This is a genomic window from Pseudomonas mohnii (genome assembly GCF_900105115.1).
GTDB lineage: Bacteria > Pseudomonadota > Gammaproteobacteria > Pseudomonadales > Pseudomonadaceae > Aquipseudomonas > Aquipseudomonas mohnii.
This window is the reverse complement of sequence record NZ_FNRV01000001.1, coordinates 6,261,030-6,318,700: the sequence shown is the minus strand read 5'-3', so window position 1 is coordinate 6,318,700 and position 57,671 is coordinate 6,261,030. Positions and strand designations below refer to the sequence as shown.

At 60.3% G+C, this 57,671-nt stretch carries 44 protein-coding genes and 1 pseudogene (2 of these 45 cut by a window edge); 21 read left to right on the top strand and 24 right to left on the bottom strand.

Annotated elements, in window-relative coordinates; all coding sequences use genetic code 11:
* From glgA to BLV61_RS29350, 10 genes are all read left to right on the top strand, one after another.
* Positions 1-280: the end of a glycogen synthase GlgA gene (glgA, locus tag BLV61_RS29395; protein ID WP_090469408.1), read on the top strand. 1,307 nt of this gene lie to the left of the window's left edge; only the last 280 of its 1,587 coding nucleotides appear in the window; its start codon lies beyond the left edge, outside the window; it ends in the stop codon at positions 278-280.
* 12 nt (positions 281-292) lie between these two features.
* Entirely contained in the window at positions 293-2,092 is a 1,800-nt protein-coding gene (gene treZ, locus BLV61_RS29390) for a malto-oligosyltrehalose trehalohydrolase (protein WP_139213665.1), read from the top strand.
* Positions 2,085-4,163, top strand: a complete 2,079-nt coding sequence (gene malQ / locus BLV61_RS29385; protein WP_047528486.1) for a 4-alpha-glucanotransferase — start codon at positions 2,085-2,087, stop codon at positions 4,161-4,163. The genes treZ and malQ overlap by 8 nt, the downstream gene beginning before the upstream one ends.
* A complete protein-coding gene (locus tag BLV61_RS29380) occupies positions 4,160-6,934 on the top strand; it encodes a malto-oligosyltrehalose synthase (RefSeq protein ID WP_090469405.1) in 2,775 nt (924 codons plus the stop codon). Before malQ ends, BLV61_RS29380 begins: the two co-directional genes overlap by 4 nt.
* Positions 6,935-6,955: 21 nt before the next feature.
* Positions 6,956-7,276 (top strand): DUF2934 domain-containing protein, encoded by a 321-nt coding sequence (locus BLV61_RS29375; protein WP_047528482.1) that lies wholly within the window; start codon positions 6,956-6,958, stop codon positions 7,274-7,276.
* 205 nt (positions 7,277-7,481) lie between these two features.
* Positions 7,482-9,641: a glycogen debranching protein GlgX gene (gene glgX / locus BLV61_RS29370; protein ID WP_090469401.1), complete on the top strand. Its 2,160-nt coding sequence runs from the start codon at positions 7,482-7,484 to the stop codon at positions 9,639-9,641.
* Positions 9,642-9,835: 194 nt separating this feature from the next.
* Complete coding sequence (locus tag BLV61_RS29365) at positions 9,836-10,594, top strand: PIG-L deacetylase family protein (protein ID WP_047528480.1); 759 nt, start codon at positions 9,836-9,838, stop codon at positions 10,592-10,594.
* Between the two features lie 111 nt (positions 10,595-10,705).
* Positions 10,706-11,506: an endonuclease/exonuclease/phosphatase family protein gene (locus tag BLV61_RS29360; protein WP_090470044.1), complete on the top strand. Its 801-nt coding sequence runs from the start codon at positions 10,706-10,708 to the stop codon at positions 11,504-11,506.
* A gap of 282 nt (positions 11,507-11,788) precedes the next feature.
* On the top strand, positions 11,789-14,338 hold the full coding sequence (locus BLV61_RS29355; RefSeq protein WP_090469398.1) for an autotransporter family protein: 2,550 nt from the start codon (positions 11,789-11,791) through the stop codon (positions 14,336-14,338).
* Positions 14,339-14,652: 314 nt separating this feature from the next.
* Positions 14,653-15,720: an autotransporter outer membrane beta-barrel domain-containing protein gene (locus BLV61_RS29350; protein ID WP_090469394.1), complete on the top strand. Its 1,068-nt coding sequence runs from the start codon at positions 14,653-14,655 to the stop codon at positions 15,718-15,720.
* A 122-nt stretch (positions 15,721-15,842) separates the two neighbouring features.
* On the opposite strand, the gene glgB is transcribed toward BLV61_RS29350, so the two are convergent.
* The 3 genes from glgB to BLV61_RS29335 all read right to left on the bottom strand — a co-directional run bounded on the left by glgB (position 15,843) and on the right by BLV61_RS29335 (position 23,491).
* Entirely contained in the window at positions 15,843-18,074 is a 2,232-nt protein-coding gene (glgB, locus tag BLV61_RS29345; RefSeq protein WP_090469391.1) for a 1,4-alpha-glucan branching protein GlgB, read from the bottom strand.
* Positions 18,075-18,076: 2 nt separating this feature from the next.
* Complete coding sequence (gene treS / locus BLV61_RS29340; protein WP_090469388.1) at positions 18,077-21,418, bottom strand: maltose alpha-D-glucosyltransferase; 3,342 nt, start codon at positions 21,416-21,418, stop codon at positions 18,077-18,079.
* Positions 21,419-21,493: 75 nt separating this feature from the next.
* Positions 21,494-23,491, bottom strand: coding sequence for an alpha-1,4-glucan--maltose-1-phosphate maltosyltransferase (locus BLV61_RS29335; protein ID WP_090469385.1), 1,998 nt, complete (start codon positions 23,489-23,491; stop codon positions 21,494-21,496).
* A gap of 185 nt (positions 23,492-23,676) precedes the next feature.
* Between BLV61_RS29335 and BLV61_RS31375 the strand changes: the two genes are divergently transcribed.
* Positions 23,677-23,841 (top strand): hypothetical protein, encoded by a 165-nt coding sequence (locus tag BLV61_RS31375; RefSeq protein ID WP_167361820.1) that lies wholly within the window; start codon positions 23,677-23,679, stop codon positions 23,839-23,841.
* Between the two features lie 127 nt (positions 23,842-23,968).
* On the opposite strand, the gene BLV61_RS29330 is transcribed toward BLV61_RS31375, so the two are convergent.
* A complete protein-coding gene (locus BLV61_RS29330; protein ID WP_090469382.1) occupies positions 23,969-24,472 on the bottom strand; it encodes an MgtC/SapB family protein in 504 nt (167 codons plus the stop codon).
* A 121-nt stretch (positions 24,473-24,593) separates the two neighbouring features.
* On the opposite strand from BLV61_RS29330, the gene BLV61_RS29325 reads away from it, so the two are divergent.
* From BLV61_RS29325 to mapR, 3 genes are all read left to right on the top strand, one after another.
* Complete coding sequence (locus BLV61_RS29325) at positions 24,594-24,827, top strand: DUF3203 family protein (protein ID WP_090469380.1); 234 nt, start codon at positions 24,594-24,596, stop codon at positions 24,825-24,827.
* A gap of 195 nt (positions 24,828-25,022) precedes the next feature.
* Positions 25,023-26,453 carry a cytochrome c oxidase accessory protein CcoG gene (ccoG, locus tag BLV61_RS29320; protein WP_090469377.1) on the top strand — a complete coding sequence of 477 codons (1,431 nt, stop codon included), beginning with the start codon at positions 25,023-25,025 and terminating at the stop codon, positions 26,451-26,453.
* An 82-nt stretch (positions 26,454-26,535) separates the two neighbouring features.
* Positions 26,536-27,945 carry a GntR family transcriptional regulator MpaR gene (mapR, locus tag BLV61_RS29315; RefSeq protein ID WP_090469375.1) on the top strand — a complete coding sequence of 470 codons (1,410 nt, stop codon included), beginning with the start codon at positions 26,536-26,538 and terminating at the stop codon, positions 27,943-27,945.
* 90 nt (positions 27,946-28,035) lie between these two features.
* Here mapR and BLV61_RS29310 read toward each other — a convergent pair whose 3' ends face one another.
* From BLV61_RS29310 to tpx, 7 genes are all read right to left on the bottom strand, one after another.
* A complete protein-coding gene (locus BLV61_RS29310) occupies positions 28,036-28,782 on the bottom strand; it encodes an SDR family oxidoreductase (protein ID WP_047528466.1) in 747 nt (248 codons plus the stop codon).
* Positions 28,783-28,901: 119 nt separating this feature from the next.
* Complete coding sequence (locus BLV61_RS29305; RefSeq protein WP_090469372.1) at positions 28,902-30,983, bottom strand: putative bifunctional diguanylate cyclase/phosphodiesterase; 2,082 nt, start codon at positions 30,981-30,983, stop codon at positions 28,902-28,904.
* Between the two features lie 289 nt (positions 30,984-31,272).
* Positions 31,273-32,754: an efflux transporter outer membrane subunit gene (locus BLV61_RS29300; RefSeq protein WP_090469369.1), complete on the bottom strand. Its 1,482-nt coding sequence runs from the start codon at positions 32,752-32,754 to the stop codon at positions 31,273-31,275.
* Positions 32,751-35,858 carry an efflux RND transporter permease subunit gene (locus tag BLV61_RS29295; protein WP_090469366.1) on the bottom strand — a complete coding sequence of 1,036 codons (3,108 nt, stop codon included), beginning with the start codon at positions 35,856-35,858 and terminating at the stop codon, positions 32,751-32,753. The genes BLV61_RS29300 and BLV61_RS29295 overlap by 4 nt, the downstream gene beginning before the upstream one ends.
* The gene (locus BLV61_RS29290; RefSeq protein WP_090469363.1) at positions 35,855-38,959 is read right to left on the bottom strand and encodes an MdtB/MuxB family multidrug efflux RND transporter permease subunit; all 3,105 of its coding nucleotides are present in this window, start codon (positions 38,957-38,959) and stop codon (positions 35,855-35,857) included. The genes BLV61_RS29295 and BLV61_RS29290 overlap by 4 nt, the downstream gene beginning before the upstream one ends.
* Complete coding sequence (locus tag BLV61_RS29285) at positions 38,956-40,272, bottom strand: MdtA/MuxA family multidrug efflux RND transporter periplasmic adaptor subunit (protein ID WP_047528458.1); 1,317 nt, start codon at positions 40,270-40,272, stop codon at positions 38,956-38,958. Before BLV61_RS29285 ends, BLV61_RS29290 begins: the two co-directional genes overlap by 4 nt.
* A 178-nt stretch (positions 40,273-40,450) precedes the next feature.
* Positions 40,451-40,951, bottom strand: a complete 501-nt coding sequence (gene tpx / locus BLV61_RS29280; protein ID WP_090469360.1) for a thiol peroxidase — start codon at positions 40,949-40,951, stop codon at positions 40,451-40,453.
* Positions 40,952-41,274: 323 nt separating this feature from the next.
* Between tpx and BLV61_RS29275 the strand changes: the two genes are divergently transcribed.
* Positions 41,275-41,697 carry a YciI family protein gene (locus BLV61_RS29275; protein WP_090469358.1) on the top strand — a complete coding sequence of 141 codons (423 nt, stop codon included), beginning with the start codon at positions 41,275-41,277 and terminating at the stop codon, positions 41,695-41,697.
* 95 nt (positions 41,698-41,792) lie between these two features.
* On the opposite strand, the gene BLV61_RS29270 is transcribed toward BLV61_RS29275, so the two are convergent.
* The 7 genes from BLV61_RS29270 to BLV61_RS29245 form a co-directional block, all read right to left on the bottom strand.
* A complete protein-coding gene (locus tag BLV61_RS29270; RefSeq protein WP_167361819.1) occupies positions 41,793-42,410 on the bottom strand; it encodes an S-type pyocin domain-containing protein in 618 nt (205 codons plus the stop codon).
* 7 nt (positions 42,411-42,417) lie between these two features.
* Positions 42,418-42,696, bottom strand: a complete 279-nt coding sequence (locus tag BLV61_RS29265; protein WP_090469353.1) for a bacteriocin immunity protein — start codon at positions 42,694-42,696, stop codon at positions 42,418-42,420.
* Positions 42,683-42,943, bottom strand: a complete 261-nt coding sequence (locus BLV61_RS31965; RefSeq protein WP_341865094.1) for an HNH endonuclease signature motif containing protein — start codon at positions 42,941-42,943, stop codon at positions 42,683-42,685. Before BLV61_RS31965 ends, BLV61_RS29265 begins: the two co-directional genes overlap by 14 nt.
* Positions 42,944-42,957: 14 nt before the next feature.
* Complete coding sequence (locus tag BLV61_RS29255; RefSeq protein WP_090470042.1) at positions 42,958-43,233, bottom strand: bacteriocin immunity protein; 276 nt, start codon at positions 43,231-43,233, stop codon at positions 42,958-42,960.
* Positions 43,223-43,324, bottom strand: a complete 102-nt coding sequence (locus BLV61_RS31960) for a hypothetical protein (protein ID WP_341865097.1) — start codon at positions 43,322-43,324, stop codon at positions 43,223-43,225. The genes BLV61_RS29255 and BLV61_RS31960 overlap by 11 nt, the downstream gene beginning before the upstream one ends.
* Positions 43,325-43,390: 66 nt before the next feature.
* Positions 43,391-43,696, bottom strand: a complete 306-nt coding sequence (locus tag BLV61_RS29250) for a bacteriocin immunity protein (RefSeq protein ID WP_244159944.1) — start codon at positions 43,694-43,696, stop codon at positions 43,391-43,393.
* A gap of 351 nt (positions 43,697-44,047) precedes the next feature.
* Entirely contained in the window at positions 44,048-44,524 is a 477-nt protein-coding gene (locus BLV61_RS29245) for a DUF6392 family protein (protein WP_090469347.1), read from the bottom strand.
* A gap of 572 nt (positions 44,525-45,096) precedes the next feature.
* On the opposite strand from BLV61_RS29245, the pseudogene BLV61_RS32255 reads away from it, so the two are divergent.
* The 3 genes and pseudogenes from BLV61_RS32255 to BLV61_RS29230 form a co-directional block, all read left to right on the top strand.
* A pseudogene (locus BLV61_RS32255) lies at positions 45,097-45,219 on the top strand (DUF6124 family protein); the annotation flags it as partial.
* A 391-nt stretch (positions 45,220-45,610) separates the two neighbouring features.
* Positions 45,611-46,639 carry an HAD family hydrolase gene (locus BLV61_RS29235; protein WP_090469344.1) on the top strand — a complete coding sequence of 343 codons (1,029 nt, stop codon included), beginning with the start codon at positions 45,611-45,613 and terminating at the stop codon, positions 46,637-46,639.
* A gap of 236 nt (positions 46,640-46,875) precedes the next feature.
* Positions 46,876-49,242 (top strand): tetratricopeptide repeat protein, encoded by a 2,367-nt coding sequence (locus BLV61_RS29230; RefSeq protein WP_090469341.1) that lies wholly within the window; start codon positions 46,876-46,878, stop codon positions 49,240-49,242.
* 148 nt (positions 49,243-49,390) lie between these two features.
* Here the strand turns inward: BLV61_RS29230 and BLV61_RS29225 are convergent, their stop codons facing one another.
* Positions 49,391-49,870: a DUF934 domain-containing protein gene (locus BLV61_RS29225; protein WP_090469339.1), complete on the bottom strand. Its 480-nt coding sequence runs from the start codon at positions 49,868-49,870 to the stop codon at positions 49,391-49,393.
* Positions 49,867-51,540: a nitrite/sulfite reductase gene (locus BLV61_RS29220; protein ID WP_090469335.1), complete on the bottom strand. Its 1,674-nt coding sequence runs from the start codon at positions 51,538-51,540 to the stop codon at positions 49,867-49,869. The genes BLV61_RS29225 and BLV61_RS29220 overlap by 4 nt, the downstream gene beginning before the upstream one ends.
* Before the next feature lie 326 nt (positions 51,541-51,866).
* Between BLV61_RS29220 and ccoN the strand changes: the two genes are divergently transcribed.
* Both ccoN and BLV61_RS29205 read left to right on the top strand, forming a co-directional pair.
* Positions 51,867-53,294: a cytochrome-c oxidase, cbb3-type subunit I gene (gene ccoN, locus BLV61_RS29210; RefSeq protein ID WP_090469332.1), complete on the top strand. Its 1,428-nt coding sequence runs from the start codon at positions 51,867-51,869 to the stop codon at positions 53,292-53,294.
* Complete coding sequence (locus BLV61_RS29205) at positions 53,294-53,515, top strand: hypothetical protein (protein ID WP_047528444.1); 222 nt, start codon at positions 53,294-53,296, stop codon at positions 53,513-53,515. Before ccoN ends, BLV61_RS29205 begins: the two co-directional genes overlap by 1 nt.
* 70 nt (positions 53,516-53,585) lie before the next feature.
* Here the strand turns inward: BLV61_RS29205 and BLV61_RS29200 are convergent, their stop codons facing one another.
* From BLV61_RS29200 to BLV61_RS29185, 4 genes are all read right to left on the bottom strand, one after another.
* A complete protein-coding gene (locus tag BLV61_RS29200) occupies positions 53,586-54,080 on the bottom strand; it encodes a hypothetical protein (RefSeq protein ID WP_047528442.1) in 495 nt (164 codons plus the stop codon).
* Between the two features lie 113 nt (positions 54,081-54,193).
* A complete protein-coding gene (locus tag BLV61_RS29195; protein ID WP_090469328.1) occupies positions 54,194-54,715 on the bottom strand; it encodes a GNAT family N-acetyltransferase in 522 nt (173 codons plus the stop codon).
* 170 nt (positions 54,716-54,885) lie between these two features.
* Entirely contained in the window at positions 54,886-55,866 is a 981-nt protein-coding gene (locus BLV61_RS29190; RefSeq protein WP_090469324.1) for a LysR family transcriptional regulator, read from the bottom strand.
* A 146-nt stretch (positions 55,867-56,012) separates the two neighbouring features.
* Entirely contained in the window at positions 56,013-56,453 is a 441-nt protein-coding gene (locus tag BLV61_RS29185) for a carboxymuconolactone decarboxylase family protein (protein ID WP_090469322.1), read from the bottom strand.
* Positions 56,454-56,658: 205 nt separating this feature from the next.
* Between BLV61_RS29185 and pdxR the strand changes: the two genes are divergently transcribed.
* On the top strand, positions 56,659-57,671 hold the 5' portion of the coding sequence (gene pdxR / locus BLV61_RS29180) for a MocR-like pyridoxine biosynthesis transcription factor PdxR (protein ID WP_090469319.1). The gene runs 421 nt beyond the window's last position; 1,013 of the gene's 1,434 nt are visible here — the first part of the coding sequence; it begins with the start codon at positions 56,659-56,661; the stop codon falls past the right edge of the window.

Below are 57,671 nucleotides of genomic sequence, written 5' to 3'. Positions count from 1 at the left end.
CCAGCGTTTCGGTTCGTTGCCGGTGGCGCGCAACACCGGCGGCCTGGCCGACACCATTGAAAACGGTGTGACCGGTTTCCTGTTCGATGAATCGACGGCGGAGAGTTATCAGCAAGCCCTGAGCCGTGCCTTCAAGGTGTTCGCATTCCCCGATCTGCTGCATGCCATGCGTTGCCGGGCCATGGCGGCCCCGTTCAACTGGTGCAAGGCCGTCGAACCCTACGCCGAACTCTACGAACAACTGGTGGCCAAGGCTCTGGGGAAATCGCACAAACAATAAAGAGGCTTTGAAATGCCGTTACGGACCCTGAAGACCTGGCCCCACGGCGCAATCATGCTGGACGCGGAGCACACGCAATTTGCGTTGTGGGCGCCAGATGCGTTTTACGTCAGTGTCGAACTGGAAAATGGACAATCCTTGCCGATGTCGCCGCAGGACGACGGCTGGTTCGTAGTCAAAACCCGTTGCCCGGCGGGCACGCGTTATCGATACAGCATCGATGGCGAAATGGAGGTGCCCGACCCGGCCTCCCGCGCCCAGGCCGGCGATATCCACCATCCCAGCGTGGTGGTCGATCCCCTCGCCTATCACTGGCAGCACAATGCCTGGGCAGGTCGCCCCTGGAATGAGGCGGTGATCTACGAATTGCACGTCGGGGCGCTCGGCGGCTTCCAGGGCGTCGAGCAACAACTGGCGCGCCTGGTGGAATTGGGCATCACCGCCATCGAACTGATGCCCCTGGGGCAATTCCCCGGTGAGCGTAACTGGGGCTACGACGGGGTGCTGCCCTATGCACCCCAAGCCTCCTATGGTTCACCCGACCAACTCAAACACCTGATCGACACCGCCCACGGTCACGGTCTGGCGGTGATTCTCGATGTGGTCTACAACCACTTCGGCCCCGACGGCAATTACTTGCATCGCTATGCCAGCGGCTTCTTCCGCGAAGACGTGCACACCCCCTGGGGCGCGGCCATCGACTTCCGTCGGCGCGAAGTGCGGGATTTTTTCATCGAGAATGCCCTGATGTGGGTGCTGGAGTACCGTTTCGACGGCTTGCGCCTGGACGCGGTGCACGCCATCGATGATCCGGATTTTCTCCAGGAACTGGCCCGGCGGGTACGCCGGCAGAGCGATCCGTCACGCCATGTCTGGCTGATGGTGGAAAACGAGCACAACCAGGCCCGCCTGCTGGAACAGGGTTATGACGCGCAGTGGAACGACGACGGCCACAACGCCTTGCATGTATTGCTGACCGGTGAAACCGACGCCTATTACGCCGACTATGCGCAAAACACTACCGGGCAACTGGCGCGCTGCCTGAGTCAGGGCTTCGTGTTCCAGGGACACGTCGACCGTCGCGGCAAACCCCGTGGCGAGCCCAGCGGGCACCTTTCGCCCAGCGCGTTCGTGCTGTTTTTGCAGAACCATGACCAGATCGGCAACCGCGCCTTCGGCGAGCGCCTGCATCAATTGGCCCCTCCTCAGGCACTGCAGGCCGCCACCGTCCTGTTGCTGCTGTCGCCGATGATTCCATTGATGTTCATGGGCGATGAGTTCGCCGCCGAACAACCCTTTCTGTTTTTCACCAGCCACCACGGCGAACTGGCGAAATTGGTGCGTGAGGGACGGCGTAACGAGTTTGCAGCCTTCGCCGCGTTTACTGATCCGCATAAACGCGAGCGGATTCCCGACCCTAACGCGCCACAGACCTTCGAATCATCCCGCCCGGTGTTGACAGCCAATGGATCGTCGCCCACACACGAGCTGTATCGCCGCCTGCTGCATATCCGCCATCGGCAGATCATCCCGTACCTGCCCGGCACCCAGGCACTGGGAGCCAAGGTGTTGGCAGTCGGTGCGGTGAGTGCGTCATGGCGACTGGGCGATGGCCGTCTGTTGCGCATTGATCTGAACCTTAGTGCCACGCCGGTACTCCACACAGCGTCGGACGGCAGCTCTTTGTTGTTCGAACATCCGCCACATTCGGCCGAGCGCCTGGACAAAGGCACTCTGGCCCCGTATTGCGCGCTTGTCAGCCTCACGGCCGCAACCCCTTTGCAACCCCTGATGGAGAGCGCCAATGAGTGATGCGCAACTGGAAATCCTGGCCAGCCGGGCTGGCCTCGCGGTCGACTGGATTGATGCCAATGGTCGCCCGCAAAAAGTTGCACCCTCGGTCTTGCGCAGCGTTCTGACCGGACTCGGCCACCCGGCCGGCAGCGCTCAAGAAATCGACGCCAGCCTGCAACAATTGCAGCAGGTTCAAGAAACCCGGCAACTGCCGCCACTGATTACCGCCGACTTCGGTGTCGGTCTCGATCTGGCCCATCATTTCGAACCGCACGCGCCGTGCGAGATCCACCTCGAGGATGGTTCGCGGCTCACCCTCAAGCTGGACGCCGAGGCGATTCTGCCGGGGTTGATTCCCGTGGGTTACCAGCACGTCAGAATCGATGGCCAGACCTTTACCCTGGCCGTAGCCCCCGAACGTTGCTTTAGCGTGGGCGATGCCGTGGACAGCCCGATCCCGCGCACCTGGGGCCTGAGCGTGCAGTTGTATGCCCTGCGACGCAAAGGTGACGGTGGCTTCGGCGATACCCAGGCCCTGGAAGACCTGGCCAGGGTCGCGGGCGAACGCGGCGCCGAAGCGCTGGCGATCAGTCCGCTGCATGCCATGTTTGCCAACGACACCCGGCGCTACAGTCCTTACTCTCCGTCCAGCCGGTTGTTTCTCAACAGCCTGTATTGCGCGCCCGGGACGATCCTCGGTGAGCATGCGATGCGCGCCGCCATCGATGCCACCGGCCTGAGCGTAGAGCTCAAGGATCTGGAAGAGCGCGCCTTGATCGACTGGCCCGCCGCCGCCGAAGCCAAGCACCGGCTGTTGCAAGCGTTGTACGAAGGCTTCGTACAGGGCGAACACCCGTTGCATGCCGACTTCAGCAGTTTTCGTCACGCCGGCGGCGAAGCCCTGGAAAATCACTGCCGGTTCGAAGCCATTCAAGAGGTTCGCGAAGCACAGGGCGAAAGCCTCGACTGGCGTCAGTGGCCCGAGCAATGGCGCGACCCGCGCAGCGCTGCCCTGGCCGAGTTCGCCGAAGAAAACGCTGGCCGCATCGGTTTCTTCGCTTTTTGCCAGTGGCTGATCACCCGTTGCCTGGAGCGTGCGCAGGCAACCGCCCGCAGCAGCGGCATGCGCATTGGCCTGATCTCCGACCTGGCCGTGGGCGCTGATGGTGGTGGCAGCCAGGCCTGGAGTCGCCAGGACGAATTGCTCGCCTCCCTCACCGTCGGCGCACCGCCGGACATTCTCAACCGCACCGGCCAGGGCTGGGGGATTTCCGCGTTTTCTCCCGAAGGCCTCATACGCAACGGCTTTCGCGCCTTCATCGAAATGCTCAGGGCCAACTTTGCCCACGCCGGCGGTCTGCGTATCGACCACGTCATGGGCCTGCAACGTTTATGGGTCATCCCCAACGGCGCGCCGCCCGCCGACGGTGCGTACCTGTATTACCCGGTGGACGACTTGCTGCGGCTGCTGACCCTCGAATCCCATCGCCACCAGGCCATCGTCCTTGGCGAAGACCTCGGCACGGTGCCCGAAGGTCTGCGGGAAAAACTCATCGCCCGTTCGATGCTGGGCATGCGAGTGCTGCTGTTCGAACAGGACAACACCCACTTCAAGCCGATCCTCGACTGGCCGGACAACGCACTGGCGACCACCAGCACCCATGATTTGCCAACCCTCAACGGTTGGTGGCATGGCCGCGACATCGACTGGAACGCGCGGCTCAACCTCATCGATGCCAACGCTGAAATCGAGTGGCGCCATCACCGCGAACGCGAACGTGAAGGCCTGCGAAGGGCCTTGAGCCAGGACCCGCAGAACTTTCGCGAAGAGTCCCACGAGACCGATCAGGTGCTCGACGCCAGTGTGCGTTTCCTTGGTCATACCCGTGCGCCGCTGGTGCTGCTGCCACTGGAAGATGCACTGGGCATCGAACAGCAGGCCAACTTGCCCGGCACCGTCGATACCCATCCCAACTGGTCACGACGCCTGCCGGGCTACAGCGAGGCCCTGCTGGACGACCCGGACGCCTCGCGACGCCTGGAATTGCTTGCCTGCGCGCGGCTTCAGGCGGCTGAGCGTGACCAATGAGCACGCTGCCAACGCAGCCGCTGCGGGCCACCCTGCGACTGCAGTTTCATAAGGGTTTTACCCTGGACGATGCGGTGCCGCTGGTGCCGTACTTCGCCCGCCTCGGCATCAGCCATGTCTATGCCTCGCCGCTGCTGCGCGCCCGCGCCGGATCGATGCATGGCTACGACGTGGTGGACCCGACCACGGTCAACCCGGAGCTGGGCGGGGAAGCGGCGTTGCGCCGCCTGGTCAGCGCGTTGCGCGAACAAGGCATGGGGCTGATCCTCGATATCGTCTCCAATCACATGGCGGTCGGCGGGAGTGACAATCCCTGGTGGCTGGACTTGCTTGAGTGGGGTCGCCTGAGCCCTTATGGCGAGTTCTTTGATATCCAGTGGCACTCCGCCGACCCGTTGATGGAGGGGCAACTGCTGCTGCCGTTCCTGGGCAGCGACTATGGTGTTGCCCTGCAGGACGGCACCCTGCCCCTGCGCTTCGATGCGCAACACGGCGCGTTTTTTGTCGAGCATTACGAACACCACTTTCCGATTTGCCCGATGACCTACGGCGAGCTGCTCAAATCCGACATCGAGCCGCTGAAATCCCTGGCCGATCGATTCAGCACATTGAGCTACCAGACCGATGCCCACAGCCTGGCGATCCCCTTGCAGGACGAGTTGCGTGAACTGGCCACCGACCCGGCCATGTTCCAGGCCATCGAGCACAACCTGAAAGCCTACGATTCGCTCACCCGTGAAGGTTTCCAGTGCCTGCATAACCTGTTGGAACGCCAGAGCTATCGCCTCGCCAGTTGGCGCACGGCTGCGGATGACATCAACTGGCGGCGTTTTTTCGATGTCAACGAACTCGGCGGCCTGCGGGTCGAACGCCCGGCGGTGTTCGAGGCGACCCATGCAAAGATTTTCCAACTGGTGGCGCAAGGATTGGTCGATGGCCTGCGCATCGACCACATCGACGGCCTCGCCGACCCTAGGGGTTACTGCCGCAAGCTACGGCGGCGGGTCGACAGCCTGGTCCCCGGCCGGCACCTGCCGATCTACGTGGAGAAGATCCTCGGCGAAGGCGAAACCCTGCACCGCGACTGGTCAGTGGACGGCACCACCGGCTATGAATTCATGAACCAGGTGTCGCTGCTGCAACACGATCCCCAAGGCGAACAGACCCTGGGCAGACTCTGGCAGCGGTACAGCGAACGTCCCGCCGATTTCCGGCAGGAGGCGCAACTGGCCCGGCAACAGATCCTCAACGGCTCCCTGGCCGGGGATTTCGAAAGTGTCGCGCAGGCGCTGCTGCAAGTGGCCCGGGAAGACCTGATGACCCGCGACCTGACCCTGGGCGCGATCCGCCGGGCACTGCAGGAACTGATCGTGCATTTTCCGGTGTACCGCACCTACATCAGCCCCCTCGGGCGATCGGCCCAGGACGATTATTTTTTCCAGCAGGCCATGGACGGTGCCCGGCAAACCCTGGGCGAAGCGGACTGGCCGGTACTCGATTGCCTGGCCGGCTGGCTGGGCGGCGAGCCGTGGCGAAAATGCCCGGCCGGTCACGCGCGCAAACGCCTCAAACATGCCTGCGTGCGGTTTCAGCAGTTGACCTCACCGGCCGCGGCGAAGGCCGTGGAAGACACCGCGTTCTATCGTTCGGCGGTGCTGCTGTCGCGTAACGACGTTGGCTTCAGCACCGAACGGTTCAGCGCGCCGGTCGAGGGTTTTCACGCAGCATGCGAACAGCGTCTCGCCGAGTTCCCGGACAATCTGCTGGCCACCGCGACCCACGATCACAAGCGCGGCGAAGACGCTCGCGCGCGCCTGGCGGTGTTGAGCGAACGCAGTCAGTGGTACGTCGAACAGATCGGCCTCTGGCGCGCCCTCGCCCGCCCGTTGCGTGACGATGATCAGCAGCCATCGGCGGGGGATGAATTGATTCTGTATCAAGCGATGCTCGGCAGTTGGCCGCTGGACCTGAACGCTGACGATCAACCGGCGCTGCAGGCCTACGCCGAACGCCTCTGGCAGTGGCAACGCAAAGCCCTGCGTGAAGCCAAGCTGGAAAGCAGCTGGAGCGCGCCCAACGATGCCTACGAGCAAGCGGTTGAAACCTTCATCAAGCGCCTGCTGTTGAACCCGCAGGGCAACTTTCTGCGCACGGCGCTCGGCAAGGCCGTGCACGCGATTGTCGTGCCCGGGGCACTCAACGGATTGGCGCAAACCTTGCTGCGCATGACCGTGCCGGGGGTCCCGGATCTCTATCAGGGCGCCGAGTTCTGGGACTTCAGCCTGGTCGATCCGGACAACCGCCGGCCAGTGGACTACGCCAGCCGCCAACAGGCCTTGCAGCAAGCCGTGAATCTGCCTGATCTACTGGCGAACTGGCGCGACGGGCGCATCAAACAAACCTTGATTGCGCAGACCTTGAACGTACGCACCGAGCACGCCGAACTGTTTCGACGAGGGACTTACCAGGCCCTCGAAGTCGTCGGCAGCCAGGCCCATCGAGTGCTGGGATTTGTTCGTGAATGGGAGGGCAAACGCGCCATCGTCATTGTGCCGATCCGTTGTTCAGCGCTGCTGGAAAACAGTGCCGAGCCGCAGGTGGACGCGCCGCTGTGGGGCGATACGCGAATCCATGTGCCGTTCGCGACCGCTGACGAGAATCTAAAGGGACTTTTTTCAAGCATCACAGTCACAAAAAACAGGGAGCTGATGATCAGCGCCGCGCTGGGGGACTTCCCGGTCAATCTCTTTATCCAAACTACCGACACTTGAGTTCAGTTCAGGAGCATTGCGATGAGTACCGACGATAAACGCATCCGCGAATTTGCCTATCAGATCTGGGAGTCCGAAGGGAAACCCGAAGGCCAGGAAAGCCGTCACTGGGAGATGGCACGCAAACTTGCCGAAGCTGAAGCGCTGGCGCCGAAACAACCGGCAAAAGCGCCTGCGGGTAAACCGGCCGTCAGCAAAACCGCCAATGGCAAGACTGGCGAGGTCAAGGCGGCCGCGCCAAAAGCCAAGGCCAAGCCGGCGGCAGCCTCGACCGAGATGCCAACCGGAGAAAAAGCCGCCGGGAAAAAGCCTCGCGCCGCGCGAAAACCGCCGACGAGCTGATTGGCTCGGACTTTTTCCTGATCGAACTCGTGGCGAGTCCGCTCGCCACCGAGGGATGCTCACCCTCAACAAAGCCCTGCGGGAGCGAGCCTGCTAGCGAGGACGGTTTACCCTCGACACATGCGTTACCTGACACTCCGCAATCGCGAGCAGGCTCGCTCCCACAGATTGCGGCGTTTTTGTACCTCACTTTGCAGGAGCACCTATGCCCAATCCGAAGAAAGCCGCGCCAGCCCCTCAAGTCGAGGCCTCGCGAATTCGTGAAGGCCTGCCCTTTCCACTGGGTGCGACCTGGGATGGTCTGGGGGTCAATTTTGCCTTGTTCTCCGCCCACGCCACCAAGGTCGAACTGTGCATTTTCGATGATGCCGGCGAAGTCGAGCTCGAACGCATCGAACTGCCGGAATACACCGACGAGACCTTCCACGGCTACTTGCCTGACGCCCATCCAGGGCTAATCTATGGCTACCGCGTCTACGGCCCTTACGAACCCGCCAACGGTCACCGCTTCAACCACAACAAACTGTTGATCGACCCCTACGCCAAGCAACTGGTCGGCAAGTTGAAATGGTCCGAGGCATTGTTTGGCTACACCATCGGCCATCCCGACGCCGACCTCAGTTTCGATGAACGGGACAGCGCGCCCTTCGTCCCCAAATGCAAAGTCATCGACCCGGCGCACACCTGGGGCCACGATCACCGGGTCAGCGTACCGTGGGACAAAACCATCATTTATGAGACCCACGTGCGCGGCATCAGCATGCGTCACCCTTCCGTCCCCGAGAACGTGCGCGGCACCTTCGCCGGGTTGATGGTCGACGACGTCCTGGAACATATCCGCAAGCTCGGCGTGTCCACCGTGGAGCTGCTGCCGATTCATGCCTTCGTCAACGACCAGCATCTGCTGCACAAGGGCATGACCAATTACTGGGGCTACAACAGCATTGCGTTTTTCGCCCCCGACCCGCGTTACCTGGCCAGCGGCAAGATCGCCGAATTCAAGGAAATGGTCGCGCACCTGCACGAAGCCAACCTCGAAGTGATCCTGGACGTGGTCTATAACCACACCGCCGAGGGCAATGAACAAGGCCCAACCCTGTCGATGCGTGGCATCGACAACGCCTCCTATTACCGCTTGATGCCTGACGACAAGCGCTTCTACATCAACGATTCCGGCACCGGCAACACCCTGGACCTGAGCCATCCCTGTGTCCTGCAAATGGTCACCGACTCCCTGCGCTACTGGGCGAAGGAGATGCACGTGGATGGCTTCCGCTTTGACCTGGCGACCATTCTGGGGCGCTACCACGATGGCTTCGACGAGCGTCACAGCTTCCTCGTGGCCTGTCGCCAGGACCCGGTGCTGCGTCAGGTGAAGATGATCGCCGAGCCCTGGGATTGCGGCCCCGGCGGCTATCAGGTCGGCAACTTCCCGCCGGGCTGGGTGGAATGGAACGACAAGTTCCGCGACACCGTGCGTGCGTTCTGGAAAGGCGACGATGGGCAATTGGCAGATTTCGCCAGTCGCATGACCGCGTCCGGCGAGATGTTCAACCACCGCGGTCGACGGCCCTATGCCTCGGTGAATTTCGTTACCGCCCACGATGGCTTCACCCTCAACGACCTGGTGTCGTACAACGACAAGCACAACGAAGCCAACGACGAAAACAATCAGGACGGCAGCAACAACAACCTGTCCTGGAACCATGGGATCGAGGGCCCTACGGACGACCCGGAAATCAATGAGCTGCGCCAGCGGCAGATGCGCAATTTCTTTGCCACGCTGCTGCTGTCCCAAGGCACGCCCATGCTGGTGGCCGGTGACGAATTCGCCCGCACCCAGGACGGCAACAACAATGCCTATTGCCAGGACAGCGAAATCGGCTGGGTCAATTGGGACCTGAGTGAAGACGGCAAGGCCCTGCTCAAATTCGTCAAACGCCTGATCAAGTTGCGCCTGGCCTATCCCATCCTGCGCCGCGGGCGCTTCCTGGTCGGCAATTTCAATGAGGATATCGGCGTCAAGGACGTCACCTGGCTGGCCGCGGATGGCAGCGAGATGACCACCGAGCATTGGCATGATGCGCACAATCGTTGCCTGGGCATGCTGCTGGACGGACGTGCGCAGGAAACCGGCATTCGCCGCCAAGGGGCCGACGCCACCCTGTTGCTGGTGGTCAATGCCCATCATGACATCGTCAATTTCACCTTGCCGGAAGTGCCCGATGGCGGCTTCTGGACCTGCATGGTCGATACCAATCAACCGTCGATTCGCGGCCAGGAGCGCTTCGAGTTCGGCCACGAGTATTCGGTGACTGGCCGTTCACTGCTGCTGTTCGAACTGCAGCATGAAGAAGAGGATTGAAATGAGCCGGACTCCCGGCGGATAAAAATTTGTTTCAGATCGACGAATAGGCGTCCATGAGCAATACTCGATGCGCGGTGCTCCAGGGTTCGGAGCGCCGCGCATTGCTATCAACCCGCCCTCACGGGTCTGCCGGCTTGTCATGCACAAGCCTTGCGCACGACTGAAGGCAATAAGGAACAAGGACGTAGCCCATGAAACCTGTATCCCTCTGTGAAAGCAGCCAGTCGGGACAAATCTGGAACAGCGCCCCGCAACTGGAGAACATTCCGGTAATCGGTACTCAGTCCTTGGTCCCCCCTGGCGCTCGCGCCGTCGTGATCGCCCCGCATCCCGGCGATGAAGTGGTGACCTGCGGCGGCCTGCTGCAGTTGCTCAGCGCCAGCGCTCATCCGCTGCAATTGATCTCGGTCACTGACGGCAGCGCGAGCCATCAGGGATCCCGGCAGTGGTCGGAAAAACGCCTCAGTGTGTTTCGCTCCCAGGAAAGTGTCGAAGCCTTGCGTCGCCTCGGGTTGCCCATGCATAGCCTGAAATGGATTCGTGGCGGCTTTACCGACAATGCCTTGGCCGAACATGAACTGAAGCTGACGCAATTCATTGCGCGCTACCTGCGCCCCGGCGACGTGGTATTCAGCACCTGGAGCGAGGATGGCGTCAGCGACCACGACGCCGTGGGCCGCGCCAGCGCCAATGCCGCGAACATGGCCGGTGCAACGTTCCATGAAGTACCGGTCTGGGCCTGGCACTGGCCGGCGCGTGATTACGGCTCTATCCCCTGGCATCGCGCGCGCAAAGTACGCCTGGACAGCTGGACGGTCGCGCGCAAGAGCCACGCCACCCACGCCTATGCCAGCCAGCTCGATGGCGAGCCGGCGATCGGCCTTGCACCGATGCTGCCACGGGTGTTGCTGGAGCGGATGCGTTTGCCTTACGAAATCGTATTTGTCTGACACGACCAACAGCCAATGCGCGCGTGAGGACGGCCCTTACCTGACTCAAACTGAACTGCCCGCTTGTGTATCAGTCGCATACTTAAGCAACCCGGATTCAGAGGCGTGAAAGTGGTCCGCAATCCCAAACGCGACACGATTGAATCAGTGCCCTCGAACACACCCCCGGCCATCCATCGACTGCGCGTGCTGACGGTCAATACCCACAAGGGATTTACCGCCCTCAACCGGCGTTTCATCCTCCCGGAACTGCGTGAAGCGGTACGCAGTACGTCGGCGGATCTGGTGTTTCTGCAAGAAGTGGTGGGCGAACACGAGCGTCACTCCTCGCGCTACCACCAATGGCCGGCCACCTCGCAATACGAATTCCTCGCCGACAGCATGTGGAGCGATTTTGCCTACGGGCGCAACGCGGTCTACCCGGATGGCCATCACGGCAATGCCCTGTTGTCGAAATACCCGATTCGCGAACACCGCAACCTCGACGTTTCCATCACCGGCCCGGAACGGCGTGGACTGCTGCATTGCGTACTCGATGTGCCGGGCCACGCCGAGGTCCATGCGATCTGCGTTCATCTGAGCTTGCTGGAAAGCCATCGCCAACTGCAATTGCAGCTGCTCTGTCAGTTGCTTGAGTCCCTGCCTGTCGACGCGCCGGTGATCATTGCCGGCGACTTCAACGACTGGCAGCTGCAAGGCAACGCCGCCCTCGCCCGTCGTGACGACCTGCATGAAGCCTTCGAACGCCACCACGGACGCCCCGCAAAAACCTATCCGGCGCGGTTTCCCCTGCTGCGCCTGGACCGCATTTACCTGCGCAATGCCAGTAGCCATCACCCGACAATCCTCGGAAGCAAACCTTGGACGCACCTGTCGGATCACCTGCCGTTGGCGGTGGAAGTGCATTTGTGACGGTTAAAATCGCCCTGAAAAACCGTTGCATCAGCCGCAACGCTGGTCATTTCTGGTATTTCTGACAGTAGATACAACCAGACGCTGCTGCTACGTTGCCCCTATCCGCAGGAAAGACCCTACGGATAGGCAAACAACGTAGCGAGCGTTGCCGAAGAAATCTGGATGACGGGAGATTGCCTCCCGATGCTGTCTCGCAACTCGCGCTGCCGAGAGTGGCTGACGCACGGCCGACGCTGAGGCCGTGGCCAATCAGACGCCAGTCCCGATGCGGAGACGAGCATGAATCCATGGCCAGATCTTCCCAAGTACCGTTACACCGCCTGCGCCTTTTCCCTCTGGCTGTGTGCCGGTTGGTCACCTTCCACCCTCGCCGCTTGCACCCTCACCCCTACCGCTGGCAACGATAACTTCGTCTGTGACAGCGCCACCAGTGGACCGCTGACCGATCTGGCGGGCAACAACACCCTGACGTTCCCCGCCAATGGCTCCGGCACCATCAATGGCAATGTGACGTTTGGCAGCGGCAACGACACCGTCAAAATGGACTCCGGCACCCTCGCTGGCGTACTTGACCAGGGCGATGGCGCCAATGCTTTGCAAATCAACAACGGGGTGATCACCGGCGAAGTCCATCAGCACAACGGTATCGACACCTTCATCATGAACGGCGGACGCATCCAGTCTCTGGCGCAAGGTGAGGGCTTCGACAATTTCCTGATGACCGGCGGGACGATCGTCGGCGCCTTCGAAGACGGTGACTTCGCGAAGATGACCGGAGGCACCATCGGCCGGGTAGACATGAAGCTCGACGACAATACGTTCGATATGTCCGGCGGGCAGATCCTGGGAAATCTGGTCACCGGATTTGGCAACGACACCATCATCGTGGCGGGCGGACGAATTGGCGGCAACATCAGTGTCAGCGGTGGCAATGACAACATTACGGTGACAGGCGGCGAGATCGCCGGTGAAATCCGCGCCAGCGCCGGCAATGACACACTTCTGTGGGACGGTGGCGGCATCATCCGCTCGGCGATCCTGATGGGCGATGGCAATGACACCGCCATTGTGCGCAATCTGAATGAAACCACCCTTGCCCTGACCCCGAGCATCGACGGTGGCACGGGCACCGATCAATTAACCTTCGACCACACCACATCCGCCGGCGCCGCCCGTTACATCGATTGGGAAACCGTCAACCTGAACAACGGTTCGCAATTCGACCTCGCCGGCAATTTCGTGCTCGGTGACAGCAGCAGCGGCACGGGTGTATTCAACATCGATGGCAGTAGCGTACTGACGTCCAGCCAGGGCAGCATCGTGCCCGCCACTGCGGGCCAGCGCGCGACCCTGAACAACGCCGGGGTGATCGACCTGAGCAGCGGCAATACGCGCACCAACGATGCCCTGACCGTACAGGGCAATTATTCGGGTAACAACGGGCAACTGCTTTTGCAAAGTGCCGTGGGCGATGACAATTCGCCCAGTGACAAGCTGGTGGTCATCGACGGCACCTTGACCGGCACCACCTCGATCAGCGTCAGCAACCTCGGTGGCGTTGGCGCGTTGACCCGGCAGAATGGCATCCAGGTGGTTCAGGCCCAAGGGACGGCCATCAGCGACAACGGCGCCTTTACCCTGAAAACGCCAGTGTCGGCGGGTGCGTTCGATTACGTCTTGTACAAGGGCGGTATCACCGCCGGCAGCGAAAACAGTTGGTACCTGCGCTCCTCCGTCGTCGCCGTGCCGCTGGTGGCCGTCCCGAACCCCGACCCGGCCCTGCCGCCGATTCTGGTGCCAGTGGTGGCAACGCCGGTCGCCGCTGCCGGTAGCCCGCCACTGCCCAACGCCCAACCCGGCGCCGCTCCCATTCCCCTGTACCGCCAGGAAGTGCCGGTCTGGTCCGTCTTGCCGCCAGCGGCTGCGCAACTGACCCTGACCGCCCTGGGCACTTTCCACGATCGCCAGGGCGATCAACGCCTGCTGAGCGAAACCGGGACCTTCGGCGCGGGCTGGGGTCGTGTCTATGGCAAGAATGTCGACCAGACATGGGCCGGCACCGTCACGCCACGGCTCGATGGTTCGCTTGACGGCTTCCAGGTGGGCAACGATCTGTACGCCTCGCAGACGTCCGAGGGCCAAACCCAACGCAGCGGGTTCTTCGTCGGCCATAGCCGCTTGAAGGGTGATGTCGACGGCTTCAACCAGGGCTTCGAAGGCAAACGCGCGGGCAAGGTCGAGCTGCGAGGTGACAGCCTCGGTGCGTCCTGGACCCTGACGGACGCCAGGGGCTGGTACATCGACACAGTAGCGATGTACACCTGGCTCGACGGCGACAGCCATTCCGAGCGCGGCCTCAAGCTCGATAACAAGGGGCACGTGGTGACGCTCTCGGTGGAGGCCGGTTACCCCTTCCCCCTGGCAGGCGACTGGGTAATCGAACCCCAGGCGCAGGTGATCCATCAGAACGTTAGCCTCGACAGCCAGAACGATGGAATCTCGCGGGTATCGTTCGATTCCGATCCAGCCTGGACCGGCCGCCTCGGCGCCCGGCTCAAGGGCCGCTACGAGGTCAGTGGCTTGCCGTTGGAACCTTATCTGCGAGCCAACCTGTGGCACACGTTTTCCGGCACCGATACGGTCACCTTTGCCGGAAACACCGACATCGACACCGAGCAAAAATCTTCCTACGCCGATCTCGGTATCGGTGCCGTGCTGACGCTGGCGCCCTCCGTCAGCGTGTACGCCAGTGCCGACTTCTCCAGCAATATCGACAGTCAGCACCTGCGGGGAACGATGGGAAATGCCGGTATCAGGATCAGTTGGTAAAACTGAGCAAAGGCTCTAGCTCCTGACTTTTTTGGCGTTTCCGCCATTAAACAAGAACTTATTGAGCACCAAAAAATCAGTCACTTACACCCCCTAAAATACCCCTACCACTTATCGGCCATTTTCTTGACGCAGTGGCAGCGGTCTCCTTGAATTCACGTTACTACCCCCGGAACCACAATCAGGGGCAAGCCCCCCAAGTCACCCATATACACGGGCGGCCCCCGGCTTGCCCCCATCCATCGGTCGCCCCTCATTCGGGGTAGGAGAGACGGCAAAGCGAGAACGGCATGCGATTGCAAGGTAGACCCCCCATGAAAACTTCACTCACCCAACAAGAGATCAAAATCACTTTTTGCACAGTCTCGAGCTCACTCCTGCTGTGCTCTTCCATGGAAGTGCAGGCCTCGCCTGTCGAGGAAGATACTTCGCCCTGGTATCGCCAGGACGTCCCGGCGCTCTCCTTACCTGCACAAGTTTCCACGTATCCCGGCCGTTTCAGCGCCATGCCCGATCTTCGAAGTTCGCACCTGACGACCGAAGATGCCTCGCCTGCTGCCTGGGATCAGGTGTACGGACAGGCCTCGCGCCGGGCACAAAACGATGTTCTCGCCGAAGGCCTTTCCACTTCCGGTGCCGGTCAACTCAAAGGCCCGGCACTCATGACCCTGGAAAGCGGCAGTGGCCGTACCCAGCGGGTTGGCCTGATCGGTGGCACCAGCATGATCCAGGGCAACAGCACGGGCTTGTTTACCAATCGCGCCCAATCCGACTCCAACAGAGACAGCTTCAGCCTGCAAGGCCAAAGCCTCGGCGCCTACTGGAGCCTGATCGGGCCACAAGGCTGGCACGTGGACTTGACGGCCAGTGGCGGCCGGGTCAATGGCTATACCCGCAACGAGCAGGGTGTGCGGCAAGCCGCCGAGGGCAGCGCGATGACGCTGTCGATGGAAGGCGGATTCCCCATCAGCCTGGGCGAACACTGGGTGGTTGAACCCCAGGCGCAATTGATCAATCAACGGATCACCCTGGACACCCCTTACGCAGGCTCGGGCAATGCCTCCTCCATCGACTTGTCGTCGTGGAGCGGCCGGGTCGGCGCCAAATTGAAAGGGAGTTACGACATCAATGGCCTGCCCGTGGAACCCTACGTGCGGACCAACTTGTGGCACACGGTGAACACCGGCAATACCGTGACCCTCGATCAGGTCGACAAGATCAGCAGCAGCCGGAACTCGTCGACGGTAGAGCTGGGATTGGGCCTGGTGGCCAGAATGACCCCGACCGTGAGCCTGTACGTCAGCGCCGATTACAGCAGTGACGTCGACCAAAATGATTTGAACGGGTTGATCGCCAGCCTGGGTGTACGGATGCGGTGGTGAGGGTCAGACCTCGAAAAGACTGTTCACCGGGCTGACGCCATCGCGAGCAAGCTCGCTCCCACAAGGGTCACACGGAACCTGTCGGAGCGAGCTGACTCGCGCTGTGGCGAGGCGTTTTCGGATCAGCCCTCGGGGCGCAACATCAGCACCGCCAACGGCGGCAGATTCAGCACCAATGACAGCGCCTGACCATGACTCGGCGCTTCCTCGGTGAACGCCCCGCCGCTGTTGCCGTAATTGGAGCCGGCATAGGTCGCCGAATCACTGTTCATCAACTCGGCCCAGCGGCCGGCAAATGGCACACCGATGCGATAAGCCTCACGCGGCACCGGGGTGAAGTTCGCCACCACCAGCACCGGTTTTCCGTCCTTGCTCCAGCGCAACCAGGCATACACGCTGTTGATGGCGTCATCGCCGATCAGCCACTGGAACCCTTGCGGTACATCATCCTGTTCGTGCAGCGCCGGCTCTTCGCGATACAGCCGATTGAGGTCGCTCACCAGCTTCTGAACACCTTTGTGTTCGGGGTACTGCAGCAAGTACCAATCGAGTTGCTGGTCGTGATTCCACTCGCGCCACTGACCGAACTCACAGCCCATGAACAACAGTTTCTTGCCCGGATGCGCCCACATGAAGCTCAAATAAGCCCGCAGGTTGGCAAATTTCTGCCAGCGGTCGCCGGGCATTTTGTCGATGAGCGAATGCTTGCCGTGCACCACTTCGTCGTGGGAGATCGGCAGGATGAAGCGCTCGGACCAGGCGTAGACCAGGCCGAAACTCAGCTCGTTGTGGTGATGGGCGCGGTACACCGGGTCCTGCTGGATGTAATGCAGAGAATCGTGCATCCAGCCCATGTTCCATTTGTAGGCAAAGCCCAGGCCGCCCTGTTGCGTGCTCTGGCTGACGCCCGGCCAAGCGGTGGACTCTTCGGCGATCACCAGGGCACCGGGCGCTTCCAGTGCCACGACGTCGTTGAGGTGGCGCAGGAAGTCGATGGCTTCGAGGTTTTCCCGACCACCATGGCGATTCGGCACCCATTCACCGGCCTTGCGCGAGTAATCGCGATACAGCATCGACGCCACGGCATCGACCCGCAGGCCGTCGACATGGAAATGCTTGAGCCAGTGCAGCGCCGACGCCAGCATGTAGCCATGCACTTCGGTGCGGCCGAGGTTATAGATCAGCGTGTCCCAATCCTGATGAAAGCCTTCCTGTGGATTGCCGTACTCGTACAGCGCCGTGCCGTCGAATTGCGCCAGGCCATGGGTATCAGTCGGGAAATGCGCCGGCACCCAGTCGAGGATCACACCGATGTCGGCCTGGTGGCAGGCATTGACGAAGGCCGCGAACTCATCCCCGGTGCCGTAGCGGGCGCTGGTGGCGAATTGCGAGAGCAACTGGTAACCCCACGAGCCGCCAAACGGGTGCTCCATGATCGGCATCAGCTCGATGTGGGTGAAGCCCAGTTCCTTCACATACGGAATCAGCCGCTCGGCCAGTTCCGGCCAGGTGTACTGGCGAGCCACTTCGCCCAGATCATCCAGCTCGCATTGCCACGAGCCGGCGTGCAGTTCATAAATGGACAGCGGCGCCGTCAGGCGCTGACGCTCGCCACGGGACTGCATCCATTCCTGGTCCTGCCAGTCGATCGTCAGCGGTGGGGCCACTTTCGAGGCCGTGTCCGGCGGCAGGGACGTGGCGAGGGCCATGGGGTCGGCCTTCAGCGGCAGGATCCCGTCCTTGCCAAGAATCTCGTACTTGTAAGCCTCCCCCGCCTGCACGCGCGGAATGAACAGCTCCCAGACTCCCGTGGGATGACGCAGACGCATCGGATGGCGGCGACCATCCCAGACGTTGAAATCACCGACCACCGACACCCGCCTGGCATTCGGCGCCCACACGGCGAAACGTACGCCGTCGACACCGTCGACCGTCATCAGTTGCGCACCCAGGCAGCTGCTCAGGTCGCGGTGATTGCCTTCGGCGAACAGGTATAGATCCATATCGCCGAGCAGCGGACCAAAGCTGTACGGGTCTTCGGCGATCTGCTCGCCACCGGCCCAGCGGGTGCGCAGCAGATAGGGCTGCGCCCGGTCGAAGTGCCCGACGAATAACCCCGGCGTCTGCGTCGGTTCCAGATTGCCGAGTTCTTCTCCAGAGTCCCTGGCCACCACCTGTACGCTCAAGGCGTCCGGCAGATAAGCCCGAATGAACTGTCCACCGGCGCCATCGCCGTGGGGACCGAGAATTGCAAAGGGGTCGTGATGTTCGGCGCGCACCAGCGCATCGATGTCCCGCGCCCTGGGTAGCAGGGCTTCTTTGTACTGACCCTGTTCCTTGTTCGAGAAACTCATGACTACTCTCCACCAAGATCGGAAAAGGGTTTAAGCCCGTTCAATAACCCGTACAAACCGTGCAATGGCACGGACAGCCATGTGGGGCGGTTCTCTGCCTCGTAGGCCACTTCGTACGCTGCCTTCTCCAGGCCGAATAACGCCAGCGCGGCGTCCTCGCCTTCAGGATCTTGCCATGCATGACCAAGACTAGCTGCCGCCAGCCGATAAGCGTCGACAAATGCTTGCCGCGCTTCGCTCAAGTAGCGATCGGAAACCCGTTGGCGAGCCGCCCGGGCTTCAGCAGTGTTATCAACGTTATGCACGTTGATGGCCATGGCCGCAGCGTAGTCGAAAGATCGCAAAACGCCGCTTACATCTTTATAGGGACTGTGTTTGCCTCGTCGTTCATGCAACGGCCGCGCCGGTTCGCCCTCGAAGTCGATCAGGTAAGCATCGCCCTTGATCACCAGTACCTGCCCCAGATGCAAGTCGCCATGCACGCGGATTTTCAGACCTCCCGCGGACTTTCTGCCCAGTACCTGCACATGACTGAGGATGGCTTTTTTGTTATCCAGTAAACGGCTGACCAGGGTTTTGTCCGCCGGATTCAGTTCGGTTTGATGCTGTTTGAGCAACTTCAGCGCATGCTCGATCTGTGCCACGACATCCCTGGTCGACGCCAGTGCCTCTTTTTGCGTAGTGAGGTGCGGAGCGAAATCCGGGTTGTCGCTCGGCGCGGCCAGCACCTGATGCATTTCCCCCAGGCGCTGCCCCAGCATGGCCGCGAAATCTTTCAATTCACCGAGGGCGTTGTAGTGTTGTTCCTGTTCGGACATGGCGTCCGCCAGTTCGTCGCGCAGCGCCCGCTCCAGGTTGTTCTGCGTCCACTCCCAGGCGTCGCCCTGATTGCTCAAGTAGCCTTGTGCAATCATCAGTAAGTTGTCCTCGCCCTTGGCATCCCGGCGCACCACCGAGCCCAGCAACGGTGAAATGTTGCGGAAACCGGCGCGTGTCAGGTAGGCGCTCATCTCCAGTTCCGGGTGCACACCGGAGGCGACTTTGCGGATCAGCTTCAACACCAGGCTGTTGCCGATCACCACTGAACTGTTCGATTGCTCGGCGGACAGATAACGCACTTCCGATTCAGCCGTCAGCCCCAGTCTGGCCAGTTCGGCGGTCGGTTCGAAGCGGATCTCGCCACCGTCCGAAGGCAGCACCCGTTGGTCCTGCATGCCCTGCAGCACAGTACGGATGAAGTTTTCGAGACTGAAGGCATCGGTGATCAAGCCGACCTGCGGCCCACGTCGAACCCGTGACAGTGCCAGTTGCTGCGGCAATGGCGTCCCGACCTGGTCTTCGGCAATGAAGCCGAACGGCAGTTGGTAACGACTGGTCTGGCCACCGCTGGTGACTTCGATTTCACTCAACAGCACCGGGTGCGTGGCATCACCAAAACGCACACCATAGGCCAGATGGACCTGCTCGATGGCCGCGCCCTTGCCAGCGAACCAGCGGCGGTTTTGCAGCCAGTTGGGCAAGATGTCCTGCTCCAGCGTACGTCGCGCCGGGGCTTCGAGCAGTTCTTCCATGCGTTTTTTCAGCACCAGCGTGGTGAAGTCCGGCAAGCTTTGTGCCGGCTCCACGTGCCAGCTCGGCATCTGGTTTTCCGTCGCCAGGACGAACCAATAGAAGCCATAAGGGGCCAGGGTCAGGAGAAAATTCAGCTGCCCGATCGGCGGGAACGCATTACCGCCAAGCATTTCCACCGGCACCATGCCGACGTAGGTCGACAAGTCCAGCTCAGCGGCCTGCGCACTGCGGGACACGTTGGCCACGCACAGAATGATTTCGTGCTTGCCGTCCGCCCCGGTGAATTCCCGGGTGTAGGCCAGGATCCTGCGGTTGGTCGGCGAAAGCATTTTCAACGTGCCGCGCCCGAACGCCTTGGATTGCTTGCGCACCGCGAGCATGCGCCGGGTCCAGTTCAACAGCGAATGCGGGTCGCCGGCCTGGGTTTCGACGTTGACCGAGAGGTAGCCGTATTGCGGGTCCATGATCGGCGGCAGCACCAGGCTGGCCGGGTCGGCGCGGGAAAAGCCTCCGTTTCGGTCGATCGACCATTGCATCGGCGTGCGCACACCGTCGCGGTCACCGAGGTAGATGTTATCGCCCATGCCGATTTCATCGCCGTAGTACAGCGTCGGCGTGCCAGGCATCGACAGCAGCAGGCTGTTGAGCAATTCCACCCGTCGTCGGTCCCGCTCCATCAAGGGCGCCAGTCGCCGACGAATCCCCAGGTTGATACGCGCCCGACGGTCGGCCGCGTAGTAGTTCCACAGGTAATCGCGTTCCTTGTCGGTGACCATTTCCAGGGTCAGTTCATCGTGATTGCGCAGGAATATCGCCCACTGGCAATTGGCCGGAATCTCCGGGGTCTGGCGCAAAATGTCGGTGATCGGGAAGCGATCTTCCTGGGCCAGCGCCATGTACATGCGCGGCATCAGCGGAAAGTGAAAGGCCATGTGGCATTCGTCGCCGTTGAGGCCCTGTTTGTCTGTGTCGCCGAAATACAACTGCGTGTCTTCGGGCCATTGATTGGCCTCGGCCAGCAACATGCGGTCGGGGTAATTGGCGTCGATTTCCGCGCGGATCTGCTTGAGGACGTCGTGGGTCTCGGGCAGGTTTTCGTTGTTGGTGCCGTCGCGCTCGATCAGGTAAGGGATCGCGTCCAGGCGCAGACCGTCGATGCCCATATCGAGCCAGTAACGCATTACCGACAGCACTGCCTTCATGACTTGCGGGTTATCGAAGTTCAGGTCCGGCTGGTGGGAATAGAAACGGTGCCAGAAATACTGGCCGGCGACCGGGTCCCAGGTCCAATTGGACTTTTCGGTATCGAGAAAGATGATGCGCGTGCCGTCGTACTTTTGATCGTCATCGGACCACACGTAGAAGTCCCGCGCCGCCGAACCTTTCTTGGCCTTGCGGGCACGCTGGAACCAGGCGTGCTGGTCCGACGTGTGGTTGATGACCAGTTCGGTGATCACCCGCAGGCCGCGTTTGTGCGCCTCGGCGATAAAGCGCTTGGCGTCGGCCATAGTGCCGTAATCGCTGTGCACGCCCCGGTATTCGGCGATGTCGTAACCATCGTCGCGTCGTGGCGAGGGGTAGAACGGCAAGAGCCAGATGGTATTGACGCCGAGGTCGGCAATGTAATCAAGCTTGGCGATCAGGCCGGGAAAATCGCCGATCCCGTCGTTGTTGGAGTCAAAAAACGATTTGACATGAACCTGATAGATCACTGCGTCCTTGTACCAGAGCGGGTCCTTGATGAAGGTCGCTGCCTTGGGTTTCTTCGCCATTGGAAACTCCTGTCGAATTCGAAATAACCTCTGAGCCGATCACCCATTCAAGTGTGGTTATTAACTGTGGTGGACTCAGGACGCGGTAATCCGCCAGATCCCGAACGGCTGGTGCGCCGGGTCGATCCGCATGAACTGGTACTTGCCGTACCAGGTCCAGCGATGGCCGTTCATCAAGTCTTCGCCGTGGGTCGCGGCATCGTCGGGCAAGCCCATTTCCCACAGCGGCAATTCGAAACTCGCCTCCTGCGGGTGATGTGGATCGAGGTTGACGGCCACCAGGATGAAATTGCTGCCATCGACGCTGCGCTTGCCGAAATACAGAATGTTGTCGTTCCAGGCGTTGTAGACCTTCAGGCCCAGATGCGTGTGCAGCGCCGGGTTCTGCCGGCGGATGCGATTGAGCTGGGCAATCTCGGCGATAATGTTGCCCGGCGCGGTGAAGTCCCGCGGGCGGATCTCGTACTTCTCGGAGTCCAGGTACTCCTCCTTGCCCGGAATCGCTGCCGACTCACACAGCTCAAACCCGGAATACATGCCCCACAACCCGGAGCCCATCGTTGCCAGCACCGCACGAATCAGAAACCCGGGGCGCCCGGACTCGTGCAGGAACGCTGGATTGATGTCCGGCGTGTTGACGAAGAAGTTCGGCCGGTAGCATTCGCGCCATGGCGATTCGTTCAGCTCGGTGAAATAGGTCGCCAGTTCCTGTTTGGTATTGCGCCAGGTGAAATAGGTATAGCTCTGGGAGTAACCGACCTTGCCCAACCGGGCCATCATGGCCGGCGTGGTAAAGGCCTCGGCGAGAAAAATCACCTCGGGATACAACGCACGCACATCGGCGATCAGCCACTGCCAGAACGGCAACGGCTTGGTGTGCGGGTTGTCGACGCGAAAGAGCTTCACGCCCTCCTCGACCCAGCCCACCACAATGTCGCGCAACTCGATCCACAAGCCGGGAATCGCCTCGGCGGCGTAGAAGTCGACGTTGACGATGTCCTGGTATTTCTTCGGCGGGTTCTCGGCGTATTTGATCGTGCCGTCCGGCCGCCAGTTGAACCAGCCGGGATGCTGTTTGAGCCACGGATGGTCCTGGGAGCACTGAATGGCGAAGTCGAGGGCGATTTCCAACCCGTACTCGGACGCGGCCACCACCAGTCGACGGAAGTCTTCGCGGGTGCCCAGTTGCGAATGAATCGCCTCATGGCCGCCCTCTTCGCTACCGATGGCGTAAGGGCTGCCGGGGTCGTCCGGCCCGGCACTCAGGGAATTGTTCGGGCCTTTGCGATAGCTGCGACCGATCGGGTGAATCGGCGGGAAATAAAGTACGTCGAAGCCCATGTCCTGAATCATCGGCAAACGCGAATGCACGTCGTTGAAGGTGCCGTGGCGCGCTGGATCGTCGGTGATCGAGCGTGGAAACAATTCATACCAACTGGCGAACTGCGCCAGTTCGCGTTCGACATCAACCGGATACTCGGGGCTCAGGCTCAGGTAGGCACGGTGATCGGCCTGGGCCATCAAATCGGCGCTACGGTGGTGCAGGAACAAAGCGACCTGCTCGGTTTCGAGCAACCCGGACAATTGATGGTGCAACGCCGCCAGTTGCTCGCTCAGTTGCCCCTCGGTGCGCTCGGCCGCTTGCTGAACGTGATGGCGGCCTTCCTGCAATTCCAGGCTGACGGGGACCCCGGCCATGTGCTTTTTTTCCAGCTCGTAGCGGAAACTGGCAAATTGATCGATCCAGGCTTCGATACAGAACACATAACGCCCCTGATCTTCGACGCGGAACCGGCCCTGCCAGCCATTGTTGCCCAGGTCGGTCATGACTTCGCTGCGCCAGACCTCATCGCCCTCGGAGCGCCAACGCACCCGTACCGCGAGCTTGTCGTGACCGTCGGCAAACACTTTGCTGGTCACCACCACCTCCTGCCCCACCACGGCCTTGACGGCAAACTGCCCACCGTCGAGGGTCGGCATGGTGTCTTCAATCACGATTCGTGGCAGTAAAAGCGCCTGTGACAGCGGCATGTGCGGGTTGTAGCTCAACTCAGTAGGTTTTTCAGCCGTCATCGAGCATCTCTCCTTTACGCCCCAAGGACGCTCTTGTGTCTGGTTGTCATCCCAATGAACTCACTTAGGTTCCGAGCGCCGGGCGCCCGGAAAAGTTCATCGGCAATTGGCCGGAATCAAATCCGTGGTGTGGCGGTCAATCAACTTAAGCACGACTCACGCCATGTGCCACTGGAGGCTAGACCATGACCAATCCATTCCCTGGAGAAACACCCGATCCGAATATCGACAACCCGGTGATCCCACCGACGGACCCGCAACCTGTTCCTGAGCAGGATCCGCCCAGCACCACGCCACCACGGGAAGAACCGCCTAAGACCATGCCGCCGGTGATAGTTACGCCGGAATGACCATAGGCTGAACGATCTTTGACCGTTGTATCTGTAGGAGCGAGCCCGATTGCATTGGAATAACGAGCACCGCTGAGTGTCTGGTTTCCCTCGTAATCGTTAACGACCATCGCGAGCAGGCTCGCTCCTACAGGTGGTCGTTGTTCCTTTCGAGCATCTTTACGATCCTCGGCACCACACTGAAAATCACCAACGCCAACACCGTACTGAACACCGCCGTCGCCTCCCTGCCCAACCCGGCGGACACGCCGATGGCGGCGGTCATCCATAAGCCGGCGGCGGTGGTCAGGCCTTTGACGTGGCCTTCGTCGCCTTCCTGGTTTTTCAGGATGGTGCCAGCGCCAAGGAAGCCGATCCCGGCGATGACGCCCTGCACAACCCGGCTCATGGCATCGGCCTGGGAACCGGACATCTGTGGCACCAGCACAAACAGCGCCGCGCCGAGTGCCACCAGCATGTGGGTGCGCACGCCGGCGGCCTTGCCCTTGCTCTCGCGTTCGAAGCCGAGAATGCCGCCCAGGGTCGCGGCGATCAGCAAGCGCACGGTGATGCGTGTCAATTGCGAGGCATCTGCGATGTCAGCGAATTCGGCTTGCAGGGTCACCCAGACTTCGTGCCACCAGGCGTTCATGGCGTGGTCCTTGAAAAAGGTCATGGAGAGTGGACAGCACCGACCATTAATCGGTTGCACAGAACGATGGCCGCCGGGCGTGCCCTAACACTGTAGATCCCACTGAAAGAAGGACACCTCCATGACCGTGCGCATCGACAAACAGACTTGCTTCTTTACCACGGAAAACGGCGAAGAAATTCGTCTGTGCACCGACGTCACCATTGTCACCGACGCGGAAAAAGCCATGTCCGCGGTGGACATCAACGGCCAGCACATTTACATCACCGAAGCTGAAGCCGACGCATTGACCGTCGCCGGCGCGAAGGATGGACGCCGGCATCTAAAGGCGACCGACAGTGATTCGGTGATTTGACTGACCGGGATCAACATCGGCCGAAAACACCTGATATAGCCGCCTGCGTCCCGTTGCGAAAGGTGCTTCAACTTGTCGCAGGGGAGCACGCGGCACCCATCTGATCTGGTTTTTATTGCAATACCTGAGTCTGTTATGCAAACAGATGGCCACTCATAGTGCTCATGCCTGATGGAGGCTGATGAGCGAAAGACCATGAGCGAGAGAATCCCCGTCCGAACCGTAGAAAGCGCCCCGACCGTAAGAATCCATGAACCTTCACGCCCAAAGATGAAGGTCAAGACCAGTGACAACCTGATCCATACCCGTAGCTTCACCGGTTTGTTCCGCACCCTGCGCCTGAGCGGTGCCGGTTTTCTGTTTCTGCTGTTCTTCGGCACCGTGTGGTTGAACTGGGGTGGCCGCCAAGCGGTGCTCTGGGACCTGTCCGAAAGCAAATTCCACATCTTCGGCGCGACGTTCTGGCCACAGGATTTCATCCTGCTTTCGGCCCTGTTGATCATTGCCGCGTTCGGGCTGTTCGCGATCACCGTGTTCGCCGGCCGGGTCTGGTGTGGCTATACGTGCCCGCAAAGCTCCTGGACCTGGATCTTCATGTGGTGCGAGAAAATCACCGAGGGCGAACGTAACCAGCGCATCAAGCTGCAAGCCGCGCCCTGGGGCTTGAACAAACTGATGCGCCGTTCGGCCAAGCACACGCTGTGGCTGGCCATCAGCCTGCTGACCGGACTGACCTTCGTCGGCTACTTCACGCCGATCCGGCCGCTGGCCGAAGAACTGCTGACCTTGCAACTGAGTGGCGTCAGCCTGTTCTGGGTGCTGTTCTTTACGGGGGCGACCTACATCAATGCCGGTTGGCTGCGTGAGGCGGTGTGCATGCACATGTGCCCCTATGCGCGGTTCCAGAGCGTAATGTTCGACAAAGACACCCTGACCATTTCCTACGACGTCGCCCGTGGCGAGAACCGTGGCCCGCGCAAGCGTGAGGTCAAACCGGCGGAAGTCGGGCTGGGCGATTGCATTGATTGCCAACTCTGCGTGCAAGTGTGCCCAACCGGCATCGACATCCGTGACGGCTTGCAGATGGAGTGCATCGGCTGCGCGGCGTGCATCGACGCCTGTGATTCGATCATGGACAAAATGGGCTACGCTCGCGGGCTGATCAGCTACACCTCGGAACATCAGTTGCAAGGTGGCAAGACTCACCTGTTGCGGCCACGGTTGATCGGCTACACCGCCGTGCTGCTGGTGATGATAGGCGCTTTGGTGCTGGCCTTGGTCGAACGACCCATGGTGTCGCTGGACGTGAGCAAGGACCGCGGCCTGTTCCGCGAGAACAGTCAGGGGCAGATCGAAAACATCTACAGCCTGAAAGTGATCAACAAGACTCAGCAGCGCCAGGACTACCACCTGACGCTGGTCGACGGCGACGGTTTCCAGTTACAGGGCAAAACCGAACTGAGCCTGGCGCCCGGCGAGATTGTCGATGTGCCGGTGTCGGTGGCAATGACGACGGAACGGCCGGAAAGCAGCTCGAAAAGCATCAGCTTCAAAATCGTCGACAGCGACGAGCCCGGCATCTACAGCGTGGCCAAAAGTCGCTTTGTAGCGCCAATGAACCGTTGAGTCTTTAAGATGCCAACCTTTGTGGTCAGGGAACAAGCGCCCTGGCCACCGTCATTCGATTCGATTCCATCGCGGGATACCGATGAAACGCTACGAAAAATTCGCCGATGACATCGCTGAACTGATCCGCTCCGGTGTTCTCGGCCCCGGGCAGCGCGTGCCATCGGTACGCTACGCCAGCCAGACCTACGGCGTCAGCCCCTCCACGGTGTTCCAGGCCTACTACCTGCTTGAGCGCCGCGGCTTGATCCGCGCCCGGCCGCGCTCCGGCTATTTCGTCAATGCCCATGCACCGCGGCCGTTTTCCGAGCCGGAGATCAGCAGCCAGGTCAACGAATCGACCGAAGTCGATGTCAGCGAACTGGTGTTCTCGGTCCTCGATTCGATCAAGGACCCAAACACCGTGCCCTTTGGCTCGGCGTTCCCCAGCCCGACCCTGTTTCCATTGCAACGGTTGTCGCGGTCGCTGGCCAGCGCCAGCCGCGCGATGGACCCGCGCATGGTCGTGACCGACATGTCGCCGGGCAACCCGCAGTTGCGTCGGCAAATCGCCCTGCGCTACATGGTCGGCGGGCTGATGCTGCCCATGGAAGAACTGCTGATCACCAACGGCGCACTGGAAGCGCTGAATTTGTGCCTGCAAGCCGTGACCCAACCCGGCGACCTGGTGGCCATCGAAGCCCCGGCGTTCTATGCCTGCCTGCAGATTCTCGAGCGACTGAAACTCAAAGCCGTGGAAATCCCGGTGCATCCGCGCGACGGCATCGACCTCGGCGTGCTCGCACAAACCCTGGAACGTCACCCGATCAAGGTGTGCTGGTGCATGACCAGTTTCCAGAACCCCATGGGCGCCACCATGCCCGAGGCGAAAAAACAGGAACTGGTGGAGCTGCTGCGCAGGCATCAAGTGCCGCTGATCGAAGACGATGTCTACGCCGAGTTGTATTACGGTCAACAGGCACCGAAACCGGCCAAGGCGTTTGATACCGAAGGCCTGGTGATGCATTGCGGCTCCTTCGCCAAAAGCCTTGCACCCGGTTATCGCATTGGCTGGGTGGCCGCCGGCCGCTACGCGCAAAAAATCGAACGCCTGAAGCTCATGACCTCGCTTTGCGCCTCGATGCCGGCTCAGGCCGCCATCGCCGACTACCTGCAGCACGGCGGCTATGACCGGCACCTGCGCAAACTGCGGTACGCGCTGGAAGAACAGCAAAGCGCGATGCTCGCAGCCATTGCCCGCTATTTCCCGGCACAGACTCGCGTCAGCCAACCGGCGGGGGGCTACTTTTTATGGCTGGAATTGCCGGAGCAGATGGATTCGCTGAAGTTGTTTCAGATGGCGTTGGCCCAGGGCATCAGTATTGCGCCGGGGCCTATATTCTCGCCGACCCAAAGGTTCAGGAATTGCATTCGATTGAATTACGGGAGCCCGTGGAACGAGGCGGCGGAAAAGGCGATGGAGACGTTGGGGCGGATTGTCAGGTCCTTCTGACGTTCAGATGTCGCTTGAAAGGAGGCTATCGCGAGCAGGCTCGCTCCCACAGGACGACTCGGTCAATTGTGGGAGCGACAATCCCGTGATCTAACGTCCACCGCCCAAATCAACGAAAGTCCCGGTCGCATAGGACGCCTTGTCCGACAGCAACCAGATAATCGCCTCGGCCACTTCATCCGGCCGGCCGCCCCGGGCCATGGGTATCGCCGACTCCAGTTTGCTGACCCGATCAGGATCGCCGCTCAGCGCATGGAAATCGGTATAGATGTAGCCGGGACGTACGGCGTTGACACGAATGCCTTCGCCGGCCACTTCCTTGGACAGGCCAATGGTGAAGGTGTCGAGTGCCCCCTTGGAAGCGGCGTAGTCGACGTATTCGTTGGGCGCGCCCAGGCGGGCGGCGACCGAAGACACATTGACGATGCTGCCGCCCTGCCCGCCGTGCTTGGGCGACATGCGCAGAATCGCGTGCTTGGCGCACAGAACGGGCGCCAGCACATTGGTCTTGAGGGTTCTGAGGATACGAAATTCGGACATTTCGTCGACACGGGACTTGTGTCCCACGGTGCCGGCGTTGTTCACCAGTGCGGTGACCCGGCCGAGCTCGGTATCGACCCGGTGAAACAACGCGATCACTTCATCTTCGATGCTGACATCGGCACGCACGGCGATGGCTTCAGCGCCCAGTGCGCGGACTTTATCCAGCACGCTCTGGGCCGCTTGTTCATCAGACTGATAGTTGATGCAGATCCGGTACCCTTGTTCGGCGGCCAACAGGGCTGTGGCGGCACCGATGCCGCGACTGCCGCCGGTGATAACGATGACTTTGTCCATACAAGCTTTCCCCGTTTCAAGCGTAAGCGAACCGGGGGGAAGGATAACCGTCCTCTTCGGTTTTTGCATGGGTCTGTTGCCATTCGATATGGCGAGGGAACGAGTTCCCTCGCCACCGATCAGACGACGGCCAATTGCTCCGAACGGTGAATTTCCAGGATGAAACGCTCGGCCGGCAATGGATGCCCGAGCAGGTAACCCTGCAATGAGTCGCAACCGAGTTGGGTCAGGAAGTCCTGTTGCATCCCGGTTTCCACGCCTTCGGCGACGATCCGCAAGCCCAGCGCCTGGCCCAGGGCGACAATGGCGGAAACGATGGCGGCGTCGTCGCTGTCACGCTCCAGATCCCGCACAAAACCGCGGTCGATCTTCAGTTCGTTGGCCGGCAGACGCTTGAGATACATCAAGCTGGAATAGCCGGTGCCGAAATCATCGATGGACAGGTCAACGCCCATGTCCGACAGCAACTGGAGCACCGTCATGCTCGCATCGGCATCGCTCATGGCCGTGGTTTCAGTAATTTCCAGGGTCAGGCTGTTGGCCGGCAGTTGGTGCGTGGTCAGCGCCTTGGCGACACTCTGTACCAGGCCGACATGGCAGAACTGCATGGCGGAAAGGTTCACTGCGATGCGCCAGTCGGTGTAGCCGAGCACGTACCACTCACGCATCTGGCGGCAGGCTTCATTGAGCACCCAGTCGCCAATCGGAATGATCAGCCCGGTCTTTTCGGCGAGTTGGATGAACTTGTCCGGCAGCAACATGCCTTGCGTCGGGTGCTGCCAGCGCAACAACGCCTCGGCACCGACCGGCCGACCCGTGCCGGCGTCGAACTTGGGCTGGTAGTGAAGGCTGAATTCGTTCCGGTCCAGCGCGTTGCGCAGGTCTTGCAGCAGTTGCAGCTGCTTGCGCGCGTTGCTGTTCATCGAGGCATCGAAAAAGCTGTAACCGTTTTTGCCTGTGCCCTTGGCGTGATACATCGCCGCATCGGCATTCATCAGCAACTCATGGACGGTCTGGCCATTGCCCGGATAGAGCGCAATGCCGATGCTGGCAGAGATCTGCAAGTCATGTTCGGCGACCCGGAACGAACGGGCGATCAATCCGACCTGGCGCGCCGCCAGGCCCATGGCGTCGATCTGCTCACCCAGTTGTATCAGCAGCACGAACTCATCGCCGCCGATTCGCGCCAGGGTGTCCTGACTACGCAGGTCTTCACGCAAACGCAGGCTGACCTCGCGCAACAACAGGTCACCCATATGATGACCAAAGGCATCATTGACCGGTTTGAAGCCGTCCAGATCGATGAACATCAACGCAAAACAACCACCCTCGGCGTCCACCCTGGACATCGCCTGTTCGATGCGATCGGCCAGCAGGACCCGATTCGGCAACCCGGTCAGGGTGTCGTGCAGGGCCAGTTGGGTGAGTTCGCGGTTGGCCTCGGTCAGCGACTGGGCAAGGCCGGCGGTGCGGGACTCCAGGCGCGCATCGAGGATCGACGTCAGCAAGGCAATGCTCAACACCGCCAGGGTGGTGATCAGGACGAGGTTGTCCAGGCCTTTGCCATTCAAGCCATTGACGGCAGCGCCGCAAAAGCTGCCATCCGCGAAACGCGCAGCCGCCATGCCGGTGTAATGCATGCCAACGATGGCAATCCCCATGATGACTGCCGCACCGCCGCGGATCAGGCGCACATACGGCGCGTGCTGGCGCAGGCGGAACGCGATCCATAGCGCCGCGCCGGAGGCGCCCGCCGCGATCAGCAGCGATGCACTGAACAGCGTCGGGTCGTAATCGATACCAGGCTGCATGCGCATGGCCGCCATGCCGGTGTAATGCATGGCACTGATCCCGGTCCCCATCGCCAGTGCGCCGAAAGCCAATTGCCAGGCCGGCAGTTGCGGCTGACTGACCAGCCACAGGGCAAAGCCGCAAGACAGGATGCCGATCAACAGCGACAACAGCGTCAAGGTGAGGTCGTAGCCCAGGTCGATGGGCAACTTGAACGCGAGCATGCCGATGAAATGCATCGACCACACGCCAATGCCCATGGCAAAAGCACCACCCGCCGTCCATAAATGCACGGCCCGGCCCTTGGCCGTGGCAATGCGTCCGCTCAAGTCGAGGGCCGTGTACGAAGCGAGAATCGCGACACTAAGGGAGATGAAAACCAGGGTGGGGGAATAACTGCCGATAAGCATGAGACTTCTCGCCAACACCCTCCGTAATGGAATTCATTCTCGGCAGGGCAAATCCGGCGATTGTACTGATTCCAATTGAGAACGCACTCACAAAATTAGCAAAAGGCCAGCAGTCCGATGAAACGCTTGTTTTAAGGTTTCACCTTAACTGCGCTCAGCGCCCACAGTGATTGGGTGGGGCGCAGAAACCTGTGGGAGCGAGCCGGGTCCGGGCGGCGTCCCGACGAGGGGGGCAGCCGATTCAAAATGGATGGCGCCTGACACCATGCCGTGGCTGGCAAGCCAGCGCCTACAAATTGTCGCTGACCTGCAGTTGGCCATCCCAGCCGCCACCCAACGCCGCAATCAACTGCACGCTGGCAATCAAACGACTTTGCAGCAGGCTCAGGTTGCTGCGCTCATTGTTCAGGGCCGCCGCCTGGGTCACCACCACATCGATGTACGCGATCAACCCGGCCTTGTATTGGTTCTGGGTCAAACGCAACGACTCACGGGCCGCATCCAGTGCCTGCTGACGCACGACCGCTTCGTCTTGCAGCACCTTGAGTTGAACCAGGTAATTTTCCACTTCACGGAAACCGTCGAGCACCGTCTGGCGGTACTTGGCCACGGTTTCATCGTAGGCCGCTTCGCTGCGGTCCACTTCCGCCGAACGCTGGCCACCGTCGAACAAGGTCATGGCCAGTTGAGGGCCGACCGACCAGAAGCGGTTAGGCAGGCTGATCCAATTGGAGTACGTGCTGCTGCTGTAACCGCCATTCAGGCTCAGCGTCAGGTCCGGGTAATAGGCCGCCTTGGCCACACCGATGTTGGCGTTGGCAGCCATGACCGAACGCTCGGCGGAGGCAATGTCCGGGCGCCGTTCAAGCAATTGCGAAGGCAGGCTCAGTGGCACTTGCGGCAATGCCGGGATGCTGTTGATTTCCACCAGACTGAACTCGGCGGGCGGCAGACCGACGAGTACGGCAATGGCGTTTTCGAACTGGGCGCGCTGCCAGATCAGATCGACCATGTCGGCCTCGGTACCCTTGAGTTGCGTCTGCGCCTGAGCCACCGCGTCCTTGCCGGAAACCCCGGCGCGGTACTGGTTCTCGGTCATTTTCAGCGAACGCTGATAGGCCTCGACGGTCGCTTCCAGCAGACGTTTCTGCTCATCGATCACGCGCAATTGCAGGTAGTTCTGCACCAGTTCCGACTGCTGGCTCAGGCGCATCGCCGCCAGATCGGCAAAACTGGCCTCGGCGTTGGCGGTGTCGGCTTCCAGGCCACGGCGCAGTTTGCCCCAGACATCCGCTTCCCAACTCACGCCCGCCTGGGCGGTGTAGGTGTCGCGAATGCCGCTGGAAGAACTGGTCAGGCTGGAGTTGCTGCTGCCGGTGCCCTGGCTTGAGCGGTTCTTGCCGACGGTCAGGTCCACCGTCGGGAAAAACGCGCCTCGTGCGCTGCGCACCAGGGCCTGGGCCTGGCGATACTGGGCTTCGGACTGGGCCACGGTCTGGTTGGACGCATTGAGTTTCTCGACCAGCCCATTGAGTTGCCGATCACCGTACAACTCCCACCACGCGCCGCGCGCCAGCGAATCGCTGGGATTGGCCTGACGCCAGCCGGCGGCTTCCTTGTACTGCGCAGGCGAGGCGGTTTGCGGGCGCTGGTAATCGGGGCCGACGGCGCAGGCACTGAGCATCGCCACGCACAGCGACAGGCTCAACAAACGCGAGCCTCGAGCCGCGATCATCGGTGCAGTCAGGTTGTAAAGCGAACGGTCAGTCATAGCGGAGTTTCCAGAGCAGCATCGGTACGCACCCCACGCCAATGGTTGAAGCGATGGCGCAGCTTATCGAGATAGAGGTAAACCACCGGGGTGGTGTAAAGGGTCAGTACCTGACTGAAGATCAGCCCGCCGATAATGGTCAGGCCCAGTGGCTGACGCATTTCCGCCCCTTCGGCACGACTGAGCAACAATGGCAAGGCTCCGAGGATCGCCGCCAGTGTAGTCATCAGAATCGGCCGTAAACGTTGCAAACAGGCGTTGCGGATCGACTCCAGCGGCGCCATGCCTTGCTGGCGTTCGAGTTGCAGGGCCAGGTCGATCATCAGGATGGCGTTTTTCTTGACCACGCCGATCAGCAGGAACAGGCCCAGCAACGAGATCAGGCTGAACTCCCCGCCCAGGGCATAGATCGACAGCAACGCGCCGACCCCGGCCGAGGGCAAGGTCGACAGAATGGTCAACGGATGGATGTAGCTTTCATACAGCACACCCAATACCAGGTACACCGCCACCAGCGCGCCAAGGATCATGAACGGCTGGCTCTTCTGGGTGGCGGCAAAGGCATCCGCGGTGCCGGCCATTTTCACGATCACGTCTTCCGGCATCCCCAGCCTGGCAATCGCTCGCTCGATGGCCGCCGTGCCCTGCTCCACCGTGACCCCTTCGGCCATGTCAAAGGAGATGCTTTCGGAAGCGAACTGGCCTTCGTGACTGACCCGGTCATCTTCCAGGCTGTTTTCGTAGTGAGCGATGGTCGACAACGGAATCCGCGCACCCGCAGCGGTAATCACCTGAACCTGCTTGAGGGTGATCGGGTCCTGGGCGTATTTCGGATTGACCTCCATCACCACCTGGTACTGGTTGAGGCTGTCATAGATGGTGGAAATCTGCCGCTGACTGTAGGCGTTGTTCAGCACCGCCGTGACCATATTCATGTCGACCCCCAGGCGTTTGGCCTGGTCGCGGTCGACAATCAAGGTCACTTGTTGGGCGCCACGGCCTTCACGGGCGTCAATCGCGGTCAGCTCCGGCAGGGCCCTCAGCGCCGTGACGACTTTCGGATACCACTCGCGCAACTCGCCAAGATCAGCGCTTTGCAAAATGTAGGAGTACTGCGACGTGGTCTGTTCACGACCACCACCGAATTGCAGGTCCTGGTCGGCCATCAGCATCAGTTGCGCCCCGGCGACCTTGGGCATTTCCTTGCGTAGACGTTCGATGACTTTCTGCGCCGAAATATTGCGTTCCTTGATCGGTTTCAGACGCACCAGCATGAAGGCGTTATTGGTGCCGTTGGTGCCACCGATGAAACCGGCGACGCTTTCCACGGCTTCGTCCTTGAGCACAGCGCGGCGGAAGGTCTCCATTTTCGGCTGCATCACGCTGAACGACAGGCCGTCATCGCCGCGCACAAAACCGATCAACTGGCCGGTGTCCTGTTGCGGCATGAGGGTTTTCGGCACGACCACGTACAGGGCAACGTTGACGCCAACGGTCACCAATAGACTCAACAAGGTCAACCGCCGATGACGCAGCACCCAGTCGAGGCTCGTCGCGTATTTTCCGACCAGCCATTCGTTGGCCTGCCGGCTCCAGCGCTGCAAGCGGTTCTCCTGGCCCGGCACATGGGGCTTGAGCCAGCGCGCGCAAAGCATCGGCGTGAGTGTCAGCGAGACCACCAGCGAGACCACGATCGACGCCGCCAGGGTGATCGAGAACTCGCGAAACAGGCTTTCGATGATCCCGCCCATGAACAGGATCGACAGGAACACCGCCACCAGCGACACGTTCATCGACAGCAGTGTGAAACCGACTTCCTGGGCACCGAGGTACGCGGCCTTCATCGGCGGCACACCTTCGTCGATGTGCCGGGAAATGTTCTCCAGCACCACGATGGCATCGTCCACCACCAACCCGGTGGCCAGAATCAGCGCCATCAGCGACAGGTTGTTCAACGAGAAGCCATAGAGGTACATCACCGCGAAGGTGCCGACCAGTGACACCGGCACCGCCAGCGTCGGAATCAGCGACGCACGAAAGTTACCGAGAAACAGGAACACCACCAGAATCACCAGGGCCACGGCGATCAACAGGGTCATTTCCGCTTCGTGCAGTGTGGCCTTGATCACCGGCGAGCGGTCCATGGCCAGGTTCAGTTTGACGCTGGCCGGAAGCACCGCCTGCAACGCCGGCAATTGGGCCTTGATCTCGTTGACCGTCTCGATGATGTTGGCGCCGGCCTGCCGGTTGATGACCAGCAATACCGCCGAATCGTTGTTGAAGAACCCGCTGTTGTAGCGGTCTTCGACGCCGTCGCTGACCTTGGCCACATCCTTCAGGCGCAAGGCTGCACCGTCGGCGTAGTGAATGATCAGCGATTCGTAGTCCTTGGCTTTCTCCAGTTGATCGTTGGCCTGGACCTGCCACAGGCGCTGGCTGTCCTCCACCGAGCCCTTGGGCCGGCGCACGTTGGCATTAGCGATGGTGTTGCGCACATCGTCCAGCGCCACGCCGTACTGATTGAGCGCCTGGGGTTCGAGTTCGATGCGCACCGCCGGCAGCGAACTGCCGCCGATCTGGACCTCGCCGACCCCCTGCACCTGGGACAGGCTCTGGGACAGGATGGTCGAAGCCAGGTCGTAGAGCTGGCCCTTTTCCAGCACGTCCGAGGTCAGCGACAGCACCATGATCGGCGCTTGGGACGGGTTGACCTTCTTGTAGGTCGGCATGCTGCGCATACCGCTGGGCAACAAGTTACGCGAGGCGTTGATCGCCGCCTGCACCTCCCGCGCCGCGCCGTTGATGTCGCGGTCGAGGTCGAATTGCAGGATCACCCGTGTCGAGCCCTGGCTGGAGCGACTGCTCATGGTGTTGACCCCGGCGATGGCGCCGAAGGAACGCTCAAGCGGCGTGGCCACGGTGGACGCCATGACCTCCGGGCTTGCACCAGGCAGGCTGGCCTGCACCACGATCACCGGAAAGTCCATTTGTGGCAGCGGAGACACCGGCAACAGGCCGAAGCTGACACCGCCCAGCAGCATGATCGCCAGGCTCAGCAACATGGTCGCGACCGGACGCTTGATGAAAGGACCGGAAAGGTTCATGGCTGCTCTACCGCTTCCACGGATTCAGGCTTGCGGCCCCAGCGCCGACCCAGGCGATCGAAGTACAGGTAGATTACCGGCGTGGTGAACAGCGTCAGCACCTGACTGACCAGCAAACCGCCCACCATCACCAGGCCTAGCGGCTGGCGCAATTCCGCCCCCGAACCGGTGGCCAACATCAGGGGCACCGCACCAAACAGGGCCGCCAGGGTGGTCATCAGGATAGGCCGGAAGCGCAGCAAGGCCGCTTGATAGATCGCCGTTTCCGGGTCCATGCCCTGATTACGCTCGGCGTCCAGGGCGAAGTCGATCATCATGATCGCGTTCTTCTTCACGATGCCGATCAGCAGGATGATGCCGATGATCGCGATCATGCCCAGGTCATTGCCGCTGAGGATCAACGCCAGTAACGCGCCGACCGCCGCCGAGGGCAAGGTCGAGAGAATGGTAATGGGGTGAATGTAGCTTTCGTACAGCACGCCCAACACGATGTACATGGTCACGACCGCCGCCAGAATCAGCAGCAAGGTACTCGACAGCGACGCCTGGAAAGCCTGGGCCGCGCCTTGGAACTGGGTCTGCACGCCAATCGGCATGCCGATGTCCTTCTGCACCTGTTCGATGATCTGCACCGCATGCCCCAGCGCCACGCCGGGCGCGAGGTTGAACGACATCATCACCGCCGGGAACTGGCCGATATGGGTGATCGCCAGTTGCGCCTGTCGCTCTTCGATGTGCGCCAGGCTGGACAAACGCACCTGACCGCCATCGGTGGTCTTGACGTGGATCTGCTGCAGCGCCTGCGGGCCGATCTTCTCCCCGGACTGCGATTGCAGCACCACACGGTATTGGCTGGCCTGGGTATAGATGGTGGAAATCTGCCGCTGGCCGAAGGCGTCGTACAGTGCATCGGTGATGTTCGACACCGAGACCCCAACCCGCGACGCCGCATCCCGGTCGATCACCATATAGACCTGCAAGCCCTTGTCCTGCAGATCACTGGCGACGTCTGTCAGCTCCGGCCGTTGCGCCAGGGCCTCGACCAGCCGCCCGCTCCACAGGCTGAGCAGTTCGGAGTCCGGCGACGACATGCTGAACTGATATTGCGTCCGGCTGACACGATCCTCGATGGTCAAATCCTGCACCGGCTGCATGAACAGGCGAATGCCGACCAGTTTGTCCAGTTCCGGTTGCAGCCGGGCAATCACTGCCATTGCGCTCAGGTCGCGCTCGCTGTGGGACTTGAGATTGATCAGCAACCGACCGCTGTTGAGCGTCGAGTTGTCGCCATCGACGCCGATATAGGACGACAGGCTTTCAACCGCCGGATCGGCCAGGATCACCTTGGCCAGTTCCTGTTGACGTTCGCTCATCGCGGCAAAGGAAATCGACTGCGGCGCCTCGGAAATCCCCTGGATCACCCCGGTGTCCTGTACCGGAAAGAAACCCTTGGGCACGACCATGTACAGCACTACCGTCAGCGCCAGGGTGGCGATGGCCACCAACAGGGTCAGCGGCTGGTGCTTGAGCACCCACTGCAATTTGCGCCCGTAGGCCGCGATCATCCAGTCGATGAACGCGCCACTGGCGCGATAGAAACGGCCTTGTTCTTCTTCCCTGGGTTCCCGCTTGAGCAGTCGCGCGCACATCATCGGCGTCAGGGTCAGGGACACCACCAGGGAAATCAGGATCGCCACCGACAGGGTGATGGCGAACTCGCGGAACAACCGCCCCACCACGTCCGCCATGAACAGCAGCGGGATCAACACCGCGATCAACGACAGGGTCAGGGAAATCAGGGTGAAGCCGATCTGCTTGGCGCCCTTGAGCGCCGCATTCAGCGGACTGTCGCCCTCTTCGATAAATCGGGAAATGTTCTCCAGCATGACGATCGCATCGTCCACCACGAAACCGGTGGCGATGGTCAGGGCCATCAGGGTCAGGTTGTTGACGGAGAAGCCCGCGAGGTACATCACGCCAAAGGTGCCGATCAGCGACAGCGGCACGGCCACCGACGGAATAATCGTGGCGCTTGCGCGACGCAGGAACAGGAACGTCACCATCACCACCAGCGCGATGGCGATCAGCAACTCGTGCTGCACGTCCTTGACCGAGGCACGGATGGTCTGGGTACGGTCAGTCAGCACGGTCACATCAAGGCCGGCCGGCAGGTTGTCGGTGATGCTCGGCAACAAGGCCTTGATCCGGTCAACCACCTCGATGACGTTGGCCCCGGGCTGGCGCTGGATATTCAGCAGCACCGCCTGGTTTTCGTTGGCCCACGCCGCCAGGCGTTCGTTCTCGGCACCGTCGACGATCTCGGCCACGTCCTTGAGACGCAATGGCGCGCCGTTGGCGTAAGCCAGGATCAGGTTGGCGTAGTCCTTGGGCGACGTCAGTTGATCGTTTGCATCGAGCATCGAAACCCGGGTCGGGCCATCGAAGTTGCCCTTGGGCTGGTTGACGTTGGAGGCGCCGATCAGGGTGCGCACGTCCGACAGGTTCAGGCCGTTGGCCGCCAGAGCCTCGGGGTTGACCTTGATCCGTACCGCCTGACGCTGTCCACCGGCGATGCTGACCATGCCGACGCCGCTGATCTGGGCGATCTTCTGTGCCATGCGCGTGTCGACCAGGTCATTGAGTTTGGGCAGCAGCATGGTCTTGGACGTGATGGCCAGGGTCAGTACCGGCGTATCGGCCGGGTTGACTTTGTTGTACACCGGCGGTGCCGGCAGATCCTTGGGCAGCAGGTTGGTCGCGGCGTTGATCGCGGCTTGCACCTGCTGCTCGGCGACGTCCATGTTGATGTCGAGGCTGAAACGCAGGGTCAGCACCGAGGCGCCGCCGGAACTGGTGGACGCCATTTGTGTCAGGCCAGGCATCTGCCCGAACTGCCGTTCAAGTGGTGCGGTCACGGCGCTGGTCATGACGTCCGGGCTGGCGCCGGGATAAAGGGTCATCACGCGGATGGTCGGGTAATCGACCTGGGGCAATGCCGAGACCGGCAACAGCCGATAAGCGATCACGCCGGCCAGAACAATGGCCAGCATGCTCAGGGTGGTCGCTACCGGGCGTAGGATGAACAGCCGCGAGAGATTCATGCGCCGCCCTTTTTCGCCTTGTCGGTGGTCGCCGGCTCAGCGCCGTTTGCCGCCGATTTGCCTTGCAGGTGGCCGGCCGGGCTGGTCGGCACGTCCTCGGGAGTGTTGACCACTTCCACGTCGCTGCCGTCCTTCAGGCGATCGGTGCCCTCCAGCACCACGCGATCACCTGCGGAAAGGCCTTCGGTGACCACGGTGTTCTCACCGTCGCTGGCGCCGATTTTCAATTGGCGAATCTTGACCTTCTTGTCGCCGTCCAGGGCATAGACGAACGTGCCATTGGTGCCGAACTGGATCGCCGCGGAAGGCGCGAGCACCACGTCTTTGAGGGTGTCGGCCAGCAGGCGAACATTGACGAACTGGTTGGGGAACAGCGACTGGTCGCGGTTTTCGTAGCGCGCTTTGAATTTCAGGGTGCCGGTGGTGACGTCGATCTGGTTGTCCAGGCTCTGCAACACGCCGGTGGCCTGCAATTTGGTATCACCGCGATCCCAGGCTTCGGCCGGCAGTTTGGCGCCGCTGCGATAGCGGGCGAGCACGACCTCGAGGCTGTTTTCCGGCAAGGTGAAGGCCACACTGATCGGTTGGGTCTGAGTGATGATCGCCAGCGCCGTGGTGTCGTTGGCCGCTACCAGGTTACCGACATCGAGTTGCCGCAGGCCGACGCGCCCGGCGATCGGTGCACGGATCCGGGTGAATTCGAGATTGAGCTTGGCGTCGTTGACCGCCGCCTGATTGGTCTTGACCGTGCCCTGGAACTGTCCCACCAGCGCTTCGGCGGTGTCCAGGGTTTGCTTGGCGATGCTGTCTTCACGGTACAGGCCACGATAACGCTCGACGTCCACCTGGGCGTTTTTCAATTGAGCCTGGTTCTGCAGCAAGGTGCCTTCGGCCTGGAGCAAGGCGTTCTGGTAGGGGCGCGGGTCGATCTCGGCCAGCAGGTCGCCAGCTTTGACCATCTGCCCTTCTTCGAAATAGATCTTGACCAGCTCACCGCCAACGCGGCTGCGCACGTTGATGGTATTCAGCGCCGTAACGGTACCCAGCGCCTTGTAGTACAGCGGGAAGTCGCCCTTGACCGCAGGAGCCACTCGCACCGGAACCGGCCCGGTCGCACCGCCGAACCCTGGACGCATCGCGCCTGACTTGCCCGTGTGTCCGGCAACGGCTTTTTGCCCCGCAGCGTCTTTCGGCACAGCGCTGCCGGGCCAGAATTTCCAGCACAGACCAGCGATGACCAACAGGACAAGCAGGCCAAACAGCCAGCGACGGGGACTACGGGGGGCGGAGGATTGCATTGAGTGATCAACCATTAGGCGCGTGGGCTTCTTTTACATGAGGCTGAACGATAAGCACTGGTGGGTCTTAAGCAAAGCGCCTTTACCGGCAATTTACTTTCGGCTTACGTATCAGGAGATTTATCCAAGACACTGAAACACAAATGAAAACGGCCTGGGGAGGGCCAGGCCGTTAACAAATGTAAACGCAGGCTTATTTCAGTACAGCAAGTGCCGCTTCGTAGTTCGGTTCTTCAGCGATTTCCTTGACCAGTTCGCTGTGCAGGACGTTGTCGTTCTCGTCCAGCACCACCACGGCACGGGCAGTCAGGCCTTTGAGCGGACCGTCAGCGATGGCAACGCCATAATTCTGAATGAACTCGGCACCGCGCAGGGTCGACAGGTTCTGCACGTTTTCCAGGCCTTCGGCGCCGCAGAAACGGGCCTGGGCGAACGGCAGGTCAGCGGAGATGCACAGCACCACGGTGTTGGCGACGTCATTGGCCTGGGCGTTGAACTTGCGCACGGACGTGGCGCAAGTCGGGGTGTCGACGCTTGGGAAGATGTTCAGCACTTTGCGCTTGCCGGCGAAGTCCTTCAGGGAGACGTCGGACAGATTGCCGGCAACCAGGGAAAAGGCTGGCGCCTTGGAACCGGCTTGAGGCAGTTGGCCGTTGACTTGAACCGGGTTGCCTTTAAGTGTGACTTGAGCCATGAACGGAGTCCTTCTGAACGTTGTGGTAGAGAAATTTGAAGAGGTCGAAGTTAACCACGAAATTGTCGGACGACCTACTCTGGATACAATTTGTGAACAGTCGTCGAGCAATCTGAAATCCGGCGCTTGCACAATCACCACAAAACCCTGTGGGAGCGGGGCTTGCCCGCCCCAATAAGCAATCGCCCTCCCCAGCCGCCCCCGGACTCATTAAGAAATACGAGCATCGAGTTCGTAGGCGATTTATTTTGCAACAGTGTCGATTTGGCCCTCCGCCGTACGACTATAAATTGACTCACTCAAAACCAGCGGAGATCGAAACCATGCGATTCATGATCATCATCAAAGCCAGTCAGGACTCCGAAGCCGGCGTCATGCCCAGAAACGAATTGCTGACCGCCATGGGCAATTACAACGAAGAACTGGCCAAGGCCGGCATCCTCGTCGCGGGCGAAGGCCTGCACCCCAGCTGCAAAGGCGCACGCGTGCGCTTCTCGGGCGACAAGCGCACGGTGATCGACGGGCCCTTCGCCGAAACCAAGGAACTGATCGCCGGCTACTGGCTGTGGCAGGTGAAATCCAAAGAAGAGGCCATCGAGTGGGTCAAGCGCTGCCCTAATCCGATGCCCGGCACTGAAGCCGAGATCGAAATCCGCCAGGTGTTCGAGATGGAGGATTTCGGCGAAGAGTTCACGCCGGAACTGCGTGAGCAGGAAGCGCGGGCGTTTGGGCAGAAGAAGAGCTGAATATTTGTGCCTGAGCAGGTAACGACGATTCGTGCGATCACGTCCCAGGCATTTCCAGCCTCAATGGACGTGATCGAATGTTCGGCGATCACCTGCTAGACGGGATACTCATGTCGGTTTCTAAACATGACATAAAGAGGATCCAGCTCTGACGCGGTAGGGAAAACCACAATGTAGTCGTCAAAATGAACACCTTCGTTATTGCTCAAGGGGGTCAGAACCGGGACAGGTGGAGATTCAACAAACAGCAACGAACGTGATTGTTGCCAGTTCCCATGTTCGTTGTTTTCTAGAGAAATCTCGCCGGCCCAGGAAATCGTAACCGGCGCTACGCCATCAGCAGTAAAACTGTACGCGCTCACTCCCTGGCCTGGATATGCCGACCTCACCCGCACTTTGGGAGTTGAGTGTCCAGACAAAGACGCAGTGACGAAAACCTGCGACATGGAACTGACACCCTGCATGCCCAGTAGCTTGGTGCCAGGTGTGGCGGTAATGACGGCGGAACTCATCCTGAATGGGATCTCTATCTCCGCCCTGTTCCGTGCCAGTGCTTGCCAATCTATACCTTCGATAGGCACCAGTTCTGACAACGGCGTGCAAAGGCCATAAATCTGGGCATCCGCACGACTGGAAAAACCGAAATGCAGCACAGGAGCGCACTGGGTGGCGAGTGGAGCACCAGTGGTGTTCTGCCATGAAAATTCAGCCACCGCCGAGTTATTCTGGCTTGAAGCCGGGTTTGTTATTGACGGCACGCCATGCTTTGACTTCTTTCAGGATGCCTTCGGGGCTGTCTTCCAGGCCTTCTCTTGGGTAAAAGATCACATCCGAGCGGTCTGGATGTTCAGTGACTGACTCAAAATGGCTTAAGAGTCTGTCTCGATACTTCTCGAGCGCTCGCCCTTTTAAATTGCTTGTCTGATGAAAAAACTCGCCCAAAAAAGTCAGAAACTCCGCCTCTGTGTAATCCTCGAGTTTTTCTTTAACAAAGATCATTATGGTTACCTTTATGCAGTTTAATATGATGTTTCGGGGTCATTACCAATAAATTATCCAGATCATAAACAGCGCCATCTTTTGAAATTTCAATTTGATGATGGAGCTCGAATGTTTTCCGCCCTCCTATTTGATCAATCCTCGTGGAGTATGGAGCTGAACCAGCTCGCATTCTTTCGAGGTTACCTTTATTAAATTGCTCACTTAGTAATGCGTCGGCCGCAACAGCCTTCCAAGCAGTTGCCATCGTAGAGGTGTGAGTTATTCTGGCTTGAAGCCGGGTTTATTATTGGTGGCACGCCATGCTTTGACTTCCTTAAGGATGCCTTCGGGGCTGTCTTCCTGACCCTCCTTTGGGTAGAAGATGACGTCTGAACGACCTGGGTGCTCTGTAACTTTTTCAAAATGTGTGAGTAGGCGGTCCAAATACGCCTCCAACGCTTTACCGTGCAATCCGTCCGGATAAATGCTGAACCCTCGCAAAAAATCCAAAAACTCCGCTTCGGTGTAATCTTCTAATCTCTGTTTAAAGATCATGATCATTTCTTTCCCTGCATAGCTGTATATGACGTTGTGGTGTCACAACCGAAATATTATCAACCCCATAAACATCGCCACCCATCGAAATTTCGACATTATAATAAAGTTAAAACATTTTACGTCCGCCACTTTGATCAGCGAATCGTGGGTACGGTCAAAGGTCCTCGCGCATCCGCCTTAGGTTGTTATCAGACTTGAAACCGGGTTTGTTATTGGCGGCACGCCATTCCTTAATAACCCTTAGGACATCCTCAGGTGTACTCACGCATCCTTCCTTAGGATAAAAAATCACATCAGATCGATCTGGATGTTCAGTCACTAACTCGAAATGCTGAATACCCTTTGCGATAAAATTATCAAACGCTTCTGCAGACAAGTTGTCTCGCTCCTCATAAAGGCCGCGCAAGAACTCCAAAAATTCAGATTCTGTGTAGCCTTCGAATTTCTCTTTGAAAATCATGATTAATTTCCTTATCCATGAAAATCAACGTACTGCCTTGACATCATTACAATCAAATTTTCCGTTACGAAAACTCCGCTTCGCTGGGCTACCTCTACGAAATGGCGAGTTTCGACTTTAATTCGCACTCAATTTCTTTCCGATAATGAAGCGCGCTCAAAAAACCACAAACCTGAAACACCAACACCATTCTCCTCCTTATCAACAGCCGCAATCATCTCGATTAGCGGCAGAATCGAAATAGCCGGACACGGAAAACAACGTTATATTTTGGCGAACTTATACTTATCAAGCTCGCAATTTACAACCCTGAAAAACCGCCCACAAAGCTCAGCCGTTACAGCAAGATTTTTAATCATGACCTTTATCGATCAATGCAAAGACCAAAGTTTTAACTTCCATTGCCGCTGTATATTGAAATACGACCTTCTTGCCTGGATAAACAACAGGATCCAGCAGATAGGATTCCCATCCACCTGTTTGGCCCATAGGTTCTGGCATTTTGATTGGACCTCTTGATTCCATTGGTTGACCGAAGAGCGCATGCACATCGGACTGGGTCATGGCCATTCTGTAGGGAGCAGGAAGGTCGCCTTTATATTTCACCGTAGCAGGCATTGTTTCCATCAAAGTAAAAAATAAACTATCCAACACTTTAGTTTCATACCAAAACGTCAGCTCTACGCCATCTTCGACCTCAAGATCCAGCCGATCGCACCCAGGATAGAGTTCAACAAGAGATTTGGCAGGAATGATTCCGCTTGCCAGCAACGACTTATACGTTCGACCAACTCCTGCTATCAGCTCCATTACTTTTACCGCATCCATTAGTACCCCCCTGTTGTTTGTGAAGAGCATGTAACCTCTCGCGCCCAATCTCGATGTTGCCTTCGTCGAGTCCAGAGTCAAGTAACCCTGGCTTGATTGCATCAAAATTCTGGTTCACTGCTTGCTTCAGATCAGATACATCTTGAGACCATTTCCGCGTGGTATTACGCCCACCATAGGTTTCACTGTATTTTCTGTGCACCTCAGCAGGTATCGCGATGCTTGGAGCTCGCTCTACATAACCCCGACGTTCACGCGGTGTCATATCGGCAAAGTTTTCTAAAAGGTACTCCTCCAACGCCCTCCGCGAAGGAATATGATCAATATCCAACCCATCTCCCCTGCTCCGACCACTAAGTTCGTTATAGGGGCCGACCTCCAGCGGTTCAACCGGCGGGCCAACAAAAACCAAGCCGGGCGAAGGTAAGTTCCCGTCCCCTGGAAACCCGGAAATACTCGCACCAATCTCCGCTGCATCAACAGCCGGAAACGTCTCGATTGGCGGTAGGACGGGGATGGTCGGGCTGCCGGGATAAACCCGCAGGTACGACGCCAATCCAACCCTCGGCACTGCCAGTGACTTCGCGAGGTATCTGAAGGGGTCCCAGAGCAATACGCTGCTGGGTATTCAACAGTCGATCATACTGAGAGAACTGGCTGTTAACCGGGTGCTGGATAATCTTGTTCCGCGCTGATCACCTCTGACCCTTTGTGACGAGGTGATTGCCTGTCGGGGGCGCGGGCGCCTCCGGAATTGTCGAACCTTTTTCTCGATAAATCGCGTCTACCGCGTTGGGGGGCCGCTCCGCCGCCTAACGGGAGCAAGCCCTCTCACCACAGATCCTTGAAACCCACCTTTTGACTTCACGCAGACGGCAGGTTTCGTCGATTCAGCCCCTACACTCACGTCGAAACGGCCGTCAAATACCCCGTTGTCTATACAAGTCACCTGGAGCGACTAACGATCAAGCTCCGCACCCCAAGCAGGGAATCCTTGACTACGCTCCATAGTCAGGCCGAACGCAGCAAATGAGCTGCCGTTCCCGGACTGCAAACACTCAATCCGGTTCACTCGAAGGAACGCCCATGACGAACCCGATCAGCCACCGCCACTTTCACGGGTTGAAGCTGCTATTAGCCTTGGCTTTAAGCCTGCCACTGCTGGCTCAGGCCGCCGAACCACTGCCCTCCTGGAACGACGGCCCAGCGAAAAAGAACATCATCGAGTTCGTGCAGGCGGTGACCGATCAAGGCAGCAAGGACTTCGTCAAACCCGAGGACCGCATTGCCGTGTTCGATAACGACGGCACCTTGTGGAGCGAGCAGCCGATGTACTTCGAGCTGCTGTTTGCCCTCGAAGAGGTCAAGCGCACCGCGCCACAACACCCGGAGTGGAAAACCACCCAGCCGTTCAAGGCGGTGCTGGAAAACGATCACAAGGCGCTGGCGGCCACCGGCCTGGACGGCATGATGAAGATCTTCGGTGCGACCCACACCGGCATGACCACCGAGGCCTTCGACGACTACGCCAAGACCTGGCTCAGCCAGGCGCGCCATCCGAAAACCGGCAAGCCCTACACCGAGATGATCTTCCAGCCGATGCTGGAAATGCTCGACTACCTGCGTAGCGAAGACTTCAAGACCTACATCGTCTCTGGTGGCGATACCGCTTTCATGCGCGCCTTCGCCGAGAAAGTCTATGGCATTCCGCCCGAGCAAGTGATCGGCACCACCTTCGTCACCGCGTTTCAATACAAGGATGGCCAGGCGTCGATCCTGCGTACGCCAAAACTGGCCCATAACGACGACGGCCCGGGCAAACCGGAAAGCATCGACGCGGTCATCGGCAAGCGGCCGATTCTGGCGTTCGGCAACTCCGACGGCGACCTGCAGATGTTGCAGTGGACCGCCGCCGGGCCGGGCAAACGCTTCATGGGCCTGGTGCATCACACCGACGCCAAGCGCGAGTGGGCCTATGACCGTGAGTCGCAGATCGGCCGCCTGGACAAGGCCCTTGACGAAGCCAACAAACGTGGCTGGACGGTGGTCGACATGGCTACCGAATGGCGTCGGATCTACCCGTTCGATGCCGCCACAACAGAGCAAACGCAATAGATCAACCCGGCTGAGGTGTTCAACAAGGCATAGTCAGACATGGACTATGCCGCCCCATCGAAGAATGAACACCTGCCAGCAGCACCCTATGCAGTTTTCCATTGCCTACGACCTGGGCGCGCCAAAGCTGCATAACCGATCACAAGCGTCATTTGACAGACGCCGGTCATCCGGCAAAGCTGCATCGAGCTGAACGTGCGCCTGACGGCAAACGTACCTGGACCAGGGAAGTCGCAATGCCGAAACATAAAAATAATGCAGCAACCGCAACCCCTGATTCGCAACCGCCCCTGATCAATCGCTACCTGTTTCCCGTCACCATCGGCGTTTTGCTGCTGGCGGTCGCGGGCATCGGCTGGTTTCTGTTCGGCAGCCATCCGGTACCCATGACCTATGCACCGGTCAGCAAGGCCACGGCTGAACCGGCCAAAACACAACCGCAACCCGTTGCCCTGGCGCCGGCCAAGATGGTCGATGAGCAACAATGCCAGGGCTGCCACAGTGCGCAGGTCAAGGACTGGCAAGGCTCCCATCACCAATTGGCGATGCAACCGGCCAATGCCGACACCCTGCTCGGCGACTTCAACAACGTCACCTTCAAGGCGGAAAACGAAACCACCCGCTTTTCGCGCAAGGACGACGGCTTTTGGGTCAACACCCCCGGCAGCGATGGCAAGAACGCCGACTTCAAGGTGGCCTACACCTTCGGCATTGCCCCCTTGCAGCAGTACTTGATCGAGGTCGGCGAAGGTCGACTGCAAGCCCTGGGCGTGGCCTGGGATACCGAGAAGCACCGCTGGTTTCATCTCTATCCGGGCCAGGGCGTGACCTTCAAGGACCCGCTGCACTGGAGCAAACCGAGCCAGAACGCCAACTTCATGTGCATCGAGTGCCACACCACCGGTTTCAAGCGTAATTTCGATGCGGCGAAAAACACCTTCGACAGTCAGTGGAACAGCCTCGGGGTCGGCTGCCAGGCTTGCCACGGCCCGGCCTCGAACCATCTGGAGTGGACCGCGAAGAAGACCGACTTGATCCACGCCGGTTTCGCCGTCGATCTCAAGGACAAGAACGCCACCGTCGAAATCGAAACCTGCGCCCGATGCCACTCGCGCCGCGCGCCCTTGGACGACGGTTATACCGTTGGCAAGCGCCTGATGGATGACTACCTGCCGAGCCCCCTGACCCGCGAGTTGTATGCCTTGGACGGCAAGATCAAGGACGAAGTGTTCGAACACGGTTCGTTCGCCCAGAGCAAGATGTTCGACAAGGGAGTGCGCTGCAGCAATTGCCACAACCCCCACAGCACCGAGCTCAAGGCGCCGGGTAACGGTGTCTGCCTGCAATGTCACAACAGCGCCGGCAAGACGGCGGTGCAAACCGTCGATGGCAAGGGCCTGCAAGCGAAGAACTACGACTCCATCGAACACACCCGCCACACCATGGGCCAACCGGGATCGCAGTGCGTGGATTGCCACATGCCCGGCAAGTTCTACATGGGCAACGACTTCAGGCATGACCACAGCTTCAGCATTCCCAACCCTGAGCGTGCGGCAAGACTCGGCACACCGGACGCCTGCCTGACCTGCCACCAGGGCAAGGCGGGTGAAAAGGTCACCGAGCAGTTCAAGCTGTGGAACACCGCCAACGCCAGCCCCGTCCAGCCCCCTCGCTACGACGAAAGCCTGTGGCTGATTCGCAACGGCCAGCCGGGCGCGGCGCAGGCACTCTACGAGCAACTGCAACGCAGCAACTTGCCGGCGATTCAACGGGCGACCCTGCTCGCCGAGTTGCCGCTGTATCCAAGCAAGCAGACGTTGAAACTGGCGACCAATGACCTGAGCCATCCAGCCCCGCAAGTGCGTGAAAGCGCGGTCCACGCCATCAGTGCGCTCCTGCCGCCCGAGGAACGCGCTGCACTGCTGTCGCCGTTGCTCGGCGATCCGGTGAAAGCCGTGCGCATTGCCGCAGCCCGGGACTTGCTCAGCGTGGCAAACAGCGGTCTGGGCAACGCCCTGGCCAGTTGGGAGGCCGCCATCGCCGAGTACGAAAACGTGCAGAAGAGCCTCGCCGAGCGTGCGGAATCCAACCTCAACCTGGCCATGCTGTATCAGGCCAGCGGACGCAGTGACGAGGTCGAGGGCTTACTGCGAACAGCGCTCAAGCGTGATCCGGGCTTCTACCCGGCCCTGGTGACGCTGGTGCAATGGCTGGAGGCCAAAGGCCGCCGTCAGGAAGCACAGGCGCTCTTGGCGCAGAGCCTGAAAGAGCACCCGGACGCCGCCCTGCTGCAACATACCCAGGGTTTGTCGCTGGTGCGCGCCGGCCAGTCCGCCCAGGCCATGCCGTTCCTGCGCAAGGCCGCGCAACTGGAACCGCAGAGTGCGCAGTTTGGCTATGTGCTGGCCGTGGCACTGCACGACAGCGGCAAAGTCGATGAGGCGTGCGCAGAACTGGAACGGCTGCTGAACGTGCAGCCGGCCAACCGCAATGCGCGCTTGGCGTTGATCCAGTACTACCTGGATAGCGGCCATGGACCCAAGGCGCAGGTGCTGTTGCAGGGTTGGAAGAAAATGAACATGGGCGATCCGGCGTTGAAGTGATTGGGGGCTGATCCAGAGGCCCCTTCGCGGGCAAGCTGAACGGGTCAAGTAATCACGGCCAATGATCAACCTGTGGGAGCTTGCTCGCGATGAGGCCAGTTCAGACAACACTGATGTTGAATGTCAGACCGCGCCCACAGGTTTGGCATCAACGCCGCCGAAACAACGGACGCGGCTCTATCACCGAGCGTCCGTACAGCACGCTCATGCCGGCCAATCCTTTCAATGCATCCTCGGCGGATTTATCCGCCCGCACCGCAAAGCTGTCGAAGCCGCATTGGCGCATGTGGCTGAGCTGGTCGCGAAGCACGTCACCGATGGCACGCAACTCGCCCGTCCAGCCCAATCGAGTGCGCAGCAAGTACGCCTGGCTGTAGCCGCGACCATCGCGAAAATTCGGAAAGTCCACGGCGATCAGCGGCAACTCAGGCAACCACGGCGTGAGGCCCTCCACGTCATCGTCTGGCCCCAGCCACAGCGCGTGTTGCCGCGGGTTTTCCAGCCAACGGGCCAATGGCAGGATCAGCTTGCCCGCCGGCAATGGCGCCTGCAGGTCCCGGACCAGCGTCCATGGATCGTCCTCGATCAGCCGCGCCGCGCCCTCTTGCAGACGCAACAGATTGTTCATGCCGACACCTCCAGCACTTTCGGATAAACCGCCTCTTTGAAGGGTTCCAGGCCGATGCGCTGAAAGGTATCGACGAACACTTCCTCGCTCTCGCGATAACGCACGAAGGTGTCGATGATCTGCTCGATCACCGCGGGCACTTCGGCAGCGCTGAAGGATGGCCCGATGACCTTGCCCAGCGCACTGTTTTTGCCCTGGGCGCCGCCGAGGGTGATCTGGTACCACTCGCTGCCGTTCTTATCGACCCCCAGGATGCCGATATTACCGATGTGATGGTGCCCGCAGGCGTTCATGCAGCCCGAGATATTGAGGCTGATATCACCGAGGTCGTGCAGGTAGTCGAGGTCGTCGAAACGCGCCTGGATGGCTTGGGCGATGGGGATCGACTTGGCGTTGGCCAGTGCGCAGAAATCGCCACCGGGACAGGCGATGATGTCGGTCAACAAGCCGACGTTGGCACTGCCCAGGTTGTGTTCGCACGCCAGGCGCCAGAGCGCGAACAGATCGGCCTTGGGCACGTCCGGCAGGACGATGTTCTGTTCGTGGGCAATACGGATCTCGGCGAACCCGAAGCGCTCGGCCCATTCGGCCACCGCCTCCATCTGTTCGCTGGTGACATCGCCCGGCGGCGCGGCATTGCCGGGTTTGGTCGACAGCACCACGCTGGCGTACCCCGGCACCTTGTGCGCCTGCACATTGCGCTGCACCCAACGCGCGAACGCCGGGTGCTCGCTCAGGTGCGTGCCGAAATCAAGGCTGGTGCCCGCCAGTTCGCGGTACGGCGGCGCGACGAAGGCACTGGCCACGCGCTCATATTCATCTTCGGTCAGCTGTGCCGGACCGTCCCTGAGGTACTCCCATTCCTCCTCGACTTCGCGGGCGAACGCCTCGATACCCAGGGCCTTGACCAGAATCTTGATCCGCGCCTTGTACTTGTTGTCCCGCCGGCCATGGCGGTTATACACCCGCAACACCGCCTCGACGTAGGACAGCAAATGCTGCCACGGCAAGCCTTCGCGGATCTGCAAGCCGAGGATCGGCGTACGTCCCAAGCCCCCGCCGACGATGACCCGTAGGAGCATTTGCCCATCGCTGCCAGGGTAAAGATAGAGGCCGATGTCATGCATCATGATCGCCGCCCGATCCTGCTCGGCCGAGCAGATGGCGATCTTGAACTTGCGTGGCAGGAACAGGAATTCCGGGTTGATGGTCGACCACTGCCGCAGGATTTCCGCCAGCGGGCGCGGGTCGATCATTTCGTCGGCCGCGACCCCGGCAAAAGCTTCGGTGGTGATGTTGCGCACGCAGTTGCCGGACGTCTGGATCGCGTGCATTTCCACCCGGGCCAGGCGTTCGAGGATGTCCGGCACTTCGGCCAGTTCGATCCAGTTGAACTGCATGTTCTGCCGCGTGGTGAAGTGGCCGTAACCACGATCGTAGTCGCGGGCGATGCTCGCCAGCGTGCGCATCTGCCGGGCGCTCAGCGTGCCGTATGGGATGGCCACGCGCAGCATGTAAGCGTGTTTCTGCATGTACAGGCCGTTCTGCAGGCGCAGCGGCAGGAACTCTTCCTCGCTCAGTTCCCCCGCAATGAAGCGTTCGACCTGATCGCGAAACTGCGCCACCCGTTCGAACACCAGCGCCCGGTCATAGTCGTCGTACTGATACATGTGGCTACCTCATCAGGATTTGGCACAAAACCCTGTAGGAGCGAGCCTGCTCGCGAAAAACGAACAGGCAACGGGGGCATCCAGACAGCCCGCGTCATCGTTGACGCCCATCGCGAGCAGGCTCGCTCCTACAGGAGGCAGCACTATGGGCCGGCGCTGATTTTCATTACAGATTCAGATATTGGTTTAAAAGCCGTATCAGAGGTGGATCAACCGGGACTGGGTCAATTTCAATCTGATCCGCACTAATGAACTTTTCCTGAGCCTGTTTTGTTTGCGCCACGGTTTCTACAGTGCACGGCATTGCAACCGTGGAAGCATTGAGCATGAGCACAACAACTGTCGGGCAAGCCTATAACTACAAGGTCGTGCGCCAATTCGTCGTGGCGACGGTGATCTGGGGCGTCGTGGGGATGGCGATGGGCGTATGGATCGCCTCGCAACTGGTGTGGCCGCAGATGAACCTGGATCTGCCGTGGACCACCTTCGGTCGTTTACGCCCGTTGCACACCAGCCTGGTGATATTCGGCTTTGCCGGCAGCGCGCAATTCGCGGCCAGCTACTACGCCGTACAGCGGACCTGCCAGGTACGGCTGTTCTCGGACACACTCGCCGCGTTCACCTTCTGGGGCTGGCAATCGGTGATTGTGATCATGTTGATCAGCCTGCCGCTGGGTTACACCACCACCAAGGAATACGCCGAAATCGAGTTCTCCGGCGCGGTGTGGATGACCGTGGTCTGGGTCGCTTACGCCATCGTGTTCTTCACCACGGTGGTGCAGCGCAAGACCAAACACATCTACGTCGGCAACTGGTTCTTCGGTGCGTTCATCGTGGTGATCGCGATGCTGCACGTGGTCAATCACCTGTCGATCCCGGTGGGCTGGTTCAAGTCCTATCCGGTGTATTCCGGGGCCACCGATGCCATGGTGCAGTGGTGGTACGGGCACAATGCAGTGGGTTTCTTCCTGACCACCGGTTTCCTCGGGATGATGTATTACTTCGTGCCCAAACAGGTGGGGCGTCCGGTGTATTCCTATCGCCTGTCCATCGTGCATTTCTGGGCGCTGATCACCCTGTACATCTGGGCCGGCCCGCACCACTTGCACTACACCGCTCTACCGGACTGGGCGCAGTCGCTGGGCATGGCGATGTCGCTGATTCTTCTGGCGCCGAGCTGGGGCGGCATGATCAACGGCATGATGACGCTGTCGGGCGCTTGGCATAAGTTGCGCACCGATCCGATCCTGCGCTTTCTGGTGCTGTCCCTGGCGTTCTACGGCATGTCGACCTTCGAGGGGCCGATGATGGCGATCAAGACCGTCAATGCCCTGTCCCACTACACCGACTGGACCATCGGCCACGTGCACGCCGGCGCCCTCGGCTGGGTGGCGATGATCACCTTCGGCGCGACTTATCACATGGTGCCGAAGGTATTCGGTCGCGAGCAGATGCACAGCACGCCGCTGATCAACCTGCATTTCTGGCTGGCGACCATTGGCACGGTGCTGTACATCGCCTCGATGTGGGTCAACGGCATCACCCAGGGCCTGATGTGGCGGGCGATCAACGACGACGGCACCCTCACCTACTCCTTCGTCGAAGCCTTGCAGGCCAGTCATCCCGGATTTGTGGTGCGCTTTGCCGGTGGCGTGTTCTTCCTTAGCGGTATGTTGCTGATGGCGTACAACGTGTGGCGCACGGTACGGGTGGGCGACGTGGCCATGGCTGAACGGGAGGCGCAGATCGCCTGATGATTGAAATCGCACTGAATATTCTGGCAGCGGCGAGCCTGTGGCTGGGCGTCGAGTACTGCCTGAGAAGTCACTCGGCGCAAAGCCTCGATGACGCCAGCCTGATGCCGTTCGCCGATGACCCGGAAGTGGCGCGGCGGGTGGAACAGGCGACAGGGAAGACGGTGAAGGCCGTCGCCCCGCCAGCGCCGAAGCCGGGATGGGGCCACCTCGAACTCTGAGACAACAGCCAACCCCTGTGGGAACGAACTTGCTCGCTCCCACAGGGGTCCTGTGTATTGATCAATACGTTCAGTTGCGCTCGCGGGGGATCAGGCTTTGCAACTGTTGCGCCAGAAAGTTCGCATCGAAGGCGAAGGTATCCGGATCCTTCAGGCCATTGGTCTTGCGCCACTGCCAGCCCTGTGACGGCGGCAGGCAAACCAGGGAAACACTGCCGTAGCGTGCGGCGGTAAAGCCCATCACCGCCACCGAAATCTGCCCGCCGACACCCATCACATCCGGCACGAACTCCACCGGCTTACCGGCAATCAGGATGCTCAGCTTTTCGGTATTGAAGGTGGACGTCTCCACCGGGACACTCGGCCCCGAGGCGACATAGGCTTCGCGACTCACCTCCAGCAGATTCGGCGCCTTGACCGGTTCCAGCCACTGCTGGATCTGATCGAACAGCTCGCCAATGCGCTTGGCCCACTCGGCCGATTGCGTCTCGAACAATTGCTTCTTATGCGCTTCGCTGTCTGCGTAATGACGAAGCATCTCGCCCAGTTGCTGTACGTCGTCCATCGCGATGTTCCTTTGGTTGAAGCGGTGCTGCGGACCCTGAGCATGGCAGAAGCGCGCCGCTGGCGTGCGACTAAAAGCACGAGCGGCGCTGGCGTTTGCCCTGAACCGTTGATTCAACCGGCCTTAAGTGGGCGACGCAGGCGCGCCATGCTCAAGGTATCGACGAATACCCCGTCACGCACCGCGTAATCGCGAAAGATCCCTTCGGTTTCAAAGCCAAATTTGCGATACAGGCCGATGGCAGCCTCGTTGTCGGCATAGACGGACAGTTCGACCCGCCGCAGATTCATCCAGTCATCGGCGATATCCAGCGCCGCCGCCAACAGCTTGGTACCAACGCCCTTGCCCTGCCACGCCTGCGCGACCCCCATGCCAAAAGCCCCCGCATGGCCGCGACGGACACGTGAAAACTGCTCAAGGGTGATACTGCCGACAACGGCTCCCTGGTGCAGCGCCACCAATTGAACGATTCGTTCGTTGTCCGACGCCAGGCGCTTGCGCCAGGTCTCGCTGGACGGAAACGGCATTTGCAGCGTCTGCCGGGCGACCATGGGGTCGTGGTAAAGCGCGGTGATGCCCTCGATGTGGGATTCGTTGAGGCGTTCGAGGGTGATGACAGGGTCGATGGCGGGCATGGGTGACTCATCCTTGATACAGACATGGCTGCTCACTCTATATCGCAAACTTCCCGGCTGGCGATCCCCCTGTGGAATCGAGCCTGCTCGCGAAGAGGTCCTGCAGGCACATCAATGGAACCTGATACACCGCCATTCCGAGGAGGCTCGCTCCCACATTTTGATTGGGCTCAACGTTCGAACCACTCCCGGCGCTCGTTGAAGGTGCCGTTGATCAACTCGACGATCATCCGCACCTGCGCATCCGCCTCGGAGTGGCGATTCACCGCCAACCAGACCTGACGCTGCATCGGCAGGTCGAACAGCTCTGGCAAGCCGATCAAACTGCGGTCGAAACGGCTCATGTAGCCGGGCAACAGGCCGATGCAGGCGCTGCAACGGATCATTTCCAGCATCAGTTCATAGGAATGCAACTGCACCACCCCGGCCAGGCGCTGGTCCACCAGGGTGTTCCAGGCTCGAAAGCTGTCGATCTGCCGATCATGCTGCCATTGCACGAGCAGGAAATCGGCCAGGTCATCAAGGCTGTCCGGGCGCGAAGCGACCCTGGAGTAACGTTTGGCGATGTGCGGCAGGTAGTCGAGACGTGCCAGGCACCGAGGTTCGCTGATGGCAAAACTCGGCCCGGGTAGCGCTGAATCGGCGCCAGACAACCACAACACCACATCGGCACTGACGGCTCGCAGGGACAGCTCGCTGTCGAGGCTGATGATGTCCAGGCGCACGCTGGCATTGCGCCGCAGCAAGGCCACCAGGTCGCGCCCGAGAATGTCATGCAGGATCGATTCGGCGACGGCCAGGCGCACCAGAGGCTGTTCGATCACCGGCAAGTCGCGCTCGTGGGCCAGTGCGATCAATTGTGAATGCAGTTGAAGCCCGTCACGACTGAGGACGACTCCATTGTCCGAGGGGCTGAATAATGAGCACTGCAGCTGTGTTTCCAGTTCCGCCAATTGCTTGCGTAACCGGGTCGCCTTGATATTGAGGCTGCGCGCTGCCTGCATGAAACAGCCAGAACGCGCGGTGACGCTGAAACACTGGGCCAGCACCGGATCGACATCCGCCGCCAGTGTTCGCCAGGAAACGCTTTTATCGAGGGGCGCGCCATACTCGGCAATGCGCCGACGGCTGCCGGTTCCCATGATTGGCATTGATGACTCCCTGTCCTTCTATCCGTGCGATCCATCCTGCGCACCTTTCATGAACGCCGTATGACAACCCGATCAGGTACTGGAATGCGCGGACCGCGGCAGGAGCGTGCTTGCGCCTGCCATTTCGTTAACTGAACAGCGTTGGATCAGGCACTGGGGCTTTGCCGGAAACTCACTGCCAGACGATTCCAGCTATTGATGGTCGTGACGGCGAGGGTCAGGTCGACCAGTTCAGCTTCGCTGAATTGCGTCCGCGCCTGCTCGTAGACGTCGTCCGGCACGTGGCTTTCGGCAAGCAGGGTCACGGCCTCGGTCCAGGTCAGGGCCGCGCGCTCGCGCGGGTTGAAGAAGTTGCTGTCGCGCCAGACCACAATCGAGTAAAGGCGCCGGTCGGTCTCGCCCAGGCGCCGGGCATCCACCGAATGCATGTCGGTGCAGAACGCACAGCCATTGAGCTGTGAAGCGCGGATCTTGACCAGGTGCAGCAGCGCCGGCTCGATGCCCAAGCTGCTGGTCAAGGCCTCCATCGCGATCATGGCTTTCATCGCCTTGGGTGACGCGCTGTAGTAATCCAGGCGGGGGTTCATGACAGGCCTCGTGCGGCGAGAATGTGTAATTCACGGTATCCGTTGTTACCCGGGCGTTACAGGTCCAATTTGGCGAAAAATCCGTGGACCACCCGCCTCCAGACCAATTGACGGTTTTTGCGCCACGCAACTTCTGCATAACCGCCGGATGGGGGTAATCTTGCGCGACGCACACGCGCCTCAATTGCCCCGGAGCTTCGCCGGTATGGAACTGCATGTTGTCATCAATGGCCGCAAGGACCTGGCAGGTCAGCTGTACAACCAACTGCGCAGCGCCATCGAGTCCGGGCGCCTGGCGGCAGGGACGCAGCTGCCACCCAGTCGCCTGCTGGCCGAGCAACTGGGCATTTCGCGCAAGACCATTTCCGACACCTACGCTCAACTGACCTACGAAAACTTCCTCACCGGAGTGATCGGCAAAGGCACCTACGTCAACGCTCGGGCTTCGAAAGTCGAGCGTAAACAGAGCCACTCGGAACTGGCCGGATTCGAGGTCATCGAATCCTGGCGCAACCTGCCGGTGTTTCTGCGCCACCCGACACTGGAAGGCTCGCTGCGCTACGACTTCATTGGTGGCGCCACCAGCAAGGGCCAGTTTCCCCAGGACGACTGGCGGCGCTGCACGTCCCATGCCTTGCGGCAGATCTCCGCGTCCAAAGGGTTCTACAGCCTGCCGGAAGGCCTGCCAGCACTGCGCAATGCCATCGCCCGGCACATCGCGTTTTCTCGCGGGGTCAATTGCCAGGATGAAGACGTGGTGGTGTGCAACGGCGCCCAACAGGCCCTGGACCTGATTTCCCGGGTGCTGACCCGCCCGGGCAGCATCGTCGCCATGGAGGACCCCGGATACCCGCCCGCGCGCCTGTTGTTCGGCACCCACGGCGCCACGGTGATCGGCGTGCCGGTGGATGGCGAAGGCATTCAGGTGGACAAGATCCCCCTTGGCACCCGGCTGATATATGTGACCCCGTCGCACCAGTTCCCGCTGGGCATGCCCATGAGCCAGGAACGGCGCGTGGCGTTGCTGGCCAAGGCTCACGAGCTAGGCGCAATCATCATCGAGGACGACTACGACAGCGAATTCCGCTACGAGGGCCGGCCCACGGACTCGCTGCAAAGCATGGATGAGCGCGGAATCGTCGCCTACGTCGGAACCTTCTCGAAAACCTTGCTGCCGGAGTTGCGGCTGGGTTATGCGATTCTGCCGCCGGCGATTCT

Bases quoted from the DNA above. Each gene is read 5' to 3' on its own strand.
- treZ (WP_139213665.1), top strand. From the start codon at position 293: ATGCCGTTACGGACCCTGAAGACCTGGCCCCACGGCGCAATCATGCTG.
- malQ (WP_047528486.1), top strand. From the start codon at position 2,085: ATGAGTGATGCGCAACTGGAAATCCTGGCCAGCCGGGCTGGCCTCGCG.
- BLV61_RS29380 (WP_090469405.1), top strand. From the start codon at position 4,160: ATGAGCACGCTGCCAACGCAGCCGCTGCGGGCCACCCTGCGACTGCAG.
- BLV61_RS29375 (WP_047528482.1), top strand. From the start codon at position 6,956: ATGAGTACCGACGATAAACGCATCCGCGAATTTGCCTATCAGATCTGG.
- glgX (WP_090469401.1), top strand. From the start codon at position 7,482: ATGCCCAATCCGAAGAAAGCCGCGCCAGCCCCTCAAGTCGAGGCCTCG.
- BLV61_RS29365 (WP_047528480.1), top strand. From the start codon at position 9,836: ATGAAACCTGTATCCCTCTGTGAAAGCAGCCAGTCGGGACAAATCTGG.
- BLV61_RS29355 (WP_090469398.1), top strand. From the start codon at position 11,789: ATGAATCCATGGCCAGATCTTCCCAAGTACCGTTACACCGCCTGCGCC.
- BLV61_RS29350 (WP_090469394.1), top strand. From the start codon at position 14,653: ATGAAAACTTCACTCACCCAACAAGAGATCAAAATCACTTTTTGCACA.
- glgB (WP_090469391.1), bottom strand. From the start codon at position 18,074: ATGAGTTTCTCGAACAAGGAACAGGGTCAGTACAAAGAAGCCCTGCTA.
- treS (WP_090469388.1), bottom strand. From the start codon at position 21,418: ATGGCGAAGAAACCCAAGGCAGCGACCTTCATCAAGGACCCGCTCTGG.
- BLV61_RS29335 (WP_090469385.1), bottom strand. From the start codon at position 23,491: ATGACGGCTGAAAAACCTACTGAGTTGAGCTACAACCCGCACATGCCG.
- BLV61_RS31375 (WP_167361820.1), top strand. From the start codon at position 23,677: ATGACCAATCCATTCCCTGGAGAAACACCCGATCCGAATATCGACAAC.
- BLV61_RS29330 (WP_090469382.1), bottom strand. From the start codon at position 24,472: ATGAACGCCTGGTGGCACGAAGTCTGGGTGACCCTGCAAGCCGAATTC.
- BLV61_RS29325 (WP_090469380.1), top strand. From the start codon at position 24,594: ATGACCGTGCGCATCGACAAACAGACTTGCTTCTTTACCACGGAAAAC.
- ccoG (WP_090469377.1), top strand. From the start codon at position 25,023: ATGAGCGAGAGAATCCCCGTCCGAACCGTAGAAAGCGCCCCGACCGTA.
- mapR (WP_090469375.1), top strand. From the start codon at position 26,536: ATGAAACGCTACGAAAAATTCGCCGATGACATCGCTGAACTGATCCGC.
- BLV61_RS29310 (WP_047528466.1), bottom strand. From the start codon at position 28,782: ATGGACAAAGTCATCGTTATCACCGGCGGCAGTCGCGGCATCGGTGCC.
- BLV61_RS29305 (WP_090469372.1), bottom strand. From the start codon at position 30,983: ATGCTTATCGGCAGTTATTCCCCCACCCTGGTTTTCATCTCCCTTAGT.
- BLV61_RS29300 (WP_090469369.1), bottom strand. From the start codon at position 32,754: ATGACTGACCGTTCGCTTTACAACCTGACTGCACCGATGATCGCGGCT.
- BLV61_RS29295 (WP_090469366.1), bottom strand. From the start codon at position 35,858: ATGAACCTTTCCGGTCCTTTCATCAAGCGTCCGGTCGCGACCATGTTG.
- BLV61_RS29290 (WP_090469363.1), bottom strand. From the start codon at position 38,959: ATGAATCTCTCGCGGCTGTTCATCCTACGCCCGGTAGCGACCACCCTG.
- BLV61_RS29285 (WP_047528458.1), bottom strand. From the start codon at position 40,272: ATGGTTGATCACTCAATGCAATCCTCCGCCCCCCGTAGTCCCCGTCGC.
- tpx (WP_090469360.1), bottom strand. From the start codon at position 40,951: ATGGCTCAAGTCACACTTAAAGGCAACCCGGTTCAAGTCAACGGCCAA.
- BLV61_RS29275 (WP_090469358.1), top strand. From the start codon at position 41,275: ATGCGATTCATGATCATCATCAAAGCCAGTCAGGACTCCGAAGCCGGC.
- BLV61_RS29265 (WP_090469353.1), bottom strand. From the start codon at position 42,696: ATGATCTTTGTTAAAGAAAAACTCGAGGATTACACAGAGGCGGAGTTT.
- BLV61_RS31965 (WP_341865094.1), bottom strand. From the start codon at position 42,943: ATGGCAACTGCTTGGAAGGCTGTTGCGGCCGACGCATTACTAAGTGAG.
- BLV61_RS29255 (WP_090470042.1), bottom strand. From the start codon at position 43,233: ATGATCTTTAAACAGAGATTAGAAGATTACACCGAAGCGGAGTTTTTG.
- BLV61_RS29250 (WP_244159944.1), bottom strand. From the start codon at position 43,696: ATGATTTTCAAAGAGAAATTCGAAGGCTACACAGAATCTGAATTTTTG.
- BLV61_RS29245 (WP_090469347.1), bottom strand. From the start codon at position 44,524: ATGGATGCGGTAAAAGTAATGGAGCTGATAGCAGGAGTTGGTCGAACG.
- BLV61_RS29235 (WP_090469344.1), top strand. From the start codon at position 45,611: ATGACGAACCCGATCAGCCACCGCCACTTTCACGGGTTGAAGCTGCTA.
- BLV61_RS29230 (WP_090469341.1), top strand. From the start codon at position 46,876: ATGCCGAAACATAAAAATAATGCAGCAACCGCAACCCCTGATTCGCAA.
- BLV61_RS29225 (WP_090469339.1), bottom strand. From the start codon at position 49,870: ATGAACAATCTGTTGCGTCTGCAAGAGGGCGCGGCGCGGCTGATCGAG.
- BLV61_RS29220 (WP_090469335.1), bottom strand. From the start codon at position 51,540: ATGTATCAGTACGACGACTATGACCGGGCGCTGGTGTTCGAACGGGTG.
- ccoN (WP_090469332.1), top strand. From the start codon at position 51,867: ATGAGCACAACAACTGTCGGGCAAGCCTATAACTACAAGGTCGTGCGC.
- BLV61_RS29205 (WP_047528444.1), top strand. From the start codon at position 53,294: ATGATTGAAATCGCACTGAATATTCTGGCAGCGGCGAGCCTGTGGCTG.
- BLV61_RS29200 (WP_047528442.1), bottom strand. From the start codon at position 54,080: ATGGACGACGTACAGCAACTGGGCGAGATGCTTCGTCATTACGCAGAC.
- BLV61_RS29195 (WP_090469328.1), bottom strand. From the start codon at position 54,715: ATGCCCGCCATCGACCCTGTCATCACCCTCGAACGCCTCAACGAATCC.
- BLV61_RS29190 (WP_090469324.1), bottom strand. From the start codon at position 55,866: ATGCCAATCATGGGAACCGGCAGCCGTCGGCGCATTGCCGAGTATGGC.
- BLV61_RS29185 (WP_090469322.1), bottom strand. From the start codon at position 56,453: ATGAACCCCCGCCTGGATTACTACAGCGCGTCACCCAAGGCGATGAAA.